Genomic DNA, 56,504 nt, shown 5'->3' with positions numbered 1-56,504 from the left:
CCAGGCCAAAAACCCCACCGGGTTTAAGCACATCAAACACAGCCCGGAACACATCCAGCAGGTACCCCTGCTCATTCCAAATGTGGCTGTTGCGGAAAGACAGCACCATGTCATAGTGGTTGACTGGTCCCATATACATATAAGCTGGCGGGTCAAACTCCAGCTGTTGTACGGGCCCAAAATGGGAGGCATTTTGGGCCAGGTGCTGGTTCAGCTTCTCGGTAATACGGCTCCAGAAAATCTTGCGATCATCGGTCATACTGCCATCGTCACTGCGAAAGGTTGCCAGAGTCAGCTTGCCCTGACCTTTCAGATAAGGCGCCAGAATTTCGGTGTACCAGCCTCGGGCAGGCCATATTTCCAGCACCTTCATATCAGGCCGTAAACCAAAAAAACTTAAGGTTTCTACCGGATGACGGTAAGGATCCCTGGCTCTGTCTTCCGCACTGCGGATTGGGTGTTCAACCCATTGCTGCAAATCAGCAGACTGCGGTGTTGCCGCAGTCGCCATTGATGCAGTGAACTGAAAAAGGCAAACAAAACTAAGGCTGTACTTTATTCCTGTTATTATCGACATGAACCGGACCTTGTGTGGTTGTAGTTTGTTTTGTGATGGTTTTCACCCGGATACCAGGCCCATAAAGGCCCCAATAAGGGTAAGGGCGGTAATAAGGCCATGGATCCACATACTCAATACGGGTGTCCTGCAATTTAGGCCAGACGTACACTTTCGCTTCTTTGATCACCGGATACAGATACTCATATTCATCCACCTTGCCTTGTTCCTTGCGGCTCAGCTCCCCCAATACAGTGACTGACTTGCCCTGCTGATACACCATAGGGTCAAGGAAACCTTTGACATAAGCAACGAAACGGCCTTGTGTTTGATCCGAAACCTGAGGACGGCCATTGGAACCAGAGGGAAAATACACCACCTCCAGGCGGGTACTGTCTTTCTGATTGCTAACCTGCGCAATGACACCGCTCCAGCGTGCTGTGCCAAAATCGGTACCAGCCTGAACTGCTGTATCGTAATTCACTAAGGCCACGTTATCGGCGATCCGGACCTGCTCCGGGTAACTGGCACAACCCACCATCACCACCAAACTTAACAGAATGGTAACAGATTGTTTTATCATGATAATTTTTACCTCTTGGCGTGATACTACTTAGATATCCAGCAGGTGCGTTAGTTCCGTTTTACTCTATGCGAAGGGCGCATCCGGTGCAAGCTCCGGCTGCACTTTCGCTTTTCCGGGCTTTCGTCTGAGCCAGGCACCCGCTGGGCGTGTTTATCATTTTGTCAAACAAGCTTAGTACTTTAAGATGAACGCTCGCTGAGCCTCCCCTTGCCTGAATACGGGTAATTTGTCGAAAAAGGTCAAAAGATGTTAAAGAAAACCGCATTAATGGTCTGTGCAGCACTGTCCGCCGCACCAGCACTGGCTGCACCAAAAAATATCATTTATATGATTGGAGACGGTATGGGCCCGGCTTACCTGTCGGCATACAGGTACTATATGGATGACCCGGCCACCAAAGCTGTGGAACGCACCATATTCGATGAACTCTGGGTTGGTGTGGCCACCACTTACCCAGATGACGACACTGTTGTCACCGACTCCGCCGCGGCAGCCACCGCGCTGGCCACCACCCATAAAACCTATAACGGTGCTATTTCCGTCGATCATCAGCACAATCATCTGACGACCATGCTGGAAATTGCCAAAGCCAAAGGCAAAATCACCGGGGTTGTAGCGACAGCCCAGATTAACCATGCCACCCCTGCCAGTTTTATTGCTCATGACCCGGCACGCCGAAATTATGACGCCATCGCCGACGACTTTTTTGATAACAGAGTCAATGGCAAAGCTGTAGCCGACCTGATGCTGGGCGGCGGCACCCAGTACTTTATCCGCAAAGACCGCAACCTGGTTGAGCAGTTTAAAGCCGAAGGCTACCAGTATGCTGATGGCTGGGACGGATTACGTCAGCTGACGAAGTTACCCGCCATGGCCTTGCTGGCACCGGAAGGTTTTGTCAGCACCATCGACAACCCGGAACCGGCTCCACTGAAGCAAATGACCGAAAAAGCGCTGCAGCTGATGACGGGCAGCGACCAAGGCTTTGTGGTGATGATTGAAGGCAGTCAGATTGACTGGTGTGGCCATGCCAACGACGTGGCCTGTGCCATGGCTGAAATGCACGATTTTGCCGAGTCCATCAAAGTGGCAAAAGCTTATGTCGACAGTCACCCGGATACCCTGCTGGTGATCACGGCCGACCATGAAACCGGTGGTTTGTCTTTGGGGGCCAATGGCCAGTACGCCTGGAAACGGGACGTCATTAAACAGGTGAAGCATAGCGGCGACTATATTGCCGGTCAGCTGCTGCCTTTAAAAGATGCCTCCACTTTGTATCAGGCCTGGCTGAGCTTTACATCATTGCCGCTGTCCGCCGACGAGCAACAGTTGCTGGTGACCGCCCGTGCCCAAGGGCACAAGGCGCTGGCCAAAGCGGTGAAACAGCGGATTGATCACCACTCACTAACCGGCTGGACCAGTGGCGCCCACACCGCCATTGACGTGCCTGTGCTGGCTTACGGTACTGACAAAGCTGCCTTTGCCGGTTTTCAGGACAACACCGAGATTGCAGCCAAATTGATTGCGTTTATTCAGCAGTCAAACTGAGGGGTTAAGCGAACAAATCCACACTGAAGAGTTGTTGGATTTGTTCGCGTTTTTCCTGATCCTCCAGGCTCTGGTAGAGCTGCAGTGCCTGACGGTTTTTATTGGTGGGCTGGTCATAACTGGTACGGCGTTTTTCCTGTTGCTCGTCCAGCAGGCTGATCACCTGAGCGCTGGTTTTAACACCACTGCCTTCAGGCAACACCACTTTTTCTGCAGCAGTTTTGACAGGGACCGGCAACGACGCCAGCCCCTGGAACACCTGGGCCACATTCGGGTTCTGTGGAATGTCACGACTGACAGTCACACTCATAACTACGGATCCGCCTGTTTAATTCAATTCAGTCTTTACCGGCCCGGCAATTTTTGCCAGGTGACTTCGTCCCGCACATAAGTCGGCTCTGCCCGTTCAGCGGCAAAAAATTGCCCCAAACGGCAAGCCATTGCCGCATGCGGCAACATATCCTGTGCCGAAGGGTACAGAATTGTTGGGCTGTGCAGCACGACAGAAAATTCTTCTTCACCTGAATTGCCAGTTTTGTGCCAGTCTGTCAGCTCCGCCAGATAGGTTTGCCAGCCGGTGCCTACAGCACAGACTGGACCTTTGAGTACAGGAGCGGGTAACAAGGCCGGTTGGCAGGCGATCTCTTCGGTGATGGCCTGCATCAGACCAAAATCGTCCAGTGAAAAACTGGCGAGATAAACTTCGCTCATGCGCGCATCAATAGCCGCCACCACCTGATGCGCCTGGTGTTGCCGCTGTGCGGCCTGCGCCATCGCAGTCAGGGTGGAAACCCCAAACACAGGTATATCCGCACCAAACGCCAGCCCCTGGGCCACCCCCACCCCAATACGCACACCGGTAAAGCTGCCCGGGCCTTTGCCAAACACCAGGCCATCCAACTGCTGCAGACTGATACCTGCGTCGCTCAGCAGTTGCTGAACCATCGGCAATACCCGTTTACTGTGTTGCTGCGGACAGACTTCATCCAGCGTCAGCAGTTGATCATTCAGTTGTAACGCCACTGAACAGGCTTCAGTGGACGTATCTAAGGCCAGTAATTTCACCAGCGCTCCTTAATCTTGTAGTTGCTGCAGAAATTCTACCGCAGAGTGTAGATCCCGGCTACGGCGCATTGGCGGTAAACTTTTTAAAAACACCGCGCCATAAGGCTTGGTCACCAGCCTGTTATCGCCAATCACCAGCACGCCCTGGTCAGACACATCCCGAATTAAGCGACCCACCCCTTGCTTTAAGGTGATGACGGCCTGAGGTAACTGCACCAGCGCAAAAGGGTCCTGCCCTTTGAGCTGGCAGTCTTCATGCCGGGCCTGCAATAACGGGTCGTCGGGCGAGGCAAAAGGCAATTTATCGATGATCACGCAGCTTAAGGTGTCGCCACGCACATCCACCCCCTCCCAGAAGCTGCCGGTGCCAAGCAATACGGCATGGCGGGTTTCAACAAACTGCTCCAGCAATAACCTTTTGCTGGTACTGCCCTGCACCAGCACTGGCAGGCTTAAATGGTGTGGCAGCTCATTCGCCATCCATTGCAGCATTCGGTGGCTGGTAAACAGAAAAAAGCAGCGGCCCCTGTTAGCTTCAATCAAAGGCACCGCCATTTTCAGCAGCGCCTGACCAAAACGTGGGTCGCTGGGTTCAGGTAAATAACGTGGCACCAGCAACATAGCCTGCCGCTGGTAATCAAAAGGGCTGTCAAGTAATAAAGTGGCGGCGGTTTGCAGGCCCATTTGCGCTGTGTAGTGAGCAAAGCCGTTGTCAACCGATAAGGTGGCAGAGGTAAAGATCCAGGCGCGTTTTTGGCCAAACACCAGCTCATTAAATTTATCAGCAATACTGAGCGGCGTTAAATGCAGGCTTAAGTGCTGCCGGCTGGTTTCATACCAAAAGCTGACGCCGGTTTTTTGCACATCCTGTAGTTTTTCCAGCTGGTTTTTACTCTGGGTCAGCCGCTCAAACACATGATCCACCACCTCATTGCGGCCCAAGCTGCTTTTCAGCACCTGATACAACATACCCATGGCGTCAGCAACCCGGGTCAGTGCCAGCTGCACTTCAGGCCGCCGACAGGCTTCCCGCCAATTACCACGCTGGGGTTCATCCGGCCAGAGCAGCCGTAAGTCACGGGTCAGCATCGCCAGTTTGTCAGCTGTTTTGCTCAGTTGCGGATGATCACGCAGCTGGGTTTTGCAGACCAAATCCAGCTCCTTGCAGAGATCCAGCACAGTGCGGGTGGACAGCGACTCACCAAAGTATTCAGACGCAATATCGGGAATCTGGTGAGCTTCATCAAAAATCACCACGTCCATTTGTGGCAGCAGTTCACCAAAGCCAGTGTCTTTCAGGGCCATATCGGCAAAAAACAAGTGATGGTTGACCACCACTAAATCGGCCTGCTGCGCCTTTTTACGCGCTTTCAGCAAATGACAATCGTCGAAACTCGGACAATCTTTGCCCAGGCAGTTGTCTGTGGTGCTGGTGACCAGTGGCAAGGCTTTTGAATCTTCCGCTATGTAGGTCAGCTCGCCAATATCACCGCTTTGGGTTTCCACCGACCACTTTTTAATCAGCGCCAAATCATTCAGCACCGCAGGCTCCATGCTGGGGGCATGGCCATAATGCTGCTCCAGCCGGAACAGGCACAGGTAGTTCGAACGGCCTTTGAGCAGGCTGGTCTGCACTGGCACCGCCAGCGCTTTTTGCACTGTGGGTAAATCGCGAAAATACAGCTGCTCCTGCAGGTTTTTGGTCCCAGTGGACAAAATCACCTTTTTGCCGGACAGCAGTGCAGGCACCAGATAAGCAAAGGTTTTACCTGTGCCTGTGCCTGCCTCCACCACTAAAGCTGAGCCCTGTTCTATGGCGGTGCTGACGGCCAACGCCATTTGCTTTTGCGGCTCGCGGGCGCGAAAGCCTGCAATGGTTTTGGATAATGCCCCCTGTTCGGCAAAAGCGGAGCCAACGCGCTGATGAATCATCCGCGACAGCCTTGTGGCATGAAAACTGTGAAATGGTACAAATCCGGCAACCTGCTCTGATAACAAGCCGCCATTATGCCTTTGTCAGACAAAAATATCTAAATGACCGTCGGCGTCGGTATGCTGGTCTGCTTCAGGGGTGGTGTGTGGTGTTACAGCTGGCTGAGGCGGGGTTTCAGACCTGGCCTGGCCATGCTGTTTTTTTTGTTGTTCCTTTAAAAGAATCAGAAAGCGCTTTTCATTTCTGTCATACGCACTGATCCGGGCGTCTTTAAAAACCGGCGTGATCATAGGTCCACCCGGCGACGTCGGTGTGCCAGGCGGGCGCTGTAAATACGGAAACAAAATGTCCATGCGAGCCTCCTTTTTCCTGTTATCGGCAGAGCACCAGACAACTTTATCTATACAAGCTGACCAAATAACAAGCAACACCACTGACTTTTTTGTGGTGTTAAGTTTGACACTTGCTAAACAAAAGAATTCATAAACCACACAAATATAAATACAATCAAATGCTTAATGTAAAAACCCTGGTTTTATCCGCAAAAAAAACAGCAAACTTTTTGCTTGCCTGTGCTACACAAATCCGTTAGCTTGTATACAACCTAAGCAGGAGATACCTATGAACTTGTTCAACAGCTGGCACCATCATCACCATCATTTATCCGACTAGCCAGTCCTTGTTGACCATGGAGGCTAGTGTGTACTTGGCCTTCGATGGGAACTCTGCACCAAATGCAAACCAAAACCCCGGGGCCAGAACCCCGGGGTTTTGGTTTTTAACGCTTTAGAGAAACAGACGAGACAGCATATGACTATAGACGGCAAAAGATTACGCATCGCCATTCAGAAATCCGGCCGCTTATCGCAGGACTCCCAGGCCCTGCTGACCAGTTGTGGCCTGAAAATCAATTTGCGGGAACAGCGCCTGATCGCCCATGTCGAGAATATGGACATTGATTTGCTGCGGGTGCGGGATGATGACATCCCCGGTCTGGTAATGGATGGCGTCTGTGATTTGGGTATTGTCGGTGAAAACGTACTGGAAGAACTGTCGCTGCAGCGCCAGATTGACAACGAAGCCTACGATTACCAGGTACTGAGCCGGCTGGACTTTGGAGGCTGCCGTTTATCCATTGCGGTCCCGCAGGAAGAAAACTACCAGTCCGTCAGAGATTTGGAAGGCCGCACCATCGCCACCACCTACCCTCGCCTGCTCAACCGTTACCTGAAACAACATGGCGTCAATGCGCGGGTTGTCACCTTAAAAGGCTCAGTGGAAGTGGCGCCACGTGCCGGTTTGGCCAGTGCCATCTGCGATTTAGTCTCTACCGGTGCCACGCTCGAAGCCAATGGCCTGAAAGAAGTGGAAGTGATTTACCGCTCCAAAGCCGTGCTGATCCAGCGCCGAGATCTGGATGAAAAGAACAAACTCAATATCATTAACAAGCTGATGCCACGTATCGCCGGTGTGATGCAAGCCAATGAAAGCAAGTACATTATGCTGCACGCACCACGGGCTCAGCTTGACCAGGTGATTGCGCTGTTACCCGGCGCGGAAAACCCAACCCTGCTGCCACTGGCAGGCAATGACGCCATGGTTGCCATCCACGTGGTCAGCAGTGAAACCCTGTTTTGGGAAACCATGGAAAAGCTCAAGGCCCTTGGCGCCAGCTCCATTCTGGTGCTGCCTATTGAAAAGATGATGGAGTAAGGTCATGCAGATCCAACGCTGGCCACAGGATGCAAAAGCACAGCAAGAGTTGCTGGCACGGCCGCTGCAACAACAATCGCAGGTGCTGACGGAAGCGGTGCGGGGCATAATTCAGGCCGTTAAAGCCGAAGGGGATGCCGCACTGCGCCGTTTCAGCCTGGAATTTGACCGGGTGGCTGACAACCCGCTGCGGTTATCCAACGAGCGGCAGCAGCAGCTGATTGCCGGTTTATCGGATGAACTCAAACAAGCCATTCAAACGGCGTATGGCAATATCCGCCGTTTTCACGCCGCCCAGTTGCCGCAGGATATTGAACTGGACACCCAACCCGGCGTGACCTGCCAGCTGAAATACCAGGCCATTGCCAGCGTCGGCTTGTATGTACCAGGCGGCAGCGCGCCGCTGCCTTCGACGGTATTAATGCTGGGTATTCCAGCACAACTGGCCGGTTGCTCCCGAGTGGTGCTGGTCACGCCGCCAGGTCAGCCGAAAGCCGGTGATATTGCCGCTGAAATTGTCTATGCAGCGTCGCTCTGCGGCATCAGCGAAATTTACACCTTAGGCGGCGCTCAGGCCATTGCCGCTTTAGCCTATGGCACTGACACTATTGCGCCTGTCGATAAAATTTTTGGCCCCGGCAACCGTTATGTCACCGAAGCCAAACAACAGGTCAGTCAGGATGCCCGCGGCGCTGCCATCGATATGCCAGCGGGCCCCTCTGAGGTGCTGGTGATTGCCGATGAGAGCGCCAACCCGGTCTTTGTTGCCGCCGATTTATTGTCTCAGGCCGAACATGGCCCGGATTCGCAGGTGGTACTGGTCAGCCCATCTGAAGCCTTGCTGGATGCCGTGGTGGTGGAGCTGGAGCGTCAAACCACACTCTTACCCCGTGGCGCTATTGCAGAGAAAGCCCTTGCCAACAGCCGGCTGATTTTAACGGCGGATCTCGCCACAGCTGTGCAGGTCAGTAATGTGTATGCACCTGAGCACCTGATTATTCAAACCCGTGATGACGACCGACTGCTGGGCAAGCTGACCAACGCTGCCAGTATATTTGTCGGGCCTTTTACGCCTGAATCGGCCGGAGACTACGCCAGCGGCACCAACCATGTGTTACCCACTTACGGCTACAGCCGCAATCACAGCAGTTTGAGCCTGGCCGATTTTTATCGCCGTTATACAGTGCAAAAACTCAGTGCCGAAGGTATGCGGGCTTTGGGCCCGACCATTGTCAGACTGGCGAAGGCCGAGGGTCTGGATGCTCACGCCAATGCCGTATTGTTCCGTTTAGATGTATTAAAAAACCAGGCCAGCCAAGAGGATGTTCCGGCATGAGTATCAGTGAATTAGCCCGCGATAAAGTCAAAAACCTGGTGCCTTATGCTTCCGCCAGGCTCAGCATGAGCGGCGGCTCGGTCTGGCTCAATGCCAATGAAAATGCGCTGAGTACCCAGTATCAGCTGAGTGGTGACTACAACAGATACCCGGATTGCCAGCCGCCCGCCTTAATTCAGGCTTATGCCACTTATGCCGGAGTGCCTGCCAACATGGTGCTGACCAGCCGCGGTGCCGATGAAGGCATTGAGCTGTTGATCAAAAGCTTTTGTGAACCCGGTAAAGACAGAGTCACCATTTGCCCGCCCACTTACGGCATGTACAAAATCAGTGCTCACAGCCAGGATGTGGAGGTCAATACAGTGCCACTGACGGCCGAGCTGACGCTGGACCTGCCAGCGCTCTTTGCCGCGCCCGCCACCAAGCTGGTATTTATCTGCAGCCCGAATAACCCGACTGGCGATCTTATTCCGCGTCAGCAAATTATTGAAGTGTTGGAGTTTTTTGCCGGTAAAGCCCTGGTGGTTTTGGACGAAGCTTATATCGAGTTTGCGCCTGAAGCTTCTGTGGTGAATTTACTGGCCGACTACCCGCACCTGGTGATCCTGCGTACTTTATCCAAAGCCTTTGCGTTGGCCGGCCTGCGCTGTGGCTTTACTCTGGCGCAGCCGCCTGTGATTGCCGCACTGAAACAGATGATAGCGCCCTACCCTGTGCCGGCGCCTGTCGCAGACATTGCGGTGCAGGCACTGTCCAAAGAAGGCCAGCAGCAGATGCGCAGCAGAGTACAGACCATCTTGCGAGAACGCGACCATTTCAGTCGCTTCGCTGCCGATTTGCCTTATGTCAGTCAGGTGTACAGCACAGCCGCCAACTATGTGCTGCTCAGCGTGCCAGACGCCGCTGCTGTGGTCAGTGCCATTGCCGCCAAAGGCATTTTAATTCGCAACCAGTCCAGCCAGCTTGGCCTGGGCCAGGTAGTTCGGGTGTCCATTGGCAGCCCGGCCGAGATGCAACAGTTAAAAGCCGTAATGGCTGACCTGTCGTTTTCCTGAAAAATTGACCAGCTGAGGTTTGAAATGACCGCTTTGCCTATTTTATTTATCGACCGTGACGGCACTATGGTGGAAGAACCCCCCATCGACAAACAACTGGATAGCCTGGAAAAACTGGCCTACGAGCCGGATTTAGTACCCAGCCTGCTGAAGTTGCAGGCCGCCGGTTACCGCCTGGTGATGGTGACCAATCAGGATGGCCTGGGCACCGCCAGCTTCCCGCGCGCCAGCTTTGATGCGCCACAGAACAAACTGATGCAGTTGCTGAACTCTCAGGGCATTCGCTTTGACGACATTCTGATTTGCCCGCATTTTGAGCACGACCACTGCAGCTGCCGCAAACCCAAGCTGGGCCTGGTAAAAGATTACCTGCAACAGGGCAAAATCGATTTTACCAATTCCTTTGTGATTGGCGACCGCCAGACTGACGTGCAGCTGGCAGAGAATATGGGCCTGCGCAGTTTCCGTTATGAGCGCGAAACCTTAGGCTGGAACGCCATTACTCAGGCCTTGCTAAGCAAAGGCCGCAGCGCCAGCGTCAGCCGGGTGACCCGCGAAACCGACATTCAGGTGACGGTGGATTTAGACCAGAGCGGACCGAACCAGATCAACACAGGGGTCGGCTTCTTTGACCATATGCTGGACCAGATTGCCACTCATGGCGGCTTCCTGCTCAAGCTCAGGGTGCAAGGCGATTTGCATATTGATGACCACCACAGTGTGGAAGACGCAGCTTTGGCGCTGGGTCAGGCGCTGAAACAGGCGCTTGGCAATAAAAAAGGTATTCAGCGCTTTGGTTTTGTATTGCCAATGGACGAATGCCGCGCTGAATGTGTGCTGGATTTATCCGGCAGGCCGCTGCTGAAATTTGACGCTGAGTTGGGCCAGGGCCAGGTTGGTAGCCTGAACCTGGACATGGTGCCACACTTTTTCAGAAGCTTAAGTGACGCCATGCTGATGACTTTGCACCTGTCGGTCAGCCCTGGCAACAAACACCATATGGTGGAAGGTTTGTTTAAAGCCTTTGGCCGCGCCTTGGGTCAGGCCATAAAAGTCAGTGGCGATGCACTGCCCAGCAGTAAAGGAGTGCTTTGATGAGCCTGGTGATTGTCGATACCGGCTGCGCCAATATCAGCTCGGTCTATTGCGCTTTCAAACGCCTCGGCGTGGAGGCCAAAGTCAGCCGTGAGCTGACCGACATTAAAAACGCCGGCAAGCTGCTGCTGCCCGGTGTAGGTGCGGCCCGTCAGGCGATGAGCAATTTGCAGCAACGGGATTTAATCGACACTTTAAAAGCCGCGCCACAGCCATTGCTTGGCATTTGCTTAGGTATGCAGCTTTTGACCGACCACAGCGAAGAAGGCGATGTCGACTGTTTAGGCATTCTGCCAGGTGAGGTTAAACGCATGCAGGTCGGAGCTTTGCGCCTGCCGCATATGGGCTGGAATACGCTGACAACAACCGAAAACGGCGCCAGTCACCCGCTACTCGAAGGCATTGGCGCCCAGGATTATGTCTACTTTGTGCATAGCTTTGCGGTGGCCCCTTCGGCCATTACGCTGGCCAGTTGCGACTATGGCCAGCCCTTTGCTGCCGTGATTGGTCAGGGCAATAAATTTGGCGCCCAGTTTCACCCGGAACGCTCCGGCAAAGTGGGCGCGCAACTGCTGCAAAATTTTTTAAGCCTGAAAGGCGATTGAGGACAGTGTGTGATTATTCCTGCAATTGATTTGATTCACGGTAAAACAGTGCGGCTCTATCAGGGCAGTTACGACCAGACGACTGAATATAGCCAAAGCCCGCTGCAGTTACGGGATTTGTACGCCGAAGCAGGCGCAGGCCTGCTGCATTTGGTGGATTTAACAGGCGCTAAAAATGCCGCCGACCGCCAGTTGCCGCTGCTAAAACAACTGATGCAAAACGCGCCTTTGCCGGTTCAGGTCGGTGGTGGCGTGCGTTCTGAAGCCGACGTGGAGCAACTGCTCGAAGCCGGTGCTTCGCGGGTCGTGGTCGGTAGTGTCGCTATTCGCCAGCCGGAACTGGTCAGTGACTGGTTACGCCAGTACGGCGGTGAGCGTATTGTGCTGGCGCTGGACGTGGTCATTCGCGCCGATGGCGCCAAAACCCTGCCCAGTCACGGCTGGATTGAACAAAGCGAGCTCACACTGGAGCAGTTATTGGACTGCTACTTAAGCTCTGGTGCCCGCCATGTGCTCTGTACCGATATCAGCAAAGATGGCACCCTGCAAGGCCCAAACCTGGCCTTGTACAGCGAAGTGGCGGCCCGTTATCCGCACATTGTCTGGCAGGCCTCTGGCGGTGTCGGCGCTTTGTCAGATATCAGCGCCTTGAAGCCAACAGGGGTCGGCGGCGTGATTTTAGGCCGGGCCTTGCTGGAAGGTAAATTCACTGTGCAGGAGGCCATTCAATGCTGGCAAGACGCATAATTCCTTGTTTGGATGTACGGGATGGCAAAGTGGTGAAAGGCGTGCAGTTTCGCAACCACGAAATTATTGGCGATATAGTGCCGCTCGCCCAAGCCTACGCCGAACAAGGCGCCGACGAGCTGGTGTTTTACGACATTACCGCCTCCAGCGATGGCCGCACTGTCGACAAAAGCTGGGTGCGCCGTATTGCTGAAGTGATCGACATCCCCTTTTGTGTCGCCGGCGGTATTAAATCGGTGGCCGACGCAGGCCTGATTTTAGAAATGGGTGCTGACAAAATTTCGGTCAACAGCCCGGCGCTGGCCCGGCCACAGCTGATCAGCGAGCTGGAACACAGCTTTGGTCAGCAATGTGTGGTGGTCGGCATTGACAGCTTTTTTGACCAACACAGCGGCCAGTATCAGGTGTATCAGTTTACCGGCGATGAAAGCCGCACCCAGAAAACCAGCTGGTTAACCCTGGACTGGGTGAGAGAGGTGCAGCAGTTAGGCGCCGGTGAAATTGTGCTTAACTGCATGAACCAGGACGGGGTGCGCCAGGGCTATGACATTGCCCAGCTCAAAGCGGTGCGGGAGATTTGTACTGTGCCGCTGATAGCCAGCGGTGGCGCCGGTGCTATGACGCATTTTGCAGAGGTTTTTCAACAAGCCGATGTGGACGGCGCTTTGGCGGCGTCGGTGTTTCACAAAGGGGTGATCGCCATTCCTGAACTTAAACAGTATTTGCTGGCACAGCAGTTGGAGATCCGGCCATGAAACTGAGCTTAGAGAATTTAGATCAACTGGATTTTGCCAAAGGCGACGGCCTGCTGCCGGTCATAGTGCAGCATGCCCGCTCCGGCAAAATTCTGATGCAAGGTTATGCCAACCGTGAGGCGCTGGAAAAAAGCCTGCAAACTGGTGCTGTCACCTTTTTCAGCCGCAGTAAAAACCGGCTCTGGACCAAAGGCGAAAGCTCAGGCCACACCCTGAAGCTGCACAGCCTCTGTGCCGACTGTGACCTCGACAGCATACTGGCATTGGCGCTGCCACAAGGCCCCACTTGCCACACTGGCAGTGAAACCTGCTGGTTTGACACCGACGCCAACAGCCCCAGCCTGAGTTTTATTGATGAGCTGGAGCAAGTGATCCACAGCCGCTACGGCGCCGACCCCAGCACCAGCTATACCGCCAGTTTATTTGCCAAAGGCGTGAAACGCATTGCGCAAAAAGTGGGGGAAGAAGGGGTAGAAACGGCACTGGCTGCCACTGTGGGTGACAAAGAAGAGCTGAAAAACGAAGCCGCCGATCTGTTGTACCACCTGCTGGTGTTATTACGCAGCCAGGACCTGGCGCTGGATGATGTGGTGCAGGTGTTAAAACAGCGGCATAAATAGCCGCTGTTTTAAGCTAATGAATTAATTGAACTACTTTTATGCTTAGAGAAACATCCTACACTCGTCCGATATCGCTTGTGCAAAAGTATCTGGGCATATGTTGTCAACATCCCCCACAATTGAAGTGCAAAGAACTTCCGCCAAATCTAGCGAATCAGAGAGTATAATTCCATGGTTTTTAGCTTCATCCGCCGTACCAGTTTGGAATCCTGAATGTGCAATAATCCAACCAACTATTGGTCCTCGTGATTCAGAGAACCACGACGGAATATGTTTTCTAACTCTATCACTACGATGCCTAACATTTTGTAATGTACTAATAAACTGATCCAGCCGGTCAACTTGAACTGGCGCTTTATATTTCTTACATTGACCAACGATTCGAACTTCTGACCCTATGGCAGAAAAAATATGGGACGCATTTTTTACCGAAATCGTCGCAAAAAAATCAATCCCACCTTCATTCCCAGGCGGGGTCAATTTGACTTTAATACTTCCAATTTTTGAACATACAACACAAGAAAGAGCCTCATACTCACGTTCAGTCAAGGAATCTATTTGATTTAACGTGGAGGGCCTTAACGAGACGAGCTTCCCAAGCTTTTTATTGCTTTGACATGAAGAAGATAACAAATCGTAAGTTATTGAAGAAAAAGAATAACCACCGTTATCCGCGAAGGTGAAAAATGGAACAATCCCTCTCGAGGATTGTAAGTCAATTTCTTTGGTTATCCAATTCCAATATCTTCTTATATTTGCATCCGCAAAAGATTCAGCATCTAATTTAGACTTCCCTAATTTACGCTCCGCGAGTGAACTTAACACCGCCCTAAAGTCTACATTATTTCTTATATTTTCTCTCAGTAAGGCGGCTAACAATAATTTTTTTTCACTCATAATTATGCAGGTGTGGTGATGTCATTTATTGCATCTTTTAGCTTTCTTAATTCTTCAAGAATTTCGCCACGCGTACTTTGATTCATCATAGCTTTATAAGGTACATTTCCAATGCATTTTACACAAAGTTCGACAGCATTAAAAAGGTCTAATACAGGGTCTGCTTTTTTCTTGTTTTCTTCTTCATACTGCCGAGTTAACAGATGAGAATAACAAGCTTCTAGCTCGACCCCATTACGAAACTGCTCAAACAATTCTTTAGTATTGACAAGTAAGGTTGAAAGTTGTCTTAGATCATCTCGCCTCGCTAGACGACGGTTTCCAAAATTCCCTTTTTTTGATCCGCCATTGTCGGCATCATCTTTCGGTCTTGGGTATAACCAAGAAATAAATTCATCAAAATTTAATTTATCGGTAAATTCGTAGGCGTTTTCATCCCAACCTAACCACTCACGGATTGGCGCTGAGCTCCTACCAAACAACTCTTGGAAATATGGATAAGAATTTTCATCTACTTCATTGATGTAGTCAGAAGACTGACGGGCTTGATGGAAAGCACTATATCCTCTAACCCATTGCCCTGCTCCATGCGGGGTTAGCCCAAAACGCTTACCAACTTCTGTTAAACTGAGATTGTCTTTCTCCATCTGTTCCACCAGGAGCTTAGCCTTATTGAAAGCAGACCATTCAACTACACCTGAAATGTGCCGAAGCCCCTGAAAAACCCAAGCAGCGTCATCATCCGTCCCTGTGTATTGAAGGCAAGGGATAAGTGCAAGTGATTCCAATACAGCAGGAGAAACATTCGAACCATCCATGGCTATGGAACCAATAAGTTTCGCCGCACATATTCGACGGTTACCTTCTAAAACAACATACTTCCCTTCAGCAAATTTCTTAACAATCACTCGGTCAATTGGAAGAAATCCGTTAACCTCCATGCTCATTCTTAACTTTTCAACATCGAAGTCTGCTAACAACCGCCGCTGCGCTACCTCCTGAATATCATCCTTATCCCATTGTTCCATTGGAATATACGTCCAATCTGCAACAGTAAATCGAGGATTATTCGGATCAAGAAATATTTGGTTTAGGGGGATGTCTTCAGGGGTTAAAGATTGATGTAACGGAGTAATCGAAGTATTCATATAATTTCCATTGCCTAATGACTAAATCATTCATACTTACACTTAATTTGCATGATACACCAACAAAACATTTTTTCGGAGTCCTTTTCAGAACAGCTAAACTGAGAGCTTAAATCACATTCCAACCTTGCAATCGTTAGTCGATAATGCTCTACATTATTTGTGGCATAGTCATTTAGGATATGTAAAATTACCTAGCTTCATCCAAACCCCCTTGAGCAGCCCTAAGGCAATTGCCTACAATAACGCACTTTTTTTAACTGACAGGCCAACGCCATGAACGATACTGTAGCCCGCCCGGATTTACCGGACCGCCTTTCTGTCCACCCACGCAGCCCACATTACAATGCCGCTGTTTTTGAACATGATATTGGCATTCGCTTAAACGGCAAAGAACGCTTTGATGTGGAAGAGTACTGCATCAGTGAAGGCTGGGTCAAAGTGCCGGCCGGCAAAGCGGTGGACCGCCGTGGCAATGCACTGCTGATCAGCATTAAAGGCACAGTCGAGGCCTACTACCGCTGAACATGATTCAGGCAGGCTGCCTGACAGCCTGCTTTACCTGCCCTGTTGCAGTCTTTTTTTTCCGTCACTGCGTTACTTCACTTTTTGCAGCTATGCTGAAATTATCTTTTCCTTTCAAGCATAGTGAATGCCTTTTATGAGCTCTGGGGTTGTCACCTTTTGCGCCGCTGTCGTTTTCCTCTGTAGCCCCGCCTTTGCTGATTCAAGTCCATGCAGCCTGACCGTTCCTGTCACTGAGCAACCGCATCAGAGCACAACGACTGAGCCCAGCCGCTGGTTTGCGCTACAGCAGGAATTGCTCCAGTTGCTGGCTGAAAGTGCTGATTGCAGTATTCAACTTATCAAGGTGCCCTGGGCCCGTGGATTGTTGATGTTGCAAGAGGGCGAGCTGGATTTGGTGATGACCTTATCCAAAACACCGGAGCGCGAAACCTATGCCGATTTTATTGGCAGCCACTATATGGAAGAAATGGTGCTGGTACTGCGGCGGGATTATCAACCCCTGGTCAGAACACTGAATGACCTGTTGCAGCTGCCTGGTAAAATCGCCGTACTACGCGACGGATTTTATGGCGAAGATTATCGGCAATTAAGGCAAAATCCCGCTTTTGAACGCAAACTGCAACTGGCGCAAACCATCAGCCATCAACTGGCGTTTCTGCAACATCAACGAGTGCTTGGCATCATTGGTGAAAAAGCCCAATACGAGCGATGGGCCAGCAGCCATCCAGAACAGGCGGCTGACTATGTTGAACAGCTGCTGGTCAACCGCAACCCAGTGTATTTTGCGGCCAGCCGCAAAGCGCTGAGCCAGCAACAACGTGATCACCTGCGGCAAAGTTGGGCCAAAGTTTATGGCTCAAGTGCCCATAAAGCCATTTTGCAAAAATATGGCTGGAGTACGGTGCTGCAATAAGTCTCAGATCTTACTTGCCAAACTCAGGTTAAGACAGCTACGCTGCCCCCGTTACAAAAAAGTTAAAAATCATTATTTCCCATCACACCGCGGATAAGGAATTTTATGAAAAAGTCGCTAGTCACAGCACTGATAGTAGTGTGTTGTTGGTCCTCTCAGACGATGGCTGCAGGTTTAGGCCTGGTAGGAGATGTCAGCGTCAGCGGTATGTTCAGCCCAGAAGTACAAGAATTTAAAATTAAACAGGTTCATCCCGGCTCTTTGGCCGAAAAAGCCGGATTGCTTGCAGGACAGCGTATTGTCTCTATTGATGACTGCAAAATCCCTGGCTGTCCAGCCGACAAAGCACGCAAATTGATGAAAAAATCTGCTGGTGAAACACTGCAGCTGCAGGTCACCAATCCTGATGGGACGGAGCAACTGGTCAGCATCCTCTTCGAATAAGACAGCTCAGGCGTGCCAACGCCCGCCCGAGCGGCCTTTGCCACCGGTCAGTTGTACGTGAGCTTCAGCGATTTAATATCCACCCACTGGGCCTGACCTTTGAGTAAATCGCCAGCCGGGTCCGTCATCCGTTGGTCGACAAAGGTGTTCGGTATCAAAGTTCCCGACTCAGGCAGCACATCAACATGTTCTGCGTCGCTCCACTTCCAGGGGCCATCGGCATAACCTGGCAGAACAGTAGTTTCCGGCTGCGAGTATCGGATAAAAGCCTGAGCTCTTACTGGCGTGTCCTCGGATAACCTCATCAGCGCCGCATGTTGTGGGACTTGCGCAACAAAGGTCAAGGTGTTGCCCTGTTGCTGCAGACCTATAGCCATGGTTGAAAAGAGACTAGTGGACAATAGACGACCCGTGCCATTTTCAGGAATGTTGGTCCAAATCTGAGCCCCTAAATCGACCAGTGGCAACGAATGATTGGCCGGGAAAAACTGTGGATTGTTAAAATGCAGGATCTGGAAAGCAATATCGCCCTCATCGGTTTTGCCATTTTTATTCAGGTCGAACGAAATCGCGTAGTTGTATTCAATTTGGCTAAGTTGCGAAGCAGTTCTGTTGATAGTGACTGAAGGAGGTAAATAAGCCAATTCCAGCTCCGCTTTCACAGTGGTCAGATTTTGCGGATTGGCGCAGCCCGGTGTCGGCCAAAAGCTTTGCAGCGCAGGCAGTTCCAGCTCGTCTTTGCCTTCTTTGAGTTTCAGCGCCGCGCCAGCCAGGCTGAACGACGTTGTACTTTGCTCGCCTGTGGTCACGTCTTTACTGGTTACCGAATTGGCCGTGCTGGCCACCACATTAAAAAAGTCCGCTTCGTAACAACCCTTGCTGTCATCAAACACATAAGTGCTGATACTGCTTTGGGAAACCATGACTACTGCCAGTCCGTCGATACCCCACACCCCGGTATAAGCCACTGATAACGGCGCTGGCACGTCCTCGGTACCGTCGCCAGAACCACCGCCACAGCCAGCCAACGCCAAAGCGAACACCGACACATATCCATATTTCATCAAACAACTCCTTATTTACAAAGGTATAACAATACCGTACACCCCCCCCAAATTGAAAACAAATTGCGAGACTACCCGACAAAATTCCAGCTCAGAACTTATTTCCCCCTCGCCTACCCCTGGCTGCACTTTTGTTTTATGCTGGGGCAAACCAATAAAAACAGGGAATTCCATGAAATTCAAAACACTGAGCCTGCTCACTATGCTGGCCTGCTCCACCTCCGTTTTTGCCGCTGAACAACTGAACTACCAAATTCTGGTGGATAAAGGCAACAAAGCCGGTGAGCAACTGGTCACTATTGGCGACAATGGCGATATCAAAGTCCGTTACATCTTTAAAGACAATGGCCGGGGCCCAGAGCTGGATGAAGTGATTAAACTCAATGCCGCAGGTTTGATCAGTGACTACCAGGCCAAAGGCAATACCACTTTTGGTTCGGTGATTAACGAACAATTTAAGCTCGACGGCAGCACGGCCAGCTGGAGTACAGGCAAAGAACAACAGCAGGCAAAAACCGATGGCAAGGCACTTTATCTGCCTGTCGACGGCTCACCTTTCCTGGCATCCATTGCCATCAGCGCCATGGCGAAAAACAAAACCAACAGCCTGCCGCTGTTGCCAAGCGGCACCTTAAAGCAGGAAGTGGTCAGCGAGCTGATTGTTGATAAAGGTGGCGAAAAACAACAGGTGCAGTTACTGGTGCAAACCGGTGTAGGTTTTGAGCCCAGTTTTGTCTGGGCGACCAAAGGCGAGAATGCACGGCTATTTGCTTACCTGGCCCCGGGTTACCTGACCCTGATTGAAGAAGGCTGGCAGGACAATGCCAAAGCCATGATGGAGATCCAGCAAAAAGCCGAAACTCAGCTGCTGGAAAAAGTGGCCACTGAGCTGCCCAAAGAATTGCACGGTCTGACCGTGGTGCGTAATGCCAGGGTGTTTGACTCTGTCACCATGCAGCTGAGCCACCCCAGTGATATTTACCTGCTGCGTGGCAAAATCACCACCATAGTGCCCGCAGGCAGCCTGCAAAGTGCCGTACAGCATGAGATCGACGCGGCCAACCGCATTGTGCTGCCGGGCCTGTTTGATATGCATGGCCATATTTCCCGCTGGGAAGGCTTATTGCATCTTGCGGCCGGGGTCACCACCTTACGCGATATGGGCAATGACAACGCCACGCTGCAGCAGATGATGGATGAAATTGAGCAGGGCCAGTTGCTGGCGCCCACTATAGTGCCAACAGGCTTTTTAGAAGGTGAAAGCGCCTTTTCCGCCCGCAACGGTTTTGTGATCAGCACGCTGGATGAAGCCAAAGCAGCCATCGACTGGTACGCTGCACACGGCTACCCGCAGCTGAAAATTTACAACTCCTTCCCGAAAGACATTCTGAAACAGACGGTTGCTTATGCACACAGCCGTGGCCTGCGGGTCAGCGGCCATGTGCCTGCCTTTTTGAAAGCAGAAGATGCCGTGCATGCAGGCTTTGACGAAATTCAGCACATTAACCAGCTGATGCTGAATTTCCTGGTGAAGCCGGACACTGACACCCGCACGCTGGACCGTTTTTACCTGCCGGCTCAACAGGTGGCTGATTTGGACCTGAACGGCAAAGCAGTGCAGGACTTTATCAAGCTGTTAAAAGACCATAACCTGAGTGTGGACCCGACGCTGGCGACTTTTGATTTTCTGAAAAAAGTGGACGGCACTGTCGGTGAGCCCTGGCGCGCCATTGTCAAACACCTGCCGCCAGATATTCAGCGGGCTTATGCCCGTGCCGAACTGGATATTCCGGATGAGGCCACAGCGGAGCGTTATGCCAGGTCGTACGCCAAGATGGTGGAATTTACCGGCATGATGTACAGAGCCGGTATTCCGGTGGTGGCTGGCACTGACGAGCTGGCTGGTTTTACCTTACAGGGTGAACTGGAATTGCTGGTCAAAGCGGGCCTGACGCCGTCAGAAGCGCTGCAGGTGGCAACCTTAAATGGAGCCCGCTTCAGCCGGGTGGAGCAGCACAAAGGCCAGATCAAAGCCGGCTATGACGCTGATTTATTGCTGGTGGACGGCGATCCGACGAAAAACATTGGCGATATCCGTCAGTTGGCGCTGGTGATCACCCAAAACAAAGCTATCCGCCCAACCACGTTGTACCGCCAGCTGGGCGTTGAACCTTTTGTCAAAACAGAAGTGACCATCCGTGATTTTGCCGAACCCGCTGGCCACAGTGGGGGGAAAGCCAGGCACGGTCACCGCCATCTGCACTGACACTGAAGCCCCGCAGTGACGGGGCTTTTTGATCTGTGCTATTGACCCTCTGTGTAACGGGAAAAACGCCGATGAAATACCAAATTAAACAAAAAATTTTCAGCCTGACTGACAGCTTTGAGATTGCAGATGAAAACGGCCGCAGCGCGTTCAGTGCCAAAGGCAAGTTGTTCAGTATCTCCAGCAGCCAGACCCTGTTTGATACGTCAGGCCGGGAAGTGCTGAAAATTAAACGCAAATACCTGACCTTGTTACCAGCCTGCCGCCTGCTCTGTGCCGATGGCAGTGAATGGCTGATCCGCAAACGTTTCTGGCCCTTCTGGACCAGCCGCTTTACCATTACAGGCCCGGCGGGTGAGCTGCAGATCAACGGCAATTTATGGCAGCACGATTATGAAATCCTGCAACAGGGGCGCTTGCTGGCGAAAATTTCCAAAGCCTGGTTCAGCTGGTCCGATACCTATGGAGTGGATATTTACGCGCCGGAATGGACAGCCCAGTTGCTGGCAGCCGTGATAGTCATTGACCGGATCCAGCACTCAGGGAAAAACTCTGTGGTGGATGACGACTGATACAGGTTCGACGCCGTGCCAATTATTTATTCAATAACACAGGACTTTTCATGGATTTAAGCAGTTATCTTGCGCTGGTGGCCATTGCCTTTATGGGGGCGGTCAGCCCAGGCCCCAGCCTGGCCTTGATCATTCGTAATACAGTACAGGGAGGTAAAGGGTATGGTGTGGCCACCGCACTCGGGCATGGCTTTGGCGTTGGGGTTTATGCACTGCTGACTGCGGTCGGCTTGTCGCTGCTGTTAAGCAGCTCCCCCTTGCTGTTTGACCTTATTCGTTACACAGGCGCGGCTTTTCTGGCCTACCTGGGTGTGAAATCGCTGATGGCGAAACCGGCCGATCCCAATGCGCCACTGCTGCTGCACCAAAGCAAAGGCCATAAAGGCGCCGCCGAAGGCTTTCTGATCGCCTTTCTGAACCCGCACCTGGCACTGTTTTTTATCGCCCTGTTCAGTCAGTTTGTCCACAGCGACACCGATCTGGGCCAGGCCCTGCTGATGATGTTTACCGTCGGCACCATAGACGCACTCTGGTATTGCCTGGTGGCGGTGCTGTTATCCACTGGCCCTGTGCTGGCCTGGTTGCGGCTAAAGGGCCACTGGATCGACAGGATCAGTGGTGTGGTGCTGCTGGCACTGGCCATCAAGGCAATACTCTAGCCTTTGGTTTCATCCGGAGGCCGAACCAACGGGCAGCTTGAGCCGGGCGACTGCCCCGCCTTCATCCCGGTTCAGCCGGATAAAATCGCCGCCATGCTGGCGAGCCACCCGCTGCACTATGGCCAGCCCCAGACCATGGTGCGACAAGCCATCGGTATTGTGTTCTCTGCCGCTGTGCCAGCCTTCACCATCGTCACAGACATCAATATGGCAATCCTGCTGCACCAGACAAATCTCAATCCAGACGCTGGTCTGGCAATAACGCAACGCATTGCTGAGCAGATTGGATAAGGCCCGTTGCAGCAGTTTTTGATCAGCCTGAATCACCAAAGGCTCAGTACTCTGTAATCTAATCTGGTGTTCTGTATTGGTGGAAAATTTGTCAATCAGCTCCTGCAATACCCGGTCAAGCCGAACTTCACTCAATGTCAGTTCAGAGCGGAAATTTTGTTGCGCCAACCGCAGGTAGTCATACACATTGTCTTCAATTTCCTGCAAATTGCGGCTGATTTGCGCCGATTGCTCTGCACTTAAGCGCTGCTCCAGATTCAGCAGAACAAAACGCAGGCGGGCCAGCGGGGTTTTTATATCGTGACAAACCGTGTCAGCCATTTCGCGCTGCAGGGAGTTCAGATCCGCAATAGTCTGGTTCATCCGGCTTAACGACCTGGCTAACGGCTGCAAATAGGACTGGTCACTCAATTGAAAAGCTGGCAGGTGGCCGAGTTTAATTTCCTGCAGCGCACTGCGTCTTAACGTATCCACATCCCGGAATAAATTACGGCTCAGCCAGAACAGGCACAGCAGTAACAGCAACAAAAATACATGGGCTAAATCGATGCTGAAGTCGGCACCATCGGGCAAATTCAGCTGACTTAAACAAATCAGCTCACCCCCTGGCATTTCACTGCACATGGATGCATTGCCCTCGTTGTCCCGCATCACTTCGACGCCATAGACCACATCAGGCTGAGGTTGCCAATAACCCCGTGGATAGGTGATATACAGACTGTCGGTGCAGTCTTCACTGTCAGACAAACGGCAATGCAGCCGCTGTTGCTCGCTGTGGTAATACACCTGATGCAACATACTGCGGGCCGCTTCCACCGTTTCGTCGCCCTGATAAAACCAGTTGTACAGCTGGTTCAGACTGAAAAATAACAGCAGCACCAACAGCACAATACCAAGGTAAAACCGCAATAAAGCCGACTTCATTGGTCGCCTCCGGCCGTATGGCTGATACGATAGCCCTGGCCCCAGACGACCTGCACATTCCAGTTCGGGTCCTGTTGCTGCAGCTTTTTACGCAGCCGTGACGCCCGGCCATCCATAGTGCGGTCTACCCCGTCGTATTCGCGGGTCAGTTGTTCACGAAACAAACGCTCGCGGCTGACGACACTGCCGTAGTTTTCCAGCAGGGTCTGCAACAGTTGCAATTCGGCGTTAGTCAGCCTTAATTCCTGTGCATTAAGAAACACCCGGCCCGCAACCTGATCAATCTTCAGGTTATGCCGCTGCAGATAAATGCTTTCAGAACCCACTGAGGGTAACGGCAAAAACACCCTGATTTTGGCCAGCAAAATACGGGGATCCAGAGGTTTGAGCAGGTAATCCTGAGCCCCCAGCTCCAACCCCTGCAATTGGGCCCCTACCGAGGTTTGTGCCGTCATGAAGAGCACCGGCCCTTTAAACTGCTGGCGGATTTGTTTGACTAAATCAAAACCGCTGCTGCCCGGCAGCATCACGTCGCAGACCAATAAATCAAAGCGCTGGGCCAGCAGCAGCTTTTTGGCTTTTTGTGCATTGCCACAACTGCTTACCTGATACCCTTCATTTTGCAGAAAATCTGCGACTAAACGGCACAATTCCGCGTCATCTTCCACCAACAGAATATGTTGCATCAGGGGGTGCCCCAATTGCGGCTGCGTTTAAGCAGTTGATCACCTGCATTGAGGTCTACCTGCACAACCCGGATCAGCCGCTGACTCTCCAACTCTCCGCTTGCCTGGCTGCGCAGTTCGAGACGACTGTGTTCCGTCAGCACCAGTTGCAGCTGTTGATCCACCGCGGTACCACACAACAAAGGTTCCGCTTTGGATTGCAGAAACAAACATAAAGAGTGTTGCTGCTGCCATTGCACCGACAACTGCAGTAAACAGGGTTCGCCAGGGTAATGCAGGCATAACCTGGGTTTCAGGCTGAACTGAAGGGGCTCCGCTTTGGCATGACCAGTCAGGGGGATAAAGGCAATCAGAAAAATAACCAGAGTGCGCATAACAAGGGGCCACTGAATCATTGAAGTGAGTACTCTGCCTGAAGGCACAGCACCAGGCAAGTCAGGGCCTGCCGGTGCTGTGCTGTTGATCAGAACTGATACCGCAGTTCCACTCCATAAGTCCGGGGTGGGTTCAGTGAGGTAATAGGCGTGCCCAATACATCAGCCGCCCAGCCACCAATCCCCCCCGTGGTGTCATGGTCAAGCAGGTTTTTGCCGTACAACGCCAACTCCCACTGATCATCAGTGCTGCTCCAGCTCAAGCGGGCATTCAGATCTTTGCGGTCGGCAAAATACGCCGGAATGCTGTACGCGATTGGCAGAATATCCGGATCGTCCGCTCTGGTGTTTTCTTCATAGACATAATCCAGATGCAGTTTGACATGGCCGTTTGCCCACTGGCCCGGTGCCGTCCAGTCTGCACTCAGGGTGTACGAGTCCGCCGTAGAGGCTTTTTCGGTGTCCGTCACCAAATCGCCATCGGCATTGTAGAACTGCTGCCATTTGGATTCGGTTTTACGGTACTCAGTCACCAGACCGAGCTTCAGGCTGTCGAGCGCCTGCCAGTCCAGGATCAGCTCAGCACCGCGGATCTGCTGGTCGCCATTAATCACAATGGGCACGGCCACACCAGACCCCGGCTCTTTGCTGTTCACCGATCGTTGCCTGTTGTCCAGATCCATGTGAAAGGCTCCCAGCTGCAGCCGGACTGTCTGCCACAGATCGGCTTTATAACCCAACTCCAGGTTGCTGACTTCTTCCGGGGCAAAAGGATTAAAAGCCGAGCGCGGGTCCAGCGAGTCATACCCACCGGATTTATAACCGGTCGAATACGACAGATACAGCATTTGCTGTTCGGTCAGGTTGTAACGGGCCACAGCCCGGCCTGTCCATTTACTCCAGCTGTTGCTGGCGTCCAGCCGTGGCATCACCGGAAATAAAAAGTCGGTTAAGCCTGTCATGGCGGCGCCAAAAGACCGCTCTTTAATTTCCCAACTGAAGTCTTTGTCATCTTTGCTGTAACGCAGGCCAGCCGTCAGGCCCCATTGCTCATTCAGCTGATAATCCACATCCGAATAAATACCGACCGACGTGAAGTCGCCGGTGTTGATAATATCTTCGCTCCACAACTGGCCTGCCGCTGAAGGACCAAAGATTTCGTTGACCCCTAAGCCTGCGCTGATGGCCTGATAAGTTAAATCACCTGTGGCCTGAATAGCAGCCACCAATTCAGGGCTGAACGGCTCTGCCCCCAGTTGTTGCAATAAACCGCCGACAGCCGGATCCACCATGGCCATCACACTCAGAATGCTGGCCCAGTCCTGTGGGTTCCATAGATGGTCAGCAGGCAGGCCCATCATTTCAATCATCTCGTCCGGAATACCGGCCCCTTGCAACGCCGGGATCAACATGGCGTTGATATCGGCCGTGGTCAGACGGGCTATGGTGTCTGCCATGATATTCAGACTGGTTATCTGGTAGACATTTTCTTTGCTGTAGGTTAAGCCACCGACATAACTCAGTTTGTCCTGTTGGTAGTTGATCTGCAGTTCGTTGTAGAAAATGTCGGAATCTTCAAAGTTAATGGTGTCGAGGTAACGGGTTTTGTCGGCGGTACCGTCTGAATCGTCACGACCAGACACTTCCCACTGGCGTTTGCTGCTAATGAATTTGCCTGACCATTCATCATTAAAGTCGTGCATGATTTTCAGGGAGACCGCACTCATGTCCCGACGTTCATGGCCGTCAATCACGTCATTTTCAATGGTTCGGTCGGCCACTTTCATGCTGTAGGCATAAGGACTGACGCCAATGGAAGGCGCATAGCCCTGGTTCAGATCGTCATAGTCGTAGCTCAACTGCACCCTGGTGCTGCTGGTCGGCTGCCACAAGGCGGCCAGTCGGGCGGCTTTATGGTTGGTGTTGCCCAGCTCCTCGCCCTGATAATCCGGGTAAACATTGTCAATATAGGAATCACGCTGGTTGCTCATCATATTGAGCCGCACCGCAAACTCGTCACTGAAGGCTTTATTGCCCATCAGTTCAAAACGTTTTTGGCTGTAATTCCCCAGTGTGGCTTTGATAAAAGCTTCATCATCCTGTGACGGTGCATTCGGGATCATATTGACCACACCAGCGGCGGCGTTTTTACCAAACAAGGTGCCTTGTGGCCCTTTTAAAATTTCAATGCGCTGGGTGTCAGAGAACATCACACTCTGCGCCGCCCGTGGCAGGTAAAAATCATCAAAGAAAATGGCGACAGAAGGGTCCCCCCCTGTGCTGATATTGCTGCTGGAAATGCCCCTCATACTGGCACTGGCCTGCACTACAGCATCTTTGCTGAAGCTGAAGCCCGGCGTGTAATCGGCGATATCGCCGAGCATCACTGAGTTGGTTTCTTTTAAATCTGTCGCTGAAATGCTGTCGATAGCAACCGGCACATCCATCAGGTTTTGCACCCGTTTTTGTGCGGTCACCGTCATCACTTCAATGGCTGGTTCGTCTTTTGTTTGTGCCTGCTGTGCCAGCAGGTTCTGGCTGCACAAGGCCAACACCACGCCAGCAGCCAATGGATGCAGGCCAAAGCGGTTGCGTTCACGCAATTGCTTAGATGACATATGTTTCTCCCCGTTCTTGTTGTTCTGTTTTTTGGGATCGTGCGCTCTGCATTGAACCTTCTACTGCGTCCTTTCAGAGGCGGATCTCGTCCACTTCGATACTACCTGTGCTCTGTTTGAAATTCAGCGAACTGGACAATTTTGTACACTTTTCGGTTTGAACCCGGAGCGCTGAAAACGCAAGCTTAAGCCAGACAATTCCAATGCAATATTTTACCAATGGCGCTGATATGTGGATAAAAAGCAGACTATTGCCGCTATTGGCTTTGATTGGCCTGAGTACTGCTCAGGCAACAGAGCCAACACTTTGCCTGAGCTGCCATGGCGAAAGCAGCCGGATCGCCTCAGGTGCACCTGTACTGGATGCCCAACTTAAACCTTACCTGCAAAAACAACTGCAACAATTTAAGGCGGGTGAACGGGGCGCCCAAGCCACCGATACAGCAGGCCAGCAAATGGCGGCTGTCGCAAAAAATTTATCCGATGCCGAGATAGAGCGACTGGCGGGTTATTTTGCCGCGTTGCCAAAAGCTGTGGCGGCGACAGAGCCTGCAGCGGCCAGTACACTCGATAAAGGCCGCCGAATTTACATTGGCAATTGTGGCACCTGCCATGGCGCTAAAGCTGAAGGCAATGTCGTCTTGCACGCTCCAGCCTTGTCGTCATTGAATACAGCTTACCTGCAACTGCAGTTACAGCATTTTCGCAGTGGCCAACGCGGCCAGCATAAAACCGACAAACCCGGCCGCCAGATGGCGATGATGGCCAGAACCTTGACCGAACAGGATGTGCTGGCCGTGGTGGCTTACATTGGGGCTGGCCTGCCATGATGCTGCCCCTGGTGTTTGAGCTGGCCCTGACCGGTCAGCCGCTGCAGCTTACTGAGCATTGCCCGCCCAGTTTTGAGCTGACAGAACAGAACCAGTGCAAACTGGTGACCCGTTATGATTTGTATGATTCTTTGCAGAATAAAGGGGTGGGTGGCACCAAAACAGCCTTACCCAAGGCCCGTGACGGCTTTAGCCCACAACAAATTGATTTAGGCCGGTTTTTATTTTTCGACCCGCTGCTCTCCAGCAATCATCAGCAAGCCTGCGCCAGCTGCCATCAGCCGGCGTTAGGTTTTAGCGACGGCAAAGCCCTGAGCACTGGCGCCCATGGCGACAGTGGCAACCGCAGCGCGCCGAGCTTATGGAATGTAGCCTACTTCACACAGCTGTTTTGGGATGGGCGCGCTAAAACACTGGAGCAACAGGCGCTGATTCCACTCTTTGCCAAACATGAAATGGCCAATACACCGGAGCAGCTGCTGGCGGAACTGTCCAGCAATGCGCAATACCCAGCGCTGTTTCGCCAGGCCTTTCCCGGCAAAGAACAGATAGATTTAACTCAGGTCGCCACTGCATTAACCGCCTTTCAAAGCTCGTTAATTTCGCTGAACAGCAAATACGATCACTACGCCCACGGATTTCACGACGCTCTGAATGATGAAGAAATTAAGGGCCTGAACGTGTTTCGCTCTTTTGTCGCACGTTGTTCGGAGTGCCACACCCCCCCCCTGTTTACCAACCAGCAAATAGCGGTGATCGGCACCCCAGAGCCCGACGGCATGCCGTTTGACCCGGGTGCAGGCAGTGAGCCTGGCAAAGAAAAATGGCGGGGTGGCTTTAAAGTGCCCAGCCTGCGCAATGTGGCCTTAACCGCGCCTTATATGCATTCGGGCCGTTTCGCCACTTTGGAAGAAGCCGCAGAGTTCTATACCAAAGGCCGGGGCCATGCCGTGCCTAAAGGTGAACAGCTGCAACTGCACTGGCATATCTGGGAGCCGAAGCTGAGCCCGGAAGAAATTAAACAACTGGCCATTTTTATGAATACCCTGACCGATCAAAGCCTGCTGCCTGTGATCCCTCAGGAGCTTCCGTCAGGCCTGCCGTTACCGGCAGAGCTGCAAACCACCAACGACAACAACAAAGGAATTTCGCCATGAAAAAAACCACTGTGGCATTAGCGCTGCTGGTTCCGGCCGCATTTATTGCCGGCAGTTACCTGTCGGGCTCTGGCCAGTCAGCTCCGGCTTACCAGCCTGACGTCAGCTATGGCGCCAGCGGTACGGCCAACCAGAAAAAATCGGTGATTAACGCCACAGCGCCTGGTGCTGTGCATCAGGTGAAGCCCGGCCAGCTGATTATGGATGCGGTAAAAGCAGCCAATCCTGGCGATATGATCCAGGTCTGGCCCGGTGATTACACTGAAACTGTCTATATCGACAAAGACAATATCCGTCTGTCGGGTGTGATTATCGAAGGCAAGCGGCCACGGCTCTTTGGTGACGGCCATTTAAACGATGCCATTTTGTATTCGGGCAACAACATAGTGGTGGAGAATTTTCTGATCACCAAATACAAAGGCAACGGCATTATGGGCCAGGCCGGGAATAACTTTGAGATCCGAAACAACATTATTGAAGACACCGGCGTGTACGGTATTTTCCCGCAGCTGGGTGACAACGGTATAGTCGAGCACAATGTGATTTCCGGCATAGAAGACGCAGCCATTTACATTGGCATGAGCGACCATATTCATGTGGCCAATAATGAGGTGTTCGACAGTGTGGCCGGTATTGAAATTGAAAACAGCCGCCATGCCGTGGTTGAAAACAACTTTGTGCACAACAACACTGGCGGCATTCTGGCCTTTGTCACCCCAGGTCTGCCGATTAAAGATACGGTGGATGTGATTATCCGTAACAACTGGGTCAGCAATAACAACACCAAAAACTTTGGTGCGCCGGGGTCCACTGTGGCTGGCATTCCGGCTGGTACCGGCATTCTGATTATGGCGGCCGACAAAGTGGTGGTGGAAGACAACCTGATTATCGGCAATAAAACGGCTGGTATCATTGTGACCGACCACCAGAATGCGCCAAACACGACGCTGGACCCGGAATCGGACCCCTACCCTGACGAGGTGATGATTTTAAATAACCTGATGTACAACAACGGCTACGACACCATTCCTGAAGCCAAGGTGCTGCTGGCCACTGAGCTGAAGCAAGGCAACCCGGATATAGTGCGTGTAGGTGACACTAAAAACAGCTGCATCAATAACCCGCAGCAGTACATTACTGTTGGCGTGGGCAGCTGGCCAGCCTGTGGTTTTACCAACACCGACAATGTGGTGAGTTACCTGCTGGATACCCCTGCCGCACCGCGTTCAGTCGACCCGAAAGACAAAGGTAAATACGCTTATTTAGGTATTTGCACCGGTTGCCACGCTTACACTGGCCGTTTAATTGGTCCGCCGGTTCAGGTGATCCAAAGCCTGTATCTGGACGACCCACAAGGCCTGGCCAACTACATTGCCAACCCGGTGAAAAAACGCGAAGACTTCCCGGCCATGCCCAAACAGGATTATCTGGACGAAGAAACCCGTTTAGCCGTGGCGGAATATATGTTGTCAGTAACGAAGTAACAGAGGGTCAGAGCTTCAGCTCTGACTTGTTATTTGATACGGGGCGTGGGTTGCTGCGCCCTTTTGCATCAAATCAGAACCCAGCCGAATGAACGACAGCCATTATGGCAAATAATCCGGCGGCTGGAGACTACTGCGTTCGCCCGCTCGCGCCTCCCGAGCTCACTTTTATATCGCTCACTACGCAGTCACCAACCACCGGCTTGTTGGTAGATTGACGCTTTTTCGCCAATGTTAAACAACTGTCAGCTGGCTTTGTTTGGTATATAACCCTTTAAGGAATTCAGGGGCAAAATCAGCGCCGTTTGGCCAGACCACAGTTGCAAGCTCAGGATCAACACAAAGCTTCCGGAACACCGCAATCTCTTTCAGAGGTTCAAAGACTGGTCCGTTGAGCTCCCCGCTCAAATCAACTTCGCCAGAAGTACCATCATCAAAAGCAACCCAAATTTTGTAATCAGTCAGGTACTTTGCAGATTTAATATGCAACATTATTTACTCCAGCGGTGCGATGTAATTGAGTGGTTCACCGGCTTTAGCCCGACGCCAGTTTTCTTCCAGCTCACTTTAATGTATTCCACTCCATTCCTGAACAAAGGCTGCTGCACGTTTAGGTAACTCTCCTTCCAGCATGGTTCCGTCAAATGCAAACAGCGCTTCATAACCCAAATATTTTGCATGAACATGCGGCGGATTGTGATCGTTAAAATGCATAGCAATCAAAACGCCGTAAAAGCGGCTAATAACTGGCATTGAAATCCTCACTACCGAAAGTACAGCATAAAATAACAGTCCAAATCACAGGTAAGCCAATGAAAATAGAAAGGATCACGGCAATTACAACTCCAACAAAAGTAATGGTAGTGTAGATACGAAAATTATTTAACGCACCAAGCAGAGTCTTTACTTCCACCCGTCCCCAAATTAAAAACATGACAAACACAGCAAAGCGACTCCAACGACTGCACTCATTGGAATCGCGCCATGAATTTCTAAAGCTAGAAAACAAATTCCAGAGGAAAATTTACCCACAATAAACCAACTTTCTGGGTTAAGGAGTAGGTATCAATAGGGTCGGTTGAAAAAGGTGGGGTTATTTCAGCTTCACCTTACGCTCTTTGCTATGGCGTAAAAACGCCAGTAACTGTTCGATTTGCTCGTCCTTTAAATGGCTAAAAGACGGCATTTTGCTTTTATAGCGAAAGCTGTTGGCGTCTTTGATAAAGGCGCGCAGGTTAGCCTCGCTCCAGTATTCAGTGACATTTTTCGGCGCATTCAGCTCAGGCCCGACTTCACCGCCCTGCAGGTTGATGGAATGGCAGCTTAAACACTGGCTTTTAAACAACAAAAAGCCTTGATACAGCGCAGAATCCTGCGCAACCCCGCCAGGGTAAAGTGCGGCGTACGTCTCGGCAAAACTGACCAGTTCAATTTTCACCAGCTGATAAGGCCAGGGCTGCTGTTTGGCGGCGGCGCCCTGGGTCCAGACCAGGTAAAAAGGGGCCGGTGATAACTTGGCTTTGCCTTGGGTGACAGGTTCAAACTCAAAATCGGCTTTGCCAGCTTCGGCAAAAGCCAGAACAGGTTCACCAGAGAGTAAACTCAGCGGCATGGCCGGGGCGTAACCGTCGCTGGCCACCAGCTTTAATTCATCGCCCTGCATAGCACTTTGGTAGCCTGCCAGCGTCAGCACATCCGTCAGTAAAAAGCCCTGATAGCTTTTTTGTTGTTCATAGACAGGGTCATACAACTGCACAGTTTTTAGCGGCAATTGCTGCTTCAGCTCCGCCAGACTGAATTCAGCCTGCTTACCCGGCAGACTGACAGTCAGGTCGGCAGAAAAAACGTCAAAGCAACAAAGCAAAACGCAGAACCTGATCAGATGGCGCATAAAGCATGACCCAAAGACAAAGACTGTCTGAGCTTACAACGAAAAAGGGAATTTACAAACCAGAGCGGCGGCTGAAGTTTTACGCAAATGTTGGGTGGCAACCTCACCAGCCGGCATCCCGGCACACACATTGTCTGCTTTGGCTGCTTCCTTCCGGACCTGACCAGGTGAACAAACTAGCATTGCGGGAGGACCGATGAGGTCACCATTGAAGGTACCGGTAAACCGGTGCGCGCATTATCCGTAAAAGCCCCCTGGATGGCAAGGCAGGAATGGCTGCTTCAGGCATTTTCCGGGTAACGGGCTGTTATTTGCTGAAAAAACGCACGATACAGTTGCATATCCTGCTCAAAAGTCTCGCCTGTCTTCAGGCAAGGACCAAAACGCACTTCACGGCTGGCATAATCCAGCCCAATCAACGCCACTGGCACATCGGCCTGTTTGGCAATGTGCCAGAAACCGGATTTCCACTGTATAACTTTTTTACGGGTACCTTCAGGCGCCAGCCCAAGCAACATGGCGTCGCTTTGCTCAAAGCGTTGCACCACCTGCCCTACCACACCATGGGCTGCGCTGCGGTCCACCGCAATCCCACCAAGACGGGTTAACAAACCGCGCACCGGCCAGACAAAAATACTGTGTTTGCCTAAAAACGACACTTTGATATCCAGCGCCAGTACGGCGGCAATACCAATGAAAAAGTCTTGATTGGCAGTATGAGGAGCCACAGCCAGCACCAGTTTGCTTTGCTGTGGCATGGGCCCGGTGATTTGCCAGCCGCCGAGCAACTTCAGCAGCAAGCGGCCAATGCAACGGCCAAAACGGCTATGGCGTTTTGGCCAGTTTTCAGGCGTCTGGCGATAAGGCATTAAGGCTGCGCCAGCACCAGTTGATGGGCCTGCAGCACTTTTTTCAGCCGCTGCTGATTCACTGGCCCTAGCCGAATCATCTGACGCTGTGCCAATGGCAACTCCTGCAAGGCGCTGTCCGCATAGGTGTAGTACACATTCGGCTGCTCCAGCGCTATAGGTGGCGCTACTTCCGGTGTTTCCAGCAGCACTTTAATGGCCTGCTGCACACGGTCGCGGAACTGAGCATCCGGGTAACCAAGCTCCTGATACGCCTGCTGCATCAGCGGGTAATACTTTTCAAACACCTGCTTCAGTTCTGTCACGGAAATACTTTCCAGCAATTGCAGGTAAGGCTCATAACGGACAAAGTTATTGGGGCTGAGCAGCACCTGGCCGTCCTGCCGCTCCACCATAAACTTCTCTGTCATCGGCTGAAACAATGGCTGATTCTTCGGTAAGGTGCCCTGCGCCACGTTGTCGACGTACACCACAAAGCGGCGGATCATATCTTCAGTCACAAATAAGGACGACAAACCTGGCGCCCATTTCATCGCCAGTACCGCTGCTTTTACTTCAGTGTCGGAATTATCCAGATTCGGCAGTGACGGAGTGGGTTCCACCTCTACCGCATCGGGCAGCGGCTGCTCCTGCAATGGGGTTTCATCTTCGGCCTGTACCGTCAGGCTGTCGACAGGCTCCTGCTGTGCGGTCAGTACATCAGCAGGTTCCGGCTGAGTCTGGGTCACCGGGGGCGCCACCGGCACAGGCTCTGCGTCCGCAGCGGTGTCTTCGCGTAGAAAAAACCAGGCCAGCACCGCAATAGTTACCAGGACCACAGCCAGACCAATATAGTATTGTTGTTGGCCTGAGCCAGGCGTTTTTTCTGTCATAACTCCCTTATCCTTCTTCACTGCCAGAGGCCGGTTGAAAACGGCTCTAGCGTTGCATTTATTTGGCTTTTCAGCAATATATATCAACAGACTGCGGTTTTGGTTAAGAAGTTTCGATGCAAACCAGCAAAACAGAAAAAAAATCAACGAAGAAAATAGCCTTGCTGCTGACCGGAGGTGGCGCCAGGGCGGCTTATCAGGTGGGGGTGCTCAAAGCCATAGCTCAGCACTATCCACGCACCAGCGCCATTCCCTTTGACATTATCTGCGGCACCTCGGCCGGCGCCATTAACGGTACCGGCATTGCCTGTTATGCCTCCTGTTTTCACCTGGGGGTGAAAAAAATTGAATTTGTCTGGCGCAACTTTCACACAGGTCAGGTGTATTTTTCCGATTACCTGCGTTTGGGCTGGCATTTATTACGGGGCTTTTTAAGTAATTTTCAGGCTGATTATGCCAATAAAAAACCTGTCAGTTTGTTTGATAACAAACCCCTTAAGCTGTTGCTGCATAACATAGTGGATTTGCAGCGCATCGACCGCAATATTCAGGGCGGTTACCTGTCCAGTGTGTCGGTCACGGCGTCCTGCTACAACACGGGCGATTCCATCACCTTTTTCCAGTCAGACCTGGCTCAGGAATGGCGCCGGGCCAAACGTTGGGGCCGCAAAACCCTGCTGGGCATTCAACACCTGATGGCGTCTGCCGCCATTCCTTTGGTATTTCCTTCGGTGCGTATTCACCAGCAGTACTTTGGTGACGGCTCAGTCAACCAACTGTCGCCGCTCAGCGCACCCATTCATCTGGGGGCGGACAAAATTCTGATTATTGGCCTGGAACCCCCACGACCGCCGGATTTCAGTCATCAGATGCCACATCACCCAGGCCTGGCGACAGTGGCAGGGCACTTGCTGGATACTATTTTTGCCGACACGTTAAATGCCGATCTGGAGCGGATGAACCGCATCAATAAAACCATTGATACGCTGAAACAACATGGTATTCAGAGCGACTTAAAAAAAGTGGAAAGTTACCTGATCAACCCCAGCGTCAACTTTAACCAGATTGCCAGCCAGTATTTTTTAAACCTGCCGCTGGCGGTCCGTACTTTATTGAAGTTCATTGGCATCAGCCAACATTCCGAGTCGAGCCTGACCAGTTACCTGCTGTTTGAAAAACCTTATACCAGGCGGTTGATTGAACTGGGTTACGAAGACGCGATGCGGCAAATGTCGGCCATTCTGGCTTTTTTACAGGATGAAGCGGCAACTTAAAGCCGTCAAAAAACCAACAGTTGTGCTCAGTGATTTGAAAATATCTGCAATATCATTCACTTACTAAACTGGCACAATCCCTGCTTATCCCGCTTATCTACAGCACTGCGGAGAAAAGTAGTGGAATTATTTGGCTTACAGGATATGGCGCTGTTTGGCGCCAGTTATGCGGGTGTGACTCAGCAACCGCAATGGACGTCCGATGATCCGGTATCTTTAACCGAACAATTACAAACCAGCCTGGACCTGGCCGAGCAGTTGGAGATTTTCTCCATGGCGGCCGGCAAAGTCTTGCCGCTGCGTTCGTTGCAATTACAGACTGCAGTGGGCAAATATCTGGCTTCGGGGTCGGAGCCGGCTGAATCGGAACACCGCAGTATGCTGATGCTGAACGACCAGTGTCTGGCCGAATTGTGTTATCAGTCGGAACATCCGGTCACCCCTATGCAACAACACCAGTTATGGCAACTGGAGCGGCAATGGTTGTACCCGCTGCGCAATACGCTGGTGGTCGCCCGCTTACAGCAGCTGGCGCTGCGCGACAGTCTGACCAGCCTGGGCAACAGACGGCATTTTGACGATCAGTTTGCCAAAGCGCTGCAGTTGGCGCACAGACGCAACGAAGACTGTGCCCTGATCCTGTTGGATCTGGATAACTTTAAGCACACCAACGACAATTATGGCCACCATGCTGGCGATGATGTGCTGTTGGCCGTAGCGGATGCCATGCGTCAGACCTTGCGTGCCAGCGACGGCCTGTTCCGTTTTGGTGGCGATGAGTTTGCGGTGGTCCTGAGTGCAGAAGATGCCGCCTGCGCAGAGCTGGTGGCGCACCGGCTGGTAAAAGCCATCAACCAGCACCATCAGTGTCAGCAGTTTGAAGTGACTGCCAGCGCTGGTTTAGCTCAGCTGACACCGGGTGAGCAAGCCGCCACCCTGTTTGCGCGCGCCGACGATGCGTTGGCACAGGCTAAACTGGCCGGTAAAAACGCCGTCAAAGTGTCACTGTTGAATCAGGCCTGATCCAGCCTTTGAATATCGGGCCCGTGTTGCCACAGCAGCCGGGCCTTCGCCTGATCGTCCGCACAGTTCCCTGTGATCCCAGCCACCGCCAGCACCTGTCCTGCCTGCACCAGCACCGGCAGTTGCGCTCTTTGCCAGGGCGGAATCTGCCAGAGTTTCAGCCATTGTTTCAGTGTTTTGTGATGCCGGGCTCCGGCAGGTAAAAATGGCCAGTGGTACTGACCAAAACACAGCTGCAGCGGCAGGCTGGTATCATAGAGCAGTGCCGTCCCTTCCCCCTCTGTGGTCAGTTGCACGCTGCCCAGCTCATGTGGTAAGTGCAGCAGGCTGCCGTCCCAAACCAGACTTTGCGCCTCGGGAGCAAACTGCGGCTCAAGCAGGTACACCCACTGCTGAAAGCGCCGTAGCTGGTATTGCTCCAGCTGCAACAATGGCTGCGCATCCTGCCTTGCCTGTACCAGCTCGGTAAAAAAAGTGCTCAGCCAGCCACTGGACGGGTTCAGTTGCCATTGGGCCAGCCAGTGCCGTACCAACAGCTGCTGTTCAATCAGTGGAAACTGCGCCAGCTCCTGCAAATTCAGCCGCTGCCCTTGCTGCACCTGAGACAGCACAGGTTCAATCTGTTGCTGCTGCCAATGCCACAGCTCCCGCACATGCTGCTGGCTGCGCAGTGCATTGCTGCGAAAACTCGGCCAGCGCTGTTGCAACAAAGGGATCACTTCGTTGCGCAGGAAGTTGCGGTCAAAGCGGCTGTTGCTGTTGCTGTCATCTTCGACAAAATCCAGTTGTTCTGCTGCCGCGAAGTCTTCCAGCTCGGCACGGCTAAATGCCAGTAAAGGCCGCAGCATATGGCCCTGCGCAAAAGGCTGCACTGCAGCAATACCGGCCAGGCCAGCCAGACCAGCGCCCCGTTTGAGCGCCAGCAACATAGACTCCAGCTGATCATCGGCATGATGGGCCGTCAGCAACACGGTATCGCTCTGCTGCACAAAAGCTGCCAGTGCGTCATAACGAGCTTGCCGGGCTTTGGCTTCGAGATTGGCCCCCCCATCCAGCTTCACCCTGACCGACTGAAAAGGCACGGCGCGCAGCAGACACTGCTCGGCACAGAAGGTGGCCCAGTCATTGGCGTATTGGCTTAAACCGTGGTGGATATAAACGGCTTCCAGTTCGAACTGATGTGCGCGACGCAGACGCACACAGAGCTCAAGCAGCACCATGGAATCCAGCCCACCAGACAAGGCCAGTACCAGCTTTTGTGGCGCCAGGGGTTTGAGTGACGCCATCAGCGCCTGCAGTAATTTAGAGGTCATAAAAAACCGCCTGGCGGCGGTTTTTCCTTAGCTTGTCAGCAATAACCAAACGACATCAGGCGTTTATAGCGTTTGTCGAGCAACTCTTCAAGGCTGAGTTTTTCCAGCCGGTTTAAGTCGCGGATTAACGCCTGTTTCAGACTCTGAGCCATCTGGTCATGCGCACGGTGCGCGCCGCCCAAAGGTTCGCTGATAATATCGTCAATCAGGTTCAGCTCTTTTAAACGTGGCGCCGTAATGCCCATCGCGTCTGCGGCTAACGGGGCTTTTTCGGCACTTTTCCACAAAATAGACGCACAGCCTTCAGGGGAGATCACCGAATAGGTGCTGTATTGCAGCATATTCACCTGATCACCCACACCAATGGCCAAGGCTCCACCCGAACCACCTTCACCTATCACGGTACAGATCACCGGCACTTTCAGGCCAGCCATCACTTTCAGGTTACGGGCAATAGCTTCACTCTGACCGCGTTCTTCTGCACCTACCCCTGGGTAAGCACCGGGGGTGTCAATAAAAGTAACGATGGGCAATTTAAACCGTTCGGCCATTTCCATCATGCGCAGTGCTTTGCGGTAGCCTTCAGGTTTCGGCATCCCGAAGTTACGTTTGATTTTTTCTGCGGTATCACGGCCTTTCTGGTGGCCAATCACCATCACAGTGCGGTCCCCCAAACGGGCGGTGCCGCAGACGATGGCCGGGTCATTGGCAAAAGTGCGGTCACCGGCAAACTCGTCAAAGTCCGTAAAAATATGCTTGATGTAGTCCAGCGTGTAAGGACGCAATGGATGACGGGCCAACTGCGCCACCTGCCATGGGCCCAGCTCAGAGAAGATCTTTTTGGTCAGAGTCAGACTTTTCTCTTTGAGTTTGGTGACCTCTTCTTCCAGGCCTATATCGTATTCACCGTTGCGGCTGACCTTGCGCAATTCTTCTATTTTGGCTTCAAGTTCCGCAATCGGTTGCTCAAACTCTAAATAATTCAGCATCATCGACTGTTACTACCTTAGTTAAAATCCAGTTGTATTGTTGCTAATTGCTTTAATTGATGCAACAAAGCGTCTGTGGGGGTCACCCACCATTCGGTTCCCAGTGCCAGCATCACTTCGCCTTCGTCGCGCTGGTAACGCAATCGAACCGGCACTGTCCCTTGTTTAAATTCGGTCATCGCCTGCTGCAAGTGCGCTAAATAATCACCCTGCATTTGCTGGCTTTTCACAGTTAAGGTCAGGGATTTTAAGCACTTTTCCCTGGCAGCTATAATGTCCGTCACTTCGCGGCCGGTCATTGTAAGGCCGCCACTGAAATCATCAAAGCTGACCTGTCCCGACACCACCAATATTTTGTCTTTTTGCAGCAGATGCTCATAAGTTTCAAAAGGTTCGGGGAAAAAGCGTACATCTAAACGCGCCGATTTGTCATCCAGCGTCACAATGGCCCAGCGCCGGCCCTTTTTATTGATCATGGTACGCACTGACAGCACCAGACCTGCCGCATGCACTGTCTGGTCACGCCGGGTCGGTTGCATGTCCACCAGCCGGCCCGACGCATAATGCGGCAGTTCAGCCAGATAACGGTTAATGGGGTGACCGGTTAAATACAGGCCCAGGGTTTCCCGCTCGCCTTCCAGCCAGACTTCATCCGGCCAGACCGGTACCTGCTTAAAGGCAGCCGCTGAATTCTCTGGCTCTGGCGCCATCAGGCCAAATAAATCGGTCTGGCCGACCGCTTCAGCTTTGGCCTGCTGCTCAGCCCCCCGCATGGCCTCTTCCAGAGTCGCCATCATCGCCGCTCTGTGTGGGCCTAACTTATCCATAGCGCCGGATAGAATCAGCTTTTCAATGACACGCCGGTTTAAGCGTTTTAAATCAACTTTGTTACAGAAATCGAACAGGTCAACAAATTTTCCATGCTGCTGCCGCGCTTCCAGTATCGCCTCGACCGGTCCCTCACCCACACCTTTGATGGCACCGATCCCATAGACGATATGTCCCTGTTCGTTGACGGTAAATTTGTACAGACCAGAGTTCACGTCGGGCGGGATCAGTTTGAGCTGCATGCGCTCACATTCATCGACCAGAGTGACGATTTTATCGGTGTTGTCCATATCGGCGGACATCACCGCCGCCATAAATTCCGCCGGGTAATGCGCCTTCATCCACAGCGTCTGGTAAGACACCAGAGCATAAGCAGCGGAGTGTGATTTGTTAAACCCGTAACCGGCAAATTTCTCTACCAGATCGAAGATTTTCATCGCGAGCTCGGCGTCCACACCATTTTTGACCGCCCCATCGCGGAAGGTGTCTCGCTGCTTGGCCATCTCTTCGGGTTTCTTTTTCCCCATAGCCCGGCGCAGCAAATCAGCGCCGCCCAGGGAATAGCCCGACAACACCTGGGCAATCTGCATCACCTGCTCCTGATACAGAATAATGCCGTAGGTGGGTTCCAGCGTGGCTTTTAAGGACTCATGCTGCCAGGTGGCATCCGGGTAGGAGATTTCTTCACGGCCACGTTTACGGTCGATAAAGTTGTCCACCATGCCTGACTGCAGCGGGCCTGGCCGGAACAAGGCCACCAATGCAATCATATCCTCGAAGCAGTCTGGCTGCAGACGACGGATCAGGTCTTTCATACCACGGGATTCCAGCTGGAACACCGCCGTGGTATCGGCCTTCATCAGCACGCTGTAACTTTTTTTGTCGTCCAGTGGAATGGTGTTGATATCCACCAGCGGCTTGCCTTCACGGCTCAGCCGCTCATTGGCCATATTGACGGCCCATTGCAAAATAGTCAGGGTGCGCAGACCCAGGAAGTCGAACTTGACCAGACCCGCATATTCCACATCGTTTTTATCAAACTGGGTAACGGGGTTTTTGCCTTCGTCGTCACAATACAGAGGTGCAAAATCAGTGATTTTAGTCGGCGCTATCACCACACCACCGGCATGTTTACCGGCGTTGCGGGTGACCCCTTCGAGCTGACGCGCCATATCAATCAGGTCTTTCACCTCGCTGTCCGACTCATACAGCTCAGGCAGGCGCGGCTCTTCGATAAAGGCCTGCTCCAGTGTCATGCCCGGTGTTGGTGGCACCAGCTTGGAAATACGATCAACAAAGCCGTAAGGATGGCCCAGCACCCGGCCCACATCGCGGATCACCGCTTTGGCCGCCATAGTACCGAAAGTAATAATTTGTGATACGGCTTCGCGGCCATACATGTCGGCCACATGCTCTATCACTTCGTCACGTCTGTCCATACAGAAGTCGACGTCAAAATCGGGCATCGACACCCGCTCAGGGTTCAGGAAACGTTCGAACAGCAGATCAAATTCCAGCGGGTCCAGGTCGGTAATTTTCAGCGCATAAGCGACCAGGGAGCCGGCGCCCGAGCCCCGGCCAGGCCCCACCGGAATGTCGTTGTCTTTACTCCACTGGATAAACTCCATCACGACCAGGAAGTAACCGGGGAAGCCCATCTGGTTAATCACGTCCAGTTCAACCTGCAGACGCTCATCGTATTCACCACGCCGCTCAGCTCGCACCGCAGGGTCCGGAAACAGCTGAACTAACCGATTTTCCAGGCCTTCCCGTGATTTCATTACCAAAAAGTCGGCGTCGGACATACCGCCGGTCGGAAAAGCCGGCAGGAAGTATTCGCCAAGCCGGATGGTGACGTTACAGCGTTTGGCAATTTCTACCGAGTTTTGCAGTGCTTCCGGGATGTCGGCGAACAGCTGCTGCATTTCTTCAGCGGAACGTAAATACTGCTGCTCACTGTAATTTTTTGGCCGACGCGAATCTTCCAGCGTGTAGCCATCATGAATAGCCACCCGGATTTCGTGGGCAGGAAAGTCATCCGGGCTCAGCATCACCACTTCGTTGGTGGCGACCACCGGCAGTTGCTCACGCTCCGCCAGCTCCACCGCCATCTGAATATAAGTTTCTTCATCGGCACGGCCGGTGCGGATCAGCTCAAGGAAAAAGCGGTTCGGAAAATGCTGCCGGTAAAACTGCACCAGCGTCTCAGCCGACTGCGCATTGCCCTTAAGTAAGGCCTTGCCCAGCGGGCCCTCTTTGCCACCCGACAGCAGGATCAAACCTGCGCTGTATTTTTCCAGCCAGTCGTGGTCAATTTGTGGTTTCCCCTGCACATGGCCGCGCAAATAGGCGTCAGACAACAACAGTGTCAGGTTGGCGTAGCCTTCGTTGTTGGCGGCAAGCACCAGTAAACGGCAGGCTTCATTCGGAAACAGCGGGTGTTGCACCCAAAAATCGGCCCCTACCAGAGGTTTGATCCCGGCCTCATGGGCGGTGCTGTAAAAACGCACCAGACCACACATATTCATCTGATCGGTCAGCGCCAGCGCTGGCATACCCAGCTTTTTCGCAGCGCCCACTATAGGTTTGATCTTTTTGATGCCGTCGACCATCGAAAAGTCGCTGTGCACCCTTAAATGAATAAAAGCCGGTTCAGCCATGCATGGCCTCCAGCACGTCTCTTACCGGTTTGAAACTGCGTCTGTGTTCACTGATCACTCCATGCTGACGAATGGCCGCCAAATGTTCGGCCGTTGGATAACCTTTGTGACCGGCAAACCCATAATGCGGGTAGCGCTCCGCCAGCAGGGTCATTTCCGTATCCCGTGCCACTTTCGCCAAAATAGAAGCGGCGCTGATTTCAGGCACCAGCGCATCACCTTTCACCACAGCACTGGCGGGCATCACTAAGCCCTGCGGTATGCGGTTACCATCCACCAGCACCCATTCAGGCTGAACGGATAATCCTTCAACAGCCCGGCGCATCGCCAGCATGGTGGCATGCAGAATATTCAGGCTGTCAATTTCATCGACTTCAGCGCGGCCCAGGCTCCAGCACAACGCCTTGGCTTTAATTTCATCGACCAGCAGCAGGCGTTTTTTTTCACTGAGCTTCTTTGAGTCGGTTAAACCGGCAATGGGCTGGTTCGGGTCCAGGATCACTGCAGCAGTGACCACAGCCCCCACCAAAGGGCCACGACCCACTTCATCGACCCCCGCAATCAGACTGACGGCCGGTCGTTGGTACAGCGCCGTCATGGTTTGCGCTCCAGCACAGTGGCGATGGCATTGGCCGCCTGGGCACTGGCGTCACAACGAATACGGTGATGCAAGGCAGTAAATGCCGATAACAGGGGCTGCCTCTGTTCTGGGTTCAGCCAGGGTTGCATTGCCTCTACCAGGTTTTGCACTGTGACCTGTTCCTGAAGTAATTCGGGTACCAGGGCTTGGTCTGAAAGCAAATTTGGCAAACTGAAAAATTTGAGTTTCACCAGGCGTTTCGCTATCTGGTGAGTCAGCCAGTTCAGCTTATAACCAACGACCATGGCTGTTTTTGCCAGCATGGCCTCCAGGGTTGCTGTTCCTGAAGCAATAAAGACCGCATCGGCAGCGGTCAGCACCCCGCGGGCTTTGCCAATTTCCAGCTGTACGTCAAGCTCTGGCGCGACCTGTGCTTTGATGGACTTAAAGAGTTCAGCTTTTTGTTCAGTCACCATATTACAGATCAGCTGTAACGCAGGCTGTTGCTGCTTCAGTTTGGCAGCCGCCCGCAGAAAGTCCGCCGCCAGCAGTTTAATTTCATTGCCGCGGCTGCCCGGCATTAAAGCCAGCACCGGCTGTGCCGAAGACAAACCCAGTTCGGTTTTAGCCGCAGCTTTATCCGGATCCACCGGCATTTGGTCAGCCAGAGTATGGCCAACAAAAGCACAAGGCACCTGATGCTGGTCATAAAAGGCCTTTTCAAAAGGCAGCAGCGCCAGCACCAGATCGGTGGCTTTGGCAATTTTAAAAATGCGTTTTTGCCGCCAGGCCCAGACCGACGGGCTGACGTAATGCACAGTTTTCAATCCGGCTTCTTTCAGCTTCAGCTCTACCGGAATATTAAAATCCGGCGCATCAATGCCAATAAACACATCCGGCTTTGCTGCCATCAGCCGCTGCAGTAGCTGTTTACGGACCTGCAATAAACGAGGTAAACGACCCAGCACCTCGACCAGCCCCATCACTGCCAGCTCTTCCATATCAAACCAGGCCGTAAACCCCTGAGCTTTCATCCGGGGGCCGCCGATGCCAAAAAATTCAGCATCCGGATACTGTTGTTTTAAAGCACGGATTAAATCGGCTCCGAGAATATCGCCTGAGTGTTCGCCGGCAACCAGAGCAATACGGCGCGGCGCTGTTGGTGGAAAAGAAATCTGTTCTGTCATGCGTTTGTCTGAGAAAGCAGTATTGGCTGCCTGTTCTGATCCTGATGAAAACTATCCTACCCTGATGCGCTGTGCTGGCGCCAGAGATTAAAAAGCCGGAGCAAGTCCGGCTTTTCTGCGCAGTGCAAACTAGCGGATAATACCGCGGCTGGAACTGGCAATAAAATCCGTGAATAACTTCACTTCAGCAAATTCTGCTGCTTTGTCTGCCAGGGCATCCAAGGCTTCCTGAACTGTTAAACCTTTGCGGTACACCTCTTTATAAGCCCGGCGTACTTCCAGAATGGCATCTGCACTGAACCCCCGGCGTTTCAGTCCTTCAACATTGAGGCCAGCCGGCACCGCGTGGGAGCCGTGCGCCATCAGATAAGGCGGAACATCTTTCACCACGATGGAACCACCGCCAATAAAGCTGTGCGCCCCAATATGACAAAACTGATGGATACCGCTCATGCCACCTAAAATCACCCAGTCGCCAACATGCACATGGCCCGCAGCCTGGGCACCGCTGGCGAAAATGACATGATCACCAATCACACAGTCGTGCGCCACGTGAGTGTTATTCATAAACAGGTTGTTCGAACCAATACGGGTTACGCCCTGATCCTGTACTGTGCCTCTGTGCACTGTGCAGTTTTCGCGGAACACGTTGTTATCGCCTATGACCAGCTCTGTTGGTTCACCTTTGTACTTCTTGTCCTGGCAGTCTTCACCAATGCTGCTGAACTGGTAAAAATGGTTGGCTTTGCCAATTTTGCTTGGCCCTTTGATGACCACATGGGATTCCAGCACAGTGTCATCGCCAATCTCGACATTGGCCCCAATCAGACAAAAAGGCCCGATTCTGACGTTGTTTCCTATACGGGCAGAAGCATCAATCACAGCGGTTGGATGGATCATATTAAAGCTCTCTTCGGGCACACATCAGTTCTGCAGTACAAACAACCTGACCGTCCACTTTGGCCTCACCATAAAACTTCCATAAATTGCGGCGTTCTTTTAAAAACTTCACTTCCAGAATCATCTGGTCACCCGGCGTCACCGGCTTTTTAAAGCGGGCTTCGTCAATAGCAGCAAATAAATACAGTTCGTTTTCTGCTCTTTCACTGACAGTTTTAAAACCCAGAATACCTGTAGCTTGCGCCAGAGCTTCCAGAATCAGTACGCCAGGGAAAATAGGCATGCCAGGGAAGTGCCCGGTAAAAACAGGCTCATTGATGGTGACGTTTTTGACAGCCGTTAAGGATTCACCCGGTGTGTAATCCAGCACCCGGTCAATCAGCAAAAAAGGATAACGGTGCGGCAGTAAAGCCATGATCTCCTGGATTTCCAGGCTGTTAAGTTGGTTAGCCAAAATGAACCTCTTGTGTAGTTATTCGTCCTGAGGCGGAGCTGAACTCAGACGTTGTACCTGTTGTTCCAGTTCCCGCAGCTTCTGATACATCTGATCCAGTTGGCGAAAACGTACGCTGTTTTTCCGCCACTCCAGATTGCTGCTGGCCGGTGTGCCTGAGGAATAGATACCTTTTTCAGTAATGGACTTAATAATCATCGACATGCCGGTGATTTGAACCCCATCACAGATGTCCATGTGACCATTAATAGCACAGGCCCCGCCGATAATGCAGTAACGCCCTATTTTAGTGCTACCGGCCACCACAGTACAGCCTGCAATAGCGGTATGGTCCCCAATCTGCACGTTATGGGCAATCTGCACCTGATTATCCAGGATCACATTATTGCCAATGAGGGTGTTTTCCAGAGCACCACGGTCAATAGTGGTATTGGCACCAATTTCACAGTCATCACCAATCACCACAGTGCCGGTTTGCGGTATTTTAACCCAGCGGCCACGTTCATTGGCAAAACCAAAGCCATCAGCGCCTATCACAGCGCCACTGTGCACCAGGCAGTTTTTCCCCAGTTGAACCCGGTGATAGAGCGTGACATTGGGCCAGATTTTACAGCCAGCGCCAATCACCGCACCTTCGCCGATAAAGCAACCTGCGCCTATCTGCACATCCTCACCAATCACGGCACCAGCCGCAATCACCACATTGGCACCAAGCTGCACTGAATCAGGGACGGTGGCGGTTGGGTCAATTTGAATGCTGGCAGCGCGGCCATAAGCCGCAGCCGGGGTTGAATCCAGCCACTGCGCAATACGGGCAAAAGCCACATAAGGGTCTTTGACCACTAAGGCATTCACCGGGCAGAATTCGAGATCCTCTTCTTTGATCAACACAGCTCCAGCTGTCGTTGCCTGCAGAAACTTGCGGTACTTGCTGTTGGATAAAAAACTGACTTGCCCAGAAGTGGCTTCTTCTAATGTGCCAACGGCACTTATCAGTGCCGTTGCATCCCCATTCAGCTGAGCGCCCAGGCGCTCAGCCAGTTCAGCCAGGGTAAAAGCTGTCATTATTTTGCTTTGCTCACCTGGTCGATCACCGCTTTAGAGATGTCGAATTCAGGTTTCACATGAACAGCAGCCTGAGAGCTTAAAATCAGGTCGTAACCATCTTTGGCGGCAATGCCATCAATGGCATTTTTCACCAGACCCATCAGCTTGTTACGCTCTTCGCCCTGACGACGACGGTAATCTTCGTCCAGAGGGCGAGCCAGTTGCTCGTAGTTCTTCATTTGCTTTTCCATTTCAGCCTGCAGAGTTTTCTTCTGCTGGTCATTCATGGTGGCGCCATCACGTTTCAGCTTTTCCTGATTAAAGGCAATGTCTTTTTCCAGTTTCTGAACGTCAGCGATACGGCCTTCAAATTCCGCTTTCAGTGTGTTCTGGATGGTGGTGGTCTGAGGTAAACCAGACAGGATAGACTGAACATCTACAACACCAATTTTCATTTCTTTCGCCGCCGCTGTGCCGGCCATCATCAAACCAGCCAGCAACACTACTGCAGTTTTGGCAACGTTTTGCTTGAACATCTTGTTTCTTTTCCCTTCAAAATTTTTAGAATGTTGTACCAATATTGAAACTAAAGTTTTCTTGATCGTCACCGTCGTACTTTTTAATGATTTTCGCCAGACTGAAGGTCAGCGGGCCCATTGGTGAAATCCACTGTAAAGATACACCAGCCGTAGCCCGAATTAAACCAGGATCTGAGTAATCCAGCAGCTCTGGTGTATAAGTTGAAGTGGCGTAACGACTTAAACCGATGTAACGGTTCATATCGAACTCGGTATCCCAGACGTTACCGGCATCCACAAACAGACTGGTGCGGATCTGGTTGACGTATTCCTCACCAACAAAAGGAGTTGGTGTGATCAGTTCCAGCGTCGCAATCGCCATGGCGTTACCGCCCATAGAGCGGGTCGACACATAATAACTGTCTTGCGACGGATCTGTCGGTAACCCAGAACCGCTGCCGCCCAGACTAGGCAAGCCAGGTACAGAATTCACCACACGATAAATTGCATGAGGGCCGATAATACGGGCTTCAAAACCTCGCAGGTTCTGTCCGCCGGCATAGAAGTTATCGGTAAATGGCAGCGTATAGTCGTAACCGTCTTTGTCACCATAACCATTGCCATACCCCAGTTCCAGCTTACTCAGGAAAGACCAGCGGTGGTCATTGCTGAGCGGAATGTATTTGCGGGCTTCGAAGGTGGTTTTGTAGTATTGCAGGTCCGAATTCGGTGTAGTCACGCGGCCTGTTAATACCATTTCATGACCTGCTGTCGGGAATAAACCACGGTTCAGCGTGCTTTGCACCCAGGACGCGATCAGCTCATAGTTGGTAAATTTAAAGCCACCATCCGGATCGGTTTTATCCAGCAACACAGCACGGAAATGACGGTACTGATCCACTTCTGTCAGTGAGTTAATTTCGTTCACGGCATAGTTGGTACCGAAATTCAGCCGGTTGTACTCGTTGATTGGGTAACCAATACTGGCACCAAAGCCGTAACGCTTCTGTTTATAGGCTTCCAGGTTCGACGACAGACTGGTGTAGTCGGTGTCTGAGTAGAACACCTGGCCACCCAAACTGACACCATCCAGGGTAAAGTATGGGTCTGTCACCGACAGACTGACCTGCTTGTTGTATCTGTTGGTACTCAGGTTAATACCAGCCGAGTTACCTGTACCAAAGAAGTTCTGTTGTTCGACGCCAATCTGGAACGACAAACCCTGGAAATCGCCGTAGGCAATACCGGCATTAAAACTACCGGCAGGCTGTTCTTTGATGGTGTATTTCACATCGACGTTATCGTCCACGCCAGCCAGTGGTGTGGTTTCAAACTCAACTTTTTCAATATAAGGCAGACGCTGGATACGCTCTTTTGACAGCTCCAGGGCATCGTTGGACAACCAGGCACCTTCCATCTGTCGCATTTCACGGCGCAGCACTTCGTCTTTGGTGGTGACGTTACCCGCCACGTTGATACGACGGACATAGACCCGTTTACCCGGGTCAACACTGATGGTCAACGCCACTTCTTTGGTATCGTCGTTGATCGTCGGAATAGTGCGGACTTTGGAATTGGCATACCCAAAACGGGCCAGCAGCTTGGCGATGCTTTCTTCGGTGTAAGTGACCAAAGCACCGTTGTACAGTTGTCCAGCTTTTAATGGCACCAGGGCTTTGATGAAGTCGTCCTGGCCTATTAAATCACCGACAAAATCGACACCGGTAATGGTGTACTTTTCACCTTCAGTGACATTCAGTGTTACGTACACAGAGGTTTTGTCTGTGCTAACCGACACCTGATTGGCATCAATGTTAAAGCGCAGGTAACCGCGGTCAAGGTAATAACTGCGGATCTTCTCAAAGTCGCCTTGCAGCGTTTGTTTCTGGTACCGGTCAGACGACAGGAAACGCCACCAGGGCAAGTCGTACATCGACTCGATATTGTTCAGTAACTCTTCGTCACTGAACACTTCATTACCGACGATGTTGATCTGACGAACTGAAGCCGCATCACCTTCTTCAAACTCAATCTTCAGGTTCACCCTGTTGCGAGGCAGGTAAGTGACGTTCATTTTCACTGTCGCGTTGTATTTACCCACGCCGTGATAGAACTCGGTCAGACCGTTTTCAACTTCTTTGATAATGGTTTTGTCGAGCGGTTCACCGACCACAATTTTCTGCCCGGTCAGGCTTTCGGTCAGTTGCTCTTCTTTGATGTCTTTGTTGCCATCAAATTCAATGTTATTGATGGTTGGACGCTCTTTCAGCCGGTAAATCACCGTATTGCCGTTGCGGTAAACCTGAATATCATCAAAATGACCTGCGGCATACAAGGTCTTGATACTACGGGATAACGTCGCTTCGGTGACAGTGTCACCAATGTTAAACGGCAAATTATTCAGTGCCGCCCCTAAAGCGACCCGTTGCAAACCTTCCACCTGAATGTCTTGCACGGTAAATGATTGTTCAGCGAGCACCGAGTTACTTAAGCCAGCAAGTAACATCGCAGCTACTAATCGTTTAATTGTCATTGTTTAGGACTACTTTTTGATTAGTTATTTACAAACGAGAAATATCGTTGAGCAGCGCAATTCCCATTAACGTCAGCAGTAACAGGCTTCCAATCCGGAAACCCAGTTCCTGCGCTTTCTCAGAGACAGGTTTACCCCGTATAAGTTCCAGCACAAGATACATTAAATGACCGCCATCCAAAATAGGCAGGGGCAGTAAATTTATCACCCCAAGGTTCACGCTAATCAGCGCCAGAAAAGATAAAAACGCAATAAAACCAATATCGGCGCTGCTGCCCGCCCCTTGTGCTATGGAAATGGGGCCACTTAAATGCTTCACAGAAATGTCGCCAAAAATGAATTTGCCGAGCATCGAAATGGTCAGTCGGATCAGTTGCCAGGTTTTCTCCATCCCTACCCAGACCGCCTCCAACGGGCCATACTGCTGCGTGAACTGCATATGCTCTGGCCACGGCAGCACTGTAGGGCTGACGCCTAAATACCCCTGATGAAAACCATCGGCCGTTTCCCGGCTTTGTGGGGTCACATCCAGGGTCAGATGTTCGCCATCCCGCTCCAGGGTAAATTGAAGTAATTTATCCGGGTTATTCTGTACCTGCTGCACCAGAGCCTGCCAACTGGCAACTGCTTGACCGTTAATGGCCAGAACAGTATCGCCCACTTGCATACCTGCCAGCTGCGCAGCAGAGCCAGGCTCCAGCTGACTGATTTTAGTCAGCACTTCAGGCCTTAATGGTTCAATACCCAAGCTGCCAAATACACTTTGTTTGTCCGGGTCAAACTGCCAGTGGGTTAAATCCAGTTGCACACTTTTCTGCTCGCCTTGTTCGGTTCGCACAGTCAGTTCAGCACTGCGTTTTCCAACGGCCTCAACCAGCAACAAGCTGACAGCACGCCAGTCTTCCGCGGTTTCGCCATTGACAGCAAGAATTTGCGATTTAGCCGGAACAGCGGCTGCGGCGGCCACGGAGTCCGGTGCCACCTGACCAATCACAGGGCGGATATTGGGTACACCTATCAGGTACATCAACCACAGCAAGGCAATGGCAAACAGGAAATTCGCCAGCGGGCCAGCCGCAATAATGGCCATACGCTGCCAGACCGTTTTGCTGTTATAGGTTAAATCCTGAAACTGGGGTAACACCGGGTCAGTGCGTTCATCCAGCATCCGCACATACCCCCCCAAAGGAATAGCCGCAATCACATATTCGGTGCCCTGGCGGTCACGCCAGCTGTACAGGGCTTTACCAAAACCTATGGAGAAACGTTTGACCAGTACACCATTCTTACGGGCAACCCAGAAGTGGCCAAATTCATGCACTGTCACCAGGAGGCCAATAGCCACCACAAAACTCAGCAAGTTCCACAACAAATCAGACATCAGGGGTTCTCTTTAATCTTTTGGCGCACAAAAGCACGGGCTTCGCCGTCCAGCTGCAAAATATGCTCCAGGCTGCAGGCTTTGACCGCAGCAAAGTGGTCCAGTGCCAGCGCATTAAAGCGGGCTATATCGGTAAAGCGGATTTGCCCGGCCAGAAAGGCCGCCACACTGATTTCATTGGCAGCATTCAGTGCTGTGGTCGCGCCCTGACCTGCCGCACAGGCCTGTTTGGCTAAATACAGACAAGGGTAACGTTGGTCACAGGGTTTAGCGAAACTAAATTCAGTCAAAGCAAAAAAATCCAACGCTTTGACCTGAGTGCTGATGCGCTGAGGAAAGGCCAGCGCATGCGCGATAGGGGTACGCATATCAGGTTGCCCCAACTGTGCCAGCACAGAGCCGTCGCTGTATTGCACCATAGAGTGAATAATGCTCTGCGGGTGGATCACCACCTGAATATCATCAGGTTGACAGTTAAACAACCAGCGGGCCTCAATAAACTCCAGCCCCTTATTCATCATGGTGGCGCTGTCGACTGAAATCTTCTGTCCCATGACCCAGTTCGGGTGCGCCACCGCCTGAGCCGGGGTAATGCTGTCAAATTCAGCCAAATCCTTATGCAAAAAAGGACCGCCACTTCCCGTCAACAGCAGTTTGCTGATGCCATAATCTGCCAGTCGCTGATTGGCCGTATCTTGCTGCAGGGCGGCCGGTAAACACTGGAATATCGCATTGTGTTCGCTGTCGACAGGCAACAAGGTAGCGCCATGTTGTTTTACTTTCTGGATAAACAGCTCACCCGTCATCACCAGCGCTTCTTTGTTGGCCAGCAATACAGTTTTACCCTGCTCCACCGCCGCTAAGGTCGGCAATAAGCCGGCCGCACCAACAATAGCGGCCATCACAATGTCAACTTGCGGGTGAGCAGCCAGTTCTGACAAAGCCGCAGTCCCACTCAGTACTTCAGTCGAAAGGCCTGCATCCGACACCGCCTGTTTCAGCAGAGTGGCTGCATTGACGTCCGTCATCACAGCATAAACAGGCTGAAACTGGCGGATTTGTTCAAACAGCTTTGGCCAGTTTTGGGCAGCTGTCAGGCCAAAGACTCTGTACTGCTCAGGGTAAGCCGCCAGCACATCCAGGGTGTTGCAACCTATTGAGCCTGTTGCGCCTAAGATCAGCACCGTGCGCATCAGGCAAAACCTCCGAGCAGTGCCAGCAATAAAGCATAAAGCGGCGCAGTGGCCGTCAGGCTGTCAATCCGGTCGAGAATGCCGCCATGGCCCGGAAAGATACTGCCGCTGTCTTTTAAACCTGCGACCCGTTTAAACATACTTTCCGACAAGTCACCAAACACGGAAAGCAGCGTCAGTAACAGCGCCGCCAGATACCAGGTCAGGGTTTGTTCCGGCCAGCCAAGGTAGGCAGCCACGCCAGTGACCAGCAACAGCACCATGGCAAAACCACCGGCCATACCTTCCAGGGTTTTACCCGGACTGACGGCGGGTAATAATTTGTGTTTGCCAAAAGGCTTACCGACCAGGTAGCCGCCTATATCAGCCGCCCAGACAATGCCGAGCAACAGAAAAATCAGCCAGGCACCTGTGTAGCTGTCCTGATAATAATTCACTGAACGTACCAGCAACACCGCAGTCCAGGCAGGCACCAGCGTAAACCAGCCCATCAGCGCACGCCGAAGATGGCCCTGGCTCCAACTGGTACTGCTTTTTGGAAAACTCAGCACCAATAACACTGCGACCAGCCACCAGAGCACCCCAAGGCCCAACATCAGCGAGCTCAGATTGTCCATCTGCACAGGCCAATAGGGGGTTGCAGGTAAGGCCAGATAAAGCCCCAGCATACTCAGAGCAATCAGGCTGCAATACAGCAACTGGCTGCTCAGCTTGCGGTAACCACAAAACAGGCTCCATTCCCAGGCACCAATCAGAAAGGCGGCAGAAATAAAGATGGCAAAATAAGGCAGGGGTAAAAAGAATACGGCACAAAGCGCCAGAGGCGCCAGCACCAGGGCAGTGATCACTCGTTGCTTAAACAAAGTTGTTATCCTTGTATCGAGCGCATAGCCAGCTCACGGATCTGGGCACCGGTGCAGCCAAAACGCCGTTCCCGGCAGGCAAAGGCTGCTAACGCCTCAGAAAACACCTGCTCATCAAAATCCGGCCACAAAGTGTCAGTGAACCAGAGCTCCGCATAAGCGGCCTGCCACAGCAAAAAATTGCTGATGCGGATGTCACCGCCAGTGCGGATCAACAAGTCCAACTCTGGCTGGTCAGCCATCTGAACGAATTGTCCCAACTGCTGCTCAGTGATTTGCTCCGGGTTCAATTGCCCTTCGGCGACCTGACGGGCCAGCTGCTGAGCCGCATTTACCATATCCCAGCGCCCGCCATAGTTGGCAGCCACATTCAGGGTTAAGGCGGTATTGCCGGCGGTAAGCTGTTGCGCTTCTTTAATATGTTGTTGTAATTTTTCGCTAAATGGTGACAAGTCACCAATAATGTTCAACCGGACATTGTTTTTGTGCAGGCTTTTGGCTTCCTGCTGCAGAACCAGTAAAAACAGCTGCATTAAACCCGACACTTCATCTTCCGGACGACGCCAGTTTTCGCTGCTGAAGGCAAATAAGGTCAAAGAGCGGATGCCCAGTTTACGGCAAAAGCTGACTGCCCGCCGCACCGCGTCCACCCCTTTTTTATGACCCCAGACCCGCGGTTTACCCTGCCGCTCTGCCCAGCGTCCGTTGCCGTCCATAATAATGGCAACATGTTGTGGCAAGGCATGTTCTAATGCCTGTTGCACCTCTGTCATTGAATACTGACCTTATAACCGCAATAAAAAACGCCGCGAAGTGTTGCTCCCACGGCGCTTATTTCACCAATTGGTCTATGACCAATTAAACTTCCATCAGTTCTTTTTCTTTTGCAGCCAGAACTTCATCGACCTTTTTTACCCACAGGTCGGTAATTTTCTGGATCTCGTCTGATGCACGACGCTCATCATCTTCACTGATTTCTTTGTCTTTTAACAGCGCTTTTAAATCTGCATTGGCATCACGGCGGATATTACGTACAGCAACACGGGCGCCTTCCGCTTCACCACGTACCACTTTCACCAGATCTTTGCGACGCTCTTCAGTCAGCGGCGGCAGAGGAATACGCATGGTGGTGCCAGCACTCACCGGGTTCAGGCCTAAATCAGACATCAGAATGGCTTTTTCTACCGCCTGGATCAGGCTTTTATCAAAGACGGTAATCATCAGGGTACGGGCGTCTTCCACTGAGACGTTGGCGCACTGGCGCAGTGGGGTATCAGCACCGTAATAAGACACCTGGATGCCATCCAGCAAGCTTGGGTGAGCACGACCGGTGCGAATTTTGGAAAGTTGATTCTTCAGCGCGTCCACGCTTTTTTCCATCCGGGTTTTGCTGTCTTGGAGAATATCGTTAATCACTTTGGCTATTCCTTAATTCTGCTTCACCAAAAAATGGCGGTCAGTTTACTGTAATTTTTCGGCGTGGTCGATCACTGTGCCTTCTTCTTCACCCAGTACCACACGTTTCAGTGCGCCCGGAGTGTTCATATTGAAGACCCGAATTTGCAGGTTATGGTCACGCGCCAGCGTAAAAGCAGCTAAATCCATCACTTTCAGCTCTTTTTCCAGAACTTCTGTATAAGTCAGCTTGCTGTACATAGTGGCGGCAGGGTCTTTCACCGGATCAGCCGAATACACACCATTGACCTTGGTCGCTTTTAATACGGCGTCGGCTTCAATTTCGATACCACGTAAACAAGCCGCAGAGTCTGTGGTAAAAAACGGGTTGCCGGTACCGGCAGAGAAAATCACCACCCGGCCGGATTTCAGCAGGCTGATGGCTTCGGCCCAGTTGTAGTCATCACAGACGCCATTCAGAGGAATAGCTGACATCAGGCGGGCGTTGACAAAAGCACGGTGCAGCGCATCACGCATCGCCAGACCGTTCATCACAGTGGCCAGCATACCCATATGGTCGCCCACCACCCGGTTCATGCCAGCTTTAGCCAGGCCTTCACCACGGAAAATATTACCACCACCGATCACAATGGCCACCTGAACACCCAACTCCACCAGTTCTTTAATTTCTGTGGCCATCCGGTCCAGCACTTTGGGGTCGATACCAAAGCCTTCTTCCCCCATCAGGGCTTCGCCGCTCAGCTTTAACAGTATTCTTCTATAGGCTGGTTTTGGATTGCTCATGGAGTCCTCTTCTTCTCTGTTGTTAGATATCCGGTGTCGGTTTTCAGCGCAGGCAGTGAGGGCCTGGCTTTTCTATCTTTGGATAAAAGAAAACCGCGACGGCGCTTGGCGCGGTCGCGGTTATTCTAGCTGGTTTCGAAGTATTGCTAAAGCAGCAATTACTTCTTGGCAGCAGCGATCTGAGCCGCTACTTCGGCAGCGAAGTCAGTTTCCTGCTTCTCGATACCTTCACCCACTTCCATACGGATGAAGCTGGTCGCTTTCGCGCCATTTTGCTTCAGGAATTCACCCGTAGTGATGGCTGGATCTTTCACGAACGGCTGACCGGTCAGAGAGACTTCGCCGGTGAACTTGGTCATACGACCAGCAACCATCTTCTCAGCGATTTCTTTTGGCTTGCCGCTGTTGATCGCGATTTCAATCTGAATTTCCTGCTCTTTGGCAACAACTTCAGCTGGCACGTCTTCTGGCGTCAGGTAAGACGGGTTGTTCGCAGCAACGTGCATAGCCACGTCTTTGGCGATCTCTTCGTTACCGCCTTCCAGTACAGTCAGAACACCGATACGGCCTGAGTGGATGTAAGAACCGATCACGGCGCCTTCAACCAGGTTGATACGACGGATGTTGATGTTCTCACCGATTTTAGCGACCAGAGTAGCGCGGGTTTCTTCCACAGTAGCTTCGCCTAAAGAAGCAGCGTTGATGGCGTCTACAGTCAGCAGTTTGTTGGCGTGAGCCAGATCTGACACTGCATTAGCGAACGCCAGGAAGCTGGCGTCACGGGCAACGAAGTCAGTTTCACAGTTGAATTCGATAGCAATACCGAAGCCGTTACCAACGCGGGTCAGTACCACACCTTCAGCAGCAATACGGCCAGCTTTCTTGGCAGCTTTAGCCTGACCATTTTTACGCATCAGTTCGATGGCCGCTTCGATATCACCAGCGGTTTCTTCCAATGCTTTTTTACAATCCATCATGCCAGCGGCGGTGCGCTCGCGTAATTCTTTTACTAAGGCAGCTGATACGGCCATGGGAATTCCTCGCAAAATTTGGGATAAACAAACAGGGGCTTGCGCCCCCGTGAGCATATAAATGCCAGATGCCGCCTTTATGACAAAGGCGGCAATTCACTGCAATTATTCAGCAGCGACGAAAGTTTCGGCTTCAGCCTGAACTTCGATGTTTTTGCTGCGACCTTCAGCGACGGCCTGGTTGACAGCACCCAGGTATAACTGGATAGCGCGGATCGCGTCATCGTTACCAGGGATTACAAAATCAACGCCTTTTGGATCTGAGTTGGTATCAACTACAGCAACGACAGGGATACCCAGGTTGTTGGCTTCTTTGATGGCGATGTGCTCGTGGTCAGCGTCGATCACGAACAGAACGTCAGGCAAACCGCCCATATCTTTGATACCGCCTAAGCTCTTTTCCAGCTTGTCCATCTCACGGGTACGGTCT

The 56,504-nt window shown here is 52.1% G+C and carries 56 protein-coding genes and 1 other RNA gene (1 of these 57 running past the window's edge); 20 read left to right on the top strand and 37 right to left on the bottom strand.

The annotated features are described in order from the left end of the window. Positions 1-478: the 5' portion of a methyltransferase gene (locus tag WKJ04_RS13330; RefSeq protein ID WP_337880856.1), read on the bottom strand. It extends 278 nt beyond the left edge of the window; the window shows 478 of its 756 coding nt (coding positions 1-478); its start codon is at positions 476-478; its stop codon lies off the left edge, out of view. Positions 479-542: 64 nt separating this feature from the next. Continuing rightward, positions 543-1,139 carry a Slp family lipoprotein gene (locus WKJ04_RS13325; protein ID WP_337840618.1) on the bottom strand — a complete coding sequence of 199 codons (597 nt, stop codon included), beginning with the start codon at positions 1,137-1,139 and terminating at the stop codon, positions 543-545. Positions 1,140-1,388: 249 nt separating this feature from the next. Between WKJ04_RS13325 and WKJ04_RS13320 the strand changes: the two genes are divergently transcribed. Further along, positions 1,389-2,690, top strand: a complete 1,302-nt coding sequence (locus WKJ04_RS13320) for an alkaline phosphatase (protein WP_337880855.1) — start codon at positions 1,389-1,391, stop codon at positions 2,688-2,690. 4 nt (positions 2,691-2,694) lie between these two features. On the opposite strand, the gene WKJ04_RS13315 is transcribed toward WKJ04_RS13320, so the two are convergent. From WKJ04_RS13315 to WKJ04_RS13300, 4 genes are all read right to left on the bottom strand, one after another. Continuing rightward, the gene (locus WKJ04_RS13315) at positions 2,695-3,000 is read right to left on the bottom strand and encodes a hypothetical protein (RefSeq protein WP_337880854.1); all 306 of its coding nucleotides are present in this window, start codon (positions 2,998-3,000) and stop codon (positions 2,695-2,697) included. A gap of 35 nt (positions 3,001-3,035) precedes the next feature. After that, entirely contained in the window at positions 3,036-3,755 is a 720-nt protein-coding gene (gene tsaB, locus WKJ04_RS13310; RefSeq protein WP_337880853.1) for a tRNA (adenosine(37)-N6)-threonylcarbamoyltransferase complex dimerization subunit type 1 TsaB, read from the bottom strand. 9 nt (positions 3,756-3,764) lie between these two features. Next, positions 3,765-5,687 (bottom strand): ATP-dependent DNA helicase, encoded by a 1,923-nt coding sequence (locus WKJ04_RS13305; RefSeq protein WP_337880852.1) that lies wholly within the window; start codon positions 5,685-5,687, stop codon positions 3,765-3,767. Between the two features lie 84 nt (positions 5,688-5,771). Beyond that, the gene (locus WKJ04_RS13300) at positions 5,772-6,119 is read right to left on the bottom strand and encodes a hypothetical protein (RefSeq protein ID WP_337880851.1); all 348 of its coding nucleotides are present in this window, start codon (positions 6,117-6,119) and stop codon (positions 5,772-5,774) included. Positions 6,120-6,498: 379 nt separating this feature from the next. Here WKJ04_RS13300 and hisG point away from each other — a divergent pair, with 379 nt between their 5' ends. The 8 genes from hisG to hisIE are packed head-to-tail and all read left to right on the top strand — an operon-like array spanning position 6,499 to position 13,614. Continuing rightward, positions 6,499-7,401: an ATP phosphoribosyltransferase gene (hisG, locus tag WKJ04_RS13295; RefSeq protein WP_337880850.1), complete on the top strand. Its 903-nt coding sequence runs from the start codon at positions 6,499-6,501 to the stop codon at positions 7,399-7,401. A 4-nt stretch (positions 7,402-7,405) separates the two neighbouring features. Then, positions 7,406-8,737: a histidinol dehydrogenase gene (gene hisD, locus WKJ04_RS13290; RefSeq protein WP_337880849.1), complete on the top strand. Its 1,332-nt coding sequence runs from the start codon at positions 7,406-7,408 to the stop codon at positions 8,735-8,737. After that, complete coding sequence (gene hisC / locus WKJ04_RS13285; RefSeq protein WP_337880848.1) at positions 8,734-9,792, top strand: histidinol-phosphate transaminase; 1,059 nt, start codon at positions 8,734-8,736, stop codon at positions 9,790-9,792. Before hisD ends, hisC begins: the two co-directional genes overlap by 4 nt. A 24-nt stretch (positions 9,793-9,816) precedes the next feature. Then, positions 9,817-10,887: a bifunctional histidinol-phosphatase/imidazoleglycerol-phosphate dehydratase HisB gene (gene hisB, locus WKJ04_RS13280; RefSeq protein WP_337880847.1), complete on the top strand. Its 1,071-nt coding sequence runs from the start codon at positions 9,817-9,819 to the stop codon at positions 10,885-10,887. Next, complete coding sequence (gene hisH / locus WKJ04_RS13275; RefSeq protein WP_337880846.1) at positions 10,887-11,492, top strand: imidazole glycerol phosphate synthase subunit HisH; 606 nt, start codon at positions 10,887-10,889, stop codon at positions 11,490-11,492. The genes hisB and hisH overlap by 1 nt, the downstream gene beginning before the upstream one ends. A 9-nt stretch (positions 11,493-11,501) precedes the next feature. Beyond that, a complete protein-coding gene (hisA, locus tag WKJ04_RS13270; protein ID WP_337880845.1) occupies positions 11,502-12,239 on the top strand; it encodes a 1-(5-phosphoribosyl)-5-[(5-phosphoribosylamino)methylideneamino]imidazole-4-carboxamide isomerase in 738 nt (245 codons plus the stop codon). Then, a complete protein-coding gene (gene hisF / locus WKJ04_RS13265) occupies positions 12,221-12,994 on the top strand; it encodes an imidazole glycerol phosphate synthase subunit HisF (RefSeq protein ID WP_337880844.1) in 774 nt (257 codons plus the stop codon). The genes hisA and hisF overlap by 19 nt, the downstream gene beginning before the upstream one ends. Further along, entirely contained in the window at positions 12,991-13,614 is a 624-nt protein-coding gene (hisIE, locus tag WKJ04_RS13260) for a bifunctional phosphoribosyl-AMP cyclohydrolase/phosphoribosyl-ATP diphosphatase HisIE (RefSeq protein ID WP_337880843.1), read from the top strand. The genes hisF and hisIE overlap by 4 nt, the downstream gene beginning before the upstream one ends. A 42-nt stretch (positions 13,615-13,656) precedes the next feature. On the opposite strand, the gene WKJ04_RS13255 is transcribed toward hisIE, so the two are convergent. Both WKJ04_RS13255 and WKJ04_RS13250 read right to left on the bottom strand, forming a co-directional pair. Beyond that, a complete protein-coding gene (locus WKJ04_RS13255) occupies positions 13,657-14,511 on the bottom strand; it encodes a restriction endonuclease (RefSeq protein ID WP_337880842.1) in 855 nt (284 codons plus the stop codon). A 2-nt stretch (positions 14,512-14,513) separates the two neighbouring features. Beyond that, positions 14,514-15,659 carry a ParB/Srx family N-terminal domain-containing protein gene (locus WKJ04_RS13250; protein ID WP_337880841.1) on the bottom strand — a complete coding sequence of 382 codons (1,146 nt, stop codon included), beginning with the start codon at positions 15,657-15,659 and terminating at the stop codon, positions 14,514-14,516. Positions 15,660-15,935: 276 nt separating this feature from the next. Between WKJ04_RS13250 and WKJ04_RS13245 the strand changes: the two genes are divergently transcribed. From WKJ04_RS13245 to WKJ04_RS13235, 3 genes are all read left to right on the top strand, one after another. Further along, positions 15,936-16,184 (top strand): DUF3297 family protein, encoded by a 249-nt coding sequence (locus WKJ04_RS13245; protein ID WP_337880840.1) that lies wholly within the window; start codon positions 15,936-15,938, stop codon positions 16,182-16,184. Between the two features lie 136 nt (positions 16,185-16,320). Next, positions 16,321-17,100, top strand: a complete 780-nt coding sequence (locus WKJ04_RS13240; protein ID WP_337880839.1) for a transporter substrate-binding domain-containing protein — start codon at positions 16,321-16,323, stop codon at positions 17,098-17,100. A 105-nt stretch (positions 17,101-17,205) separates the two neighbouring features. After that, on the top strand, positions 17,206-17,544 hold the full coding sequence (locus WKJ04_RS13235) for a PDZ domain-containing protein (RefSeq protein ID WP_337880838.1): 339 nt from the start codon (positions 17,206-17,208) through the stop codon (positions 17,542-17,544). A gap of 47 nt (positions 17,545-17,591) precedes the next feature. Here the strand turns inward: WKJ04_RS13235 and WKJ04_RS13230 are convergent, their stop codons facing one another. Then, on the bottom strand, positions 17,592-18,608 hold the full coding sequence (locus WKJ04_RS13230; protein ID WP_337880837.1) for a hypothetical protein: 1,017 nt from the start codon (positions 18,606-18,608) through the stop codon (positions 17,592-17,594). 172 nt (positions 18,609-18,780) lie between these two features. Between WKJ04_RS13230 and WKJ04_RS13225 the strand changes: the two genes are divergently transcribed. From WKJ04_RS13225 to WKJ04_RS13215, 3 genes are all read left to right on the top strand, one after another. Then, entirely contained in the window at positions 18,781-20,874 is a 2,094-nt protein-coding gene (locus WKJ04_RS13225; protein WP_337880836.1) for an amidohydrolase family protein, read from the top strand. Positions 20,875-20,945: 71 nt separating this feature from the next. After that, positions 20,946-21,446, top strand: a complete 501-nt coding sequence (locus WKJ04_RS13220; protein WP_337880835.1) for an LURP-one-related family protein — start codon at positions 20,946-20,948, stop codon at positions 21,444-21,446. A 50-nt stretch (positions 21,447-21,496) separates the two neighbouring features. Continuing rightward, the gene (locus WKJ04_RS13215; protein ID WP_337880834.1) at positions 21,497-22,105 is read left to right on the top strand and encodes a LysE family translocator; all 609 of its coding nucleotides are present in this window, start codon (positions 21,497-21,499) and stop codon (positions 22,103-22,105) included. 9 nt (positions 22,106-22,114) lie between these two features. On the opposite strand, the gene WKJ04_RS13210 is transcribed toward WKJ04_RS13215, so the two are convergent. From WKJ04_RS13210 to WKJ04_RS13195, 4 genes are all read right to left on the bottom strand, one after another. After that, positions 22,115-23,320 carry an ATP-binding protein gene (locus tag WKJ04_RS13210; RefSeq protein ID WP_337880833.1) on the bottom strand — a complete coding sequence of 402 codons (1,206 nt, stop codon included), beginning with the start codon at positions 23,318-23,320 and terminating at the stop codon, positions 22,115-22,117. Then, positions 23,317-24,006, bottom strand: coding sequence for a response regulator transcription factor (locus WKJ04_RS13205; protein ID WP_337880832.1), 690 nt, complete (start codon positions 24,004-24,006; stop codon positions 23,317-23,319). Before WKJ04_RS13205 ends, WKJ04_RS13210 begins: the two co-directional genes overlap by 4 nt. After that, positions 24,006-24,380 carry a DUF3019 domain-containing protein gene (locus WKJ04_RS13200; protein ID WP_337880831.1) on the bottom strand — a complete coding sequence of 125 codons (375 nt, stop codon included), beginning with the start codon at positions 24,378-24,380 and terminating at the stop codon, positions 24,006-24,008. Before WKJ04_RS13200 ends, WKJ04_RS13205 begins: the two co-directional genes overlap by 1 nt. Before the next feature lie 89 nt (positions 24,381-24,469). Next, positions 24,470-26,998, bottom strand: coding sequence for a TonB-dependent receptor (locus tag WKJ04_RS13195; RefSeq protein ID WP_337880830.1), 2,529 nt, complete (start codon positions 26,996-26,998; stop codon positions 24,470-24,472). A 203-nt stretch (positions 26,999-27,201) separates the two neighbouring features. Here WKJ04_RS13195 and WKJ04_RS13190 point away from each other — a divergent pair, with 203 nt between their 5' ends. Genes WKJ04_RS13190 through WKJ04_RS13180 form a run of 3 tightly spaced genes read left to right on the top strand, consistent with a single transcriptional unit; the run spans position 27,202 to position 30,469 of the window. After that, positions 27,202-27,828 carry a c-type cytochrome gene (locus WKJ04_RS13190; RefSeq protein ID WP_337880829.1) on the top strand — a complete coding sequence of 209 codons (627 nt, stop codon included), beginning with the start codon at positions 27,202-27,204 and terminating at the stop codon, positions 27,826-27,828. Further along, positions 27,825-28,985 (top strand): cytochrome c peroxidase, encoded by a 1,161-nt coding sequence (locus WKJ04_RS13185; RefSeq protein ID WP_337880828.1) that lies wholly within the window; start codon positions 27,825-27,827, stop codon positions 28,983-28,985. The genes WKJ04_RS13190 and WKJ04_RS13185 overlap by 4 nt, the downstream gene beginning before the upstream one ends. Continuing rightward, positions 28,982-30,469, top strand: coding sequence for a parallel beta-helix domain-containing protein (locus WKJ04_RS13180; protein WP_337880827.1), 1,488 nt, complete (start codon positions 28,982-28,984; stop codon positions 30,467-30,469). Before WKJ04_RS13185 ends, WKJ04_RS13180 begins: the two co-directional genes overlap by 4 nt. Before the next feature lie 234 nt (positions 30,470-30,703). On the opposite strand, the gene WKJ04_RS13175 is transcribed toward WKJ04_RS13180, so the two are convergent. From WKJ04_RS13175 to WKJ04_RS13150, 6 genes are all read right to left on the bottom strand, one after another. Continuing rightward, positions 30,704-30,961 carry a DUF2442 domain-containing protein gene (locus tag WKJ04_RS13175; protein WP_337880826.1) on the bottom strand — a complete coding sequence of 86 codons (258 nt, stop codon included), beginning with the start codon at positions 30,959-30,961 and terminating at the stop codon, positions 30,704-30,706. A 75-nt stretch (positions 30,962-31,036) separates the two neighbouring features. Next, a complete protein-coding gene (locus WKJ04_RS13170) occupies positions 31,037-31,222 on the bottom strand; it encodes a DUF4160 domain-containing protein (protein WP_337880825.1) in 186 nt (61 codons plus the stop codon). A 340-nt stretch (positions 31,223-31,562) separates the two neighbouring features. Next, positions 31,563-32,360, bottom strand: a complete 798-nt coding sequence (locus tag WKJ04_RS13165) for a c-type cytochrome (RefSeq protein WP_337880824.1) — start codon at positions 32,358-32,360, stop codon at positions 31,563-31,565. A 101-nt stretch (positions 32,361-32,461) separates the two neighbouring features. Beyond that, positions 32,462-32,559, bottom strand: an RNA gene (gene ffs, locus WKJ04_RS13160) — signal recognition particle sRNA small type. Between the two features lie 82 nt (positions 32,560-32,641). After that, positions 32,642-33,229, bottom strand: a complete 588-nt coding sequence (locus WKJ04_RS13155; protein ID WP_337880823.1) for a 1-acyl-sn-glycerol-3-phosphate acyltransferase — start codon at positions 33,227-33,229, stop codon at positions 32,642-32,644. Further along, entirely contained in the window at positions 33,229-34,101 is an 873-nt protein-coding gene (locus tag WKJ04_RS13150) for a DUF3014 domain-containing protein (RefSeq protein WP_337880822.1), read from the bottom strand. Before WKJ04_RS13150 ends, WKJ04_RS13155 begins: the two co-directional genes overlap by 1 nt. A 116-nt stretch (positions 34,102-34,217) precedes the next feature. On the opposite strand from WKJ04_RS13150, the gene WKJ04_RS13145 reads away from it, so the two are divergent. After that, positions 34,218-35,375: a patatin-like phospholipase family protein gene (locus WKJ04_RS13145; RefSeq protein ID WP_337880821.1), complete on the top strand. Its 1,158-nt coding sequence runs from the start codon at positions 34,218-34,220 to the stop codon at positions 35,373-35,375. Between the two features lie 120 nt (positions 35,376-35,495). Continuing rightward, on the top strand, positions 35,496-36,398 hold the full coding sequence (locus WKJ04_RS13140) for a GGDEF domain-containing protein (protein ID WP_337880820.1): 903 nt from the start codon (positions 35,496-35,498) through the stop codon (positions 36,396-36,398). Here the strand turns inward: WKJ04_RS13140 and tilS are convergent. The 18 genes from tilS to rpsB form a co-directional block, all read right to left on the bottom strand. Continuing rightward, positions 36,389-37,711 (bottom strand): tRNA lysidine(34) synthetase TilS, encoded by a 1,323-nt coding sequence (gene tilS, locus WKJ04_RS13135; RefSeq protein ID WP_337880819.1) that lies wholly within the window; start codon positions 37,709-37,711, stop codon positions 36,389-36,391. The two genes, WKJ04_RS13140 and tilS, sit on opposite strands and share 10 nt — an antisense overlap. Before the next feature lie 35 nt (positions 37,712-37,746). Next, the gene (gene accA / locus WKJ04_RS13130; protein ID WP_337840653.1) at positions 37,747-38,703 is read right to left on the bottom strand and encodes an acetyl-CoA carboxylase carboxyl transferase subunit alpha; all 957 of its coding nucleotides are present in this window, start codon (positions 38,701-38,703) and stop codon (positions 37,747-37,749) included. 14 nt (positions 38,704-38,717) lie between these two features. Then, positions 38,718-42,188 carry a DNA polymerase III subunit alpha gene (gene dnaE, locus WKJ04_RS13125; protein ID WP_337880818.1) on the bottom strand — a complete coding sequence of 1,157 codons (3,471 nt, stop codon included), beginning with the start codon at positions 42,186-42,188 and terminating at the stop codon, positions 38,718-38,720. Beyond that, entirely contained in the window at positions 42,181-42,786 is a 606-nt protein-coding gene (rnhB, locus tag WKJ04_RS13120; protein WP_337880817.1) for a ribonuclease HII, read from the bottom strand. Before rnhB ends, dnaE begins: the two co-directional genes overlap by 8 nt. Beyond that, on the bottom strand, positions 42,783-43,955 hold the full coding sequence (gene lpxB / locus WKJ04_RS13115) for a lipid-A-disaccharide synthase (RefSeq protein ID WP_337880816.1): 1,173 nt from the start codon (positions 43,953-43,955) through the stop codon (positions 42,783-42,785). The genes rnhB and lpxB overlap by 4 nt, the downstream gene beginning before the upstream one ends. A gap of 129 nt (positions 43,956-44,084) precedes the next feature. Beyond that, entirely contained in the window at positions 44,085-44,855 is a 771-nt protein-coding gene (gene lpxA, locus WKJ04_RS13110; RefSeq protein WP_337840657.1) for an acyl-ACP--UDP-N-acetylglucosamine O-acyltransferase, read from the bottom strand. Position 44,856: 1 nt separating this feature from the next. Beyond that, positions 44,857-45,309: a 3-hydroxyacyl-ACP dehydratase FabZ gene (gene fabZ, locus WKJ04_RS13105; RefSeq protein WP_337880815.1), complete on the bottom strand. Its 453-nt coding sequence runs from the start codon at positions 45,307-45,309 to the stop codon at positions 44,857-44,859. A gap of 18 nt (positions 45,310-45,327) precedes the next feature. Further along, the gene (lpxD, locus tag WKJ04_RS13100; protein WP_337880814.1) at positions 45,328-46,374 is read right to left on the bottom strand and encodes a UDP-3-O-(3-hydroxymyristoyl)glucosamine N-acyltransferase; all 1,047 of its coding nucleotides are present in this window, start codon (positions 46,372-46,374) and stop codon (positions 45,328-45,330) included. Continuing rightward, on the bottom strand, positions 46,374-46,892 hold the full coding sequence (locus WKJ04_RS13095) for an OmpH family outer membrane protein (RefSeq protein WP_337840660.1): 519 nt from the start codon (positions 46,890-46,892) through the stop codon (positions 46,374-46,376). Before WKJ04_RS13095 ends, lpxD begins: the two co-directional genes overlap by 1 nt. Before the next feature lie 25 nt (positions 46,893-46,917). After that, complete coding sequence (bamA, locus tag WKJ04_RS13090) at positions 46,918-49,407, bottom strand: outer membrane protein assembly factor BamA (RefSeq protein ID WP_337880813.1); 2,490 nt, start codon at positions 49,405-49,407, stop codon at positions 46,918-46,920. Between the two features lie 28 nt (positions 49,408-49,435). Next, on the bottom strand, positions 49,436-50,788 hold the full coding sequence (gene rseP, locus WKJ04_RS13085) for a sigma E protease regulator RseP (protein WP_337840662.1): 1,353 nt from the start codon (positions 50,786-50,788) through the stop codon (positions 49,436-49,438). After that, positions 50,788-51,981, bottom strand: coding sequence for a 1-deoxy-D-xylulose-5-phosphate reductoisomerase (gene ispC, locus WKJ04_RS13080; RefSeq protein ID WP_337880812.1), 1,194 nt, complete (start codon positions 51,979-51,981; stop codon positions 50,788-50,790). Before ispC ends, rseP begins: the two co-directional genes overlap by 1 nt. After that, complete coding sequence (locus WKJ04_RS13075; protein ID WP_337880811.1) at positions 51,981-52,844, bottom strand: phosphatidate cytidylyltransferase; 864 nt, start codon at positions 52,842-52,844, stop codon at positions 51,981-51,983. Before WKJ04_RS13075 ends, ispC begins: the two co-directional genes overlap by 1 nt. Before the next feature lie 5 nt (positions 52,845-52,849). Next, a complete protein-coding gene (gene uppS / locus WKJ04_RS13070; RefSeq protein ID WP_337880810.1) occupies positions 52,850-53,617 on the bottom strand; it encodes a polyprenyl diphosphate synthase in 768 nt (255 codons plus the stop codon). Between the two features lie 85 nt (positions 53,618-53,702). Then, positions 53,703-54,260 (bottom strand): ribosome recycling factor, encoded by a 558-nt coding sequence (frr, locus tag WKJ04_RS13065; protein ID WP_337840666.1) that lies wholly within the window; start codon positions 54,258-54,260, stop codon positions 53,703-53,705. Positions 54,261-54,305: 45 nt separating this feature from the next. After that, entirely contained in the window at positions 54,306-55,043 is a 738-nt protein-coding gene (gene pyrH, locus WKJ04_RS13060) for a UMP kinase (protein ID WP_337840667.1), read from the bottom strand. A gap of 158 nt (positions 55,044-55,201) precedes the next feature. Next, positions 55,202-56,074 carry a translation elongation factor Ts gene (tsf, locus tag WKJ04_RS13055; protein WP_337840668.1) on the bottom strand — a complete coding sequence of 291 codons (873 nt, stop codon included), beginning with the start codon at positions 56,072-56,074 and terminating at the stop codon, positions 55,202-55,204. A gap of 105 nt (positions 56,075-56,179) precedes the next feature. Beyond that, positions 56,180-56,504: 30S ribosomal protein S2 (gene rpsB / locus WKJ04_RS13050; protein WP_337880809.1), on the bottom strand; the 325-nt coding region annotated here is incomplete at its 5' end.

It is taken from the genome of Rheinheimera sp., assembly GCF_037442345.1.
GTDB lineage: Bacteria > Pseudomonadota > Gammaproteobacteria > Enterobacterales > Alteromonadaceae > Pararheinheimera.
Note: the sequence above shows the minus strand (reverse complement) of the source record. Positions and strands in the feature narration are given on the sequence as shown.

Bases quoted from the DNA above. Each gene is read 5' to 3' on its own strand.
- hisF (WP_337880844.1), top strand. From the start codon at position 12,221: ATGCTGGCAAGACGCATAATTCCTTGTTTGGATGTACGGGATGGCAAA.
- WKJ04_RS13325 (WP_337840618.1), bottom strand. From the start codon at position 1,139: ATGATAAAACAATCTGTTACCATTCTGTTAAGTTTGGTGGTGATGGTG.
- WKJ04_RS13305 (WP_337880852.1), bottom strand. From the start codon at position 5,687: ATGATTCATCAGCGCGTTGGCTCCGCTTTTGCCGAACAGGGGGCATTA.
- WKJ04_RS13095 (WP_337840660.1), bottom strand. From the start codon at position 46,892: ATGTTCAAGCAAAACGTTGCCAAAACTGCAGTAGTGTTGCTGGCTGGT.
- WKJ04_RS13215 (WP_337880834.1), top strand. From the start codon at position 21,497: ATGGATTTAAGCAGTTATCTTGCGCTGGTGGCCATTGCCTTTATGGGG.
- WKJ04_RS13190 (WP_337880829.1), top strand. From the start codon at position 27,202: ATGCAATATTTTACCAATGGCGCTGATATGTGGATAAAAAGCAGACTA.
- WKJ04_RS13250 (WP_337880841.1), bottom strand. From the start codon at position 15,659: ATGAATACTTCGATTACTCCGTTACATCAATCTTTAACCCCTGAAGAC.
- tsf (WP_337840668.1), bottom strand. From the start codon at position 56,074: ATGGCCGTATCAGCTGCCTTAGTAAAAGAATTACGCGAGCGCACCGCC.
- WKJ04_RS13205 (WP_337880832.1), bottom strand. From the start codon at position 24,006: ATGCAACATATTCTGTTGGTGGAAGATGACGCGGAATTGTGCCGTTTA.
- hisG (WP_337880850.1), top strand. From the start codon at position 6,499: ATGACTATAGACGGCAAAAGATTACGCATCGCCATTCAGAAATCCGGC.
- uppS (WP_337880810.1), bottom strand. From the start codon at position 53,617: ATGACAGAGGTGCAACAGGCATTAGAACATGCCTTGCCACAACATGTT.
- hisC (WP_337880848.1), top strand. From the start codon at position 8,734: ATGAGTATCAGTGAATTAGCCCGCGATAAAGTCAAAAACCTGGTGCCT.
- WKJ04_RS13200 (WP_337880831.1), bottom strand. From the start codon at position 24,380: ATGCGCACTCTGGTTATTTTTCTGATTGCCTTTATCCCCCTGACTGGT.
- rseP (WP_337840662.1), bottom strand. From the start codon at position 50,788: ATGTCTGATTTGTTGTGGAACTTGCTGAGTTTTGTGGTGGCTATTGGC.
- WKJ04_RS13320 (WP_337880855.1), top strand. From the start codon at position 1,389: ATGTTAAAGAAAACCGCATTAATGGTCTGTGCAGCACTGTCCGCCGCA.
- hisB (WP_337880847.1), top strand. From the start codon at position 9,817: ATGACCGCTTTGCCTATTTTATTTATCGACCGTGACGGCACTATGGTG.
- hisH (WP_337880846.1), top strand. From the start codon at position 10,887: ATGAGCCTGGTGATTGTCGATACCGGCTGCGCCAATATCAGCTCGGTC.
- WKJ04_RS13145 (WP_337880821.1), top strand. From the start codon at position 34,218: ATGCAAACCAGCAAAACAGAAAAAAAATCAACGAAGAAAATAGCCTTG.
- WKJ04_RS13210 (WP_337880833.1), bottom strand. From the start codon at position 23,320: ATGAAGTCGGCTTTATTGCGGTTTTACCTTGGTATTGTGCTGTTGGTG.
- dnaE (WP_337880818.1), bottom strand. From the start codon at position 42,188: ATGGCTGAACCGGCTTTTATTCATTTAAGGGTGCACAGCGACTTTTCG.
- rnhB (WP_337880817.1), bottom strand. From the start codon at position 42,786: ATGACGGCGCTGTACCAACGACCGGCCGTCAGTCTGATTGCGGGGGTC.
- WKJ04_RS13225 (WP_337880836.1), top strand. From the start codon at position 18,781: ATGAAATTCAAAACACTGAGCCTGCTCACTATGCTGGCCTGCTCCACC.
- lpxD (WP_337880814.1), bottom strand. From the start codon at position 46,374: ATGACAGCTTTTACCCTGGCTGAACTGGCTGAGCGCCTGGGCGCTCAG.
- WKJ04_RS13170 (WP_337880825.1), bottom strand. From the start codon at position 31,222: ATGCCAGTTATTAGCCGCTTTTACGGCGTTTTGATTGCTATGCATTTT.
- WKJ04_RS13180 (WP_337880827.1), top strand. From the start codon at position 28,982: ATGAAAAAAACCACTGTGGCATTAGCGCTGCTGGTTCCGGCCGCATTT.
- pyrH (WP_337840667.1), bottom strand. From the start codon at position 55,043: ATGAGCAATCCAAAACCAGCCTATAGAAGAATACTGTTAAAGCTGAGC.
- tilS (WP_337880819.1), bottom strand. From the start codon at position 37,711: ATGACCTCTAAATTACTGCAGGCGCTGATGGCGTCACTCAAACCCCTG.
- WKJ04_RS13220 (WP_337880835.1), top strand. From the start codon at position 20,946: ATGAAATACCAAATTAAACAAAAAATTTTCAGCCTGACTGACAGCTTT.
- accA (WP_337840653.1), bottom strand. From the start codon at position 38,703: ATGATGCTGAATTATTTAGAGTTTGAGCAACCGATTGCGGAACTTGAA.
- bamA (WP_337880813.1), bottom strand. From the start codon at position 49,407: ATGACAATTAAACGATTAGTAGCTGCGATGTTACTTGCTGGCTTAAGT.
- lpxA (WP_337840657.1), bottom strand. From the start codon at position 44,855: ATGATCCATCCAACCGCTGTGATTGATGCTTCTGCCCGTATAGGAAAC.
- WKJ04_RS13245 (WP_337880840.1), top strand. From the start codon at position 15,936: ATGAACGATACTGTAGCCCGCCCGGATTTACCGGACCGCCTTTCTGTC.
- WKJ04_RS13175 (WP_337880826.1), bottom strand. From the start codon at position 30,961: ATGTTGCATATTAAATCTGCAAAGTACCTGACTGATTACAAAATTTGG.
- ispC (WP_337880812.1), bottom strand. From the start codon at position 51,981: ATGCGCACGGTGCTGATCTTAGGCGCAACAGGCTCAATAGGTTGCAAC.
- hisIE (WP_337880843.1), top strand. From the start codon at position 12,991: ATGAAACTGAGCTTAGAGAATTTAGATCAACTGGATTTTGCCAAAGGC.
- WKJ04_RS13230 (WP_337880837.1), bottom strand. From the start codon at position 18,608: ATGAAATATGGATATGTGTCGGTGTTCGCTTTGGCGTTGGCTGGCTGT.
- WKJ04_RS13150 (WP_337880822.1), bottom strand. From the start codon at position 34,101: ATGACAGAAAAAACGCCTGGCTCAGGCCAACAACAATACTATATTGGT.
- WKJ04_RS13185 (WP_337880828.1), top strand. From the start codon at position 27,825: ATGATGCTGCCCCTGGTGTTTGAGCTGGCCCTGACCGGTCAGCCGCTG.
- WKJ04_RS13165 (WP_337880824.1), bottom strand. From the start codon at position 32,360: ATGCGCCATCTGATCAGGTTCTGCGTTTTGCTTTGTTGCTTTGACGTT.
- hisD (WP_337880849.1), top strand. From the start codon at position 7,406: ATGCAGATCCAACGCTGGCCACAGGATGCAAAAGCACAGCAAGAGTTG.
- WKJ04_RS13315 (WP_337880854.1), bottom strand. From the start codon at position 3,000: ATGAGTGTGACTGTCAGTCGTGACATTCCACAGAACCCGAATGTGGCC.
- WKJ04_RS13155 (WP_337880823.1), bottom strand. From the start codon at position 33,229: ATGCCTTATCGCCAGACGCCTGAAAACTGGCCAAAACGCCATAGCCGT.
- WKJ04_RS13255 (WP_337880842.1), bottom strand. From the start codon at position 14,511: ATGAGTGAAAAAAAATTATTGTTAGCCGCCTTACTGAGAGAAAATATA.
- WKJ04_RS13235 (WP_337880838.1), top strand. From the start codon at position 17,206: ATGAAAAAGTCGCTAGTCACAGCACTGATAGTAGTGTGTTGTTGGTCC.
- lpxB (WP_337880816.1), bottom strand. From the start codon at position 43,955: ATGACAGAACAGATTTCTTTTCCACCAACAGCGCCGCGCCGTATTGCT.
- WKJ04_RS13195 (WP_337880830.1), bottom strand. From the start codon at position 26,998: ATGTCATCTAAGCAATTGCGTGAACGCAACCGCTTTGGCCTGCATCCA.
- WKJ04_RS13240 (WP_337880839.1), top strand. From the start codon at position 16,321: ATGAGCTCTGGGGTTGTCACCTTTTGCGCCGCTGTCGTTTTCCTCTGT.